This is a genomic window from Bacillus sp. RC51 (assembly GCF_044908115.1).
Classification (GTDB): Bacteria; Bacillota; Bacilli; order Bacillales; family Bacillaceae_G; genus Bacillus_A; species Bacillus_A mycoides.
This window is the reverse complement of record NZ_JBIYCW010000021.1, coordinates 1-57,139: the sequence shown is the minus strand read 5'-3', so window position 1 is coordinate 57,139 and position 57,139 is coordinate 1. Positions and strand designations below refer to the sequence as shown.

General features: G+C 36.7%; 58 protein-coding genes, 20 tRNA genes, 1 rRNA gene, 4 pseudogenes and 5 riboswitches. Of the genes and pseudogenes, 20 read left to right on the top strand and 63 right to left on the bottom strand.

The window, feature by feature from the left end; translation table 11 throughout:
* Positions 1–239 precede the first annotated feature (239 nt).
* Complete coding sequence (locus ABH959_RS27315; protein ID WP_063219340.1) at positions 240–1,442, top strand: MFS transporter; 1,203 nt, start codon at positions 240–242, stop codon at positions 1,440–1,442.
* Between the two features lie 460 nt (positions 1,443–1,902).
* A complete protein-coding gene (locus ABH959_RS27310; protein ID WP_113936742.1) occupies positions 1,903–3,558 on the top strand; it encodes a Na/Pi cotransporter family protein in 1,656 nt (551 codons plus the stop codon).
* A gap of 34 nt (positions 3,559–3,592) precedes the next feature.
* On the opposite strand, the pseudogene ABH959_RS27305 reads toward ABH959_RS27310, so the two are convergent.
* The 4 genes and pseudogenes from ABH959_RS27305 to ABH959_RS27290 all read right to left on the bottom strand — a co-directional run.
* Positions 3,593–3,790 (bottom strand): annotated as a pseudogene (locus ABH959_RS27305) (oxidoreductase); the annotation flags it as partial.
* A 143-nt stretch (positions 3,791–3,933) separates the two neighbouring features.
* A pseudogene (locus ABH959_RS27300) lies at positions 3,934–5,063 on the bottom strand (RNA-guided endonuclease InsQ/TnpB family protein).
* Complete coding sequence (locus ABH959_RS27295) at positions 5,063–5,191, bottom strand: hypothetical protein (RefSeq protein WP_000672784.1); 129 nt, start codon at positions 5,189–5,191, stop codon at positions 5,063–5,065. The pseudogene ABH959_RS27300 and the gene ABH959_RS27295 overlap by 1 nt, the downstream one beginning before the upstream one ends.
* Before the next feature lie 513 nt (positions 5,192–5,704).
* Positions 5,705–6,505: pseudogene (locus tag ABH959_RS27290) on the bottom strand (YhdH/YhfP family quinone oxidoreductase); the annotation flags it as partial.
* A gap of 314 nt (positions 6,506–6,819) precedes the next feature.
* Between ABH959_RS27290 and ABH959_RS27285 the strand changes: the two are divergent.
* Both ABH959_RS27285 and ABH959_RS27280 read left to right on the top strand, forming a co-directional pair.
* Complete coding sequence (locus ABH959_RS27285; RefSeq protein ID WP_404493407.1) at positions 6,820–8,022, top strand: LCP family protein; 1,203 nt, start codon at positions 6,820–6,822, stop codon at positions 8,020–8,022.
* Positions 8,023–8,170: 148 nt separating this feature from the next.
* A complete protein-coding gene (locus ABH959_RS27280) occupies positions 8,171–8,611 on the top strand; it encodes a hypothetical protein (protein ID WP_002029912.1) in 441 nt (146 codons plus the stop codon).
* 34 nt (positions 8,612–8,645) lie between these two features.
* On the opposite strand, the gene ABH959_RS27275 is transcribed toward ABH959_RS27280, so the two are convergent.
* From ABH959_RS27275 to ABH959_RS27235, 9 genes are all read right to left on the bottom strand, one after another.
* Positions 8,646–9,419 carry a sulfite exporter TauE/SafE family protein gene (locus ABH959_RS27275; protein ID WP_404493406.1) on the bottom strand — a complete coding sequence of 258 codons (774 nt, stop codon included), beginning with the start codon at positions 9,417–9,419 and terminating at the stop codon, positions 8,646–8,648.
* A gap of 33 nt (positions 9,420–9,452) precedes the next feature.
* On the bottom strand, positions 9,453–9,932 hold the full coding sequence (locus tag ABH959_RS27270; RefSeq protein WP_002087459.1) for a DsrE/DsrF/DrsH-like family protein: 480 nt from the start codon (positions 9,930–9,932) through the stop codon (positions 9,453–9,455).
* Between the two features lie 89 nt (positions 9,933–10,021).
* Positions 10,022–10,381, bottom strand: coding sequence for a rhodanese-like domain-containing protein (locus tag ABH959_RS27265; protein WP_404493405.1), 360 nt, complete (start codon positions 10,379–10,381; stop codon positions 10,022–10,024).
* Between the two features lie 38 nt (positions 10,382–10,419).
* The gene (locus ABH959_RS27260; RefSeq protein ID WP_002029907.1) at positions 10,420–10,650 is read right to left on the bottom strand and encodes a sulfurtransferase TusA family protein; all 231 of its coding nucleotides are present in this window, start codon (positions 10,648–10,650) and stop codon (positions 10,420–10,422) included.
* A 21-nt stretch (positions 10,651–10,671) separates the two neighbouring features.
* Positions 10,672–11,808: an MBL fold metallo-hydrolase gene (locus ABH959_RS27255; protein ID WP_404493404.1), complete on the bottom strand. Its 1,137-nt coding sequence runs from the start codon at positions 11,806–11,808 to the stop codon at positions 10,672–10,674.
* Between the two features lie 38 nt (positions 11,809–11,846).
* Positions 11,847–12,407: a sulfurtransferase TusA family protein gene (locus ABH959_RS27250; RefSeq protein WP_404493403.1), complete on the bottom strand. Its 561-nt coding sequence runs from the start codon at positions 12,405–12,407 to the stop codon at positions 11,847–11,849.
* Positions 12,408–12,495: 88 nt separating this feature from the next.
* Positions 12,496–12,759: a metal-sensitive transcriptional regulator gene (locus tag ABH959_RS27245; RefSeq protein WP_000456201.1), complete on the bottom strand. Its 264-nt coding sequence runs from the start codon at positions 12,757–12,759 to the stop codon at positions 12,496–12,498.
* Between the two features lie 234 nt (positions 12,760–12,993).
* Entirely contained in the window at positions 12,994–13,578 is a 585-nt protein-coding gene (locus tag ABH959_RS27240) for a DUF3238 domain-containing protein (protein ID WP_002140456.1), read from the bottom strand.
* 136 nt (positions 13,579–13,714) lie between these two features.
* Complete coding sequence (locus ABH959_RS27235; protein ID WP_404493402.1) at positions 13,715–14,299, bottom strand: DUF3238 domain-containing protein; 585 nt, start codon at positions 14,297–14,299, stop codon at positions 13,715–13,717.
* A 152-nt stretch (positions 14,300–14,451) separates the two neighbouring features.
* On the opposite strand from ABH959_RS27235, the gene ABH959_RS27230 reads away from it, so the two are divergent.
* The gene (locus tag ABH959_RS27230) at positions 14,452–14,925 is read left to right on the top strand and encodes a MarR family winged helix-turn-helix transcriptional regulator (protein WP_002087475.1); all 474 of its coding nucleotides are present in this window, start codon (positions 14,452–14,454) and stop codon (positions 14,923–14,925) included.
* Positions 14,926–15,053: 128 nt separating this feature from the next.
* On the opposite strand, the gene ABH959_RS27225 is transcribed toward ABH959_RS27230, so the two are convergent.
* The 3 genes from ABH959_RS27225 to ABH959_RS27215 all read right to left on the bottom strand — a co-directional run bounded on the left by ABH959_RS27225 (position 15,054) and on the right by ABH959_RS27215 (position 18,516).
* A complete protein-coding gene (locus tag ABH959_RS27225; protein ID WP_404493401.1) occupies positions 15,054–16,316 on the bottom strand; it encodes a neutral/alkaline non-lysosomal ceramidase N-terminal domain-containing protein in 1,263 nt (420 codons plus the stop codon).
* A gap of 106 nt (positions 16,317–16,422) precedes the next feature.
* Entirely contained in the window at positions 16,423–17,838 is a 1,416-nt protein-coding gene (gene spoVR, locus ABH959_RS27220) for a stage V sporulation protein SpoVR (RefSeq protein ID WP_113936751.1), read from the bottom strand.
* 117 nt (positions 17,839–17,955) lie between these two features.
* Positions 17,956–18,516, bottom strand: a complete 561-nt coding sequence (locus tag ABH959_RS27215) for a nitroreductase family protein (RefSeq protein ID WP_113936752.1) — start codon at positions 18,514–18,516, stop codon at positions 17,956–17,958.
* A gap of 231 nt (positions 18,517–18,747) precedes the next feature.
* Here ABH959_RS27215 and ABH959_RS27210 point away from each other — a divergent pair, with 231 nt between their 5' ends.
* The 9 genes from ABH959_RS27210 to ABH959_RS27170 all read left to right on the top strand — a co-directional run bounded on the left by ABH959_RS27210 (position 18,748) and on the right by ABH959_RS27170 (position 25,600).
* A complete protein-coding gene (locus ABH959_RS27210) occupies positions 18,748–19,350 on the top strand; it encodes a hypothetical protein (RefSeq protein ID WP_404493400.1) in 603 nt (200 codons plus the stop codon).
* A gap of 278 nt (positions 19,351–19,628) precedes the next feature.
* Positions 19,629–21,134, top strand: coding sequence for a spore germination protein (locus ABH959_RS27205; RefSeq protein ID WP_404493399.1), 1,506 nt, complete (start codon positions 19,629–19,631; stop codon positions 21,132–21,134).
* Complete coding sequence (gerYC, locus tag ABH959_RS27200) at positions 21,131–22,213, top strand: spore germination protein GerYC (protein WP_404493398.1); 1,083 nt, start codon at positions 21,131–21,133, stop codon at positions 22,211–22,213. The genes ABH959_RS27205 and gerYC overlap by 4 nt, the downstream gene beginning before the upstream one ends.
* A gap of 12 nt (positions 22,214–22,225) precedes the next feature.
* Positions 22,226–23,335 carry a GerAB/ArcD/ProY family transporter gene (locus ABH959_RS27195; RefSeq protein WP_404493397.1) on the top strand — a complete coding sequence of 370 codons (1,110 nt, stop codon included), beginning with the start codon at positions 22,226–22,228 and terminating at the stop codon, positions 23,333–23,335.
* 45 nt (positions 23,336–23,380) lie between these two features.
* Entirely contained in the window at positions 23,381–23,890 is a 510-nt protein-coding gene (locus ABH959_RS27190; protein WP_002134510.1) for a PCYCGC domain-containing protein, read from the top strand.
* 121 nt (positions 23,891–24,011) lie between these two features.
* Positions 24,012–24,260, top strand: a complete 249-nt coding sequence (locus tag ABH959_RS27185; protein WP_001195459.1) for a YhdB family protein — start codon at positions 24,012–24,014, stop codon at positions 24,258–24,260.
* 164 nt (positions 24,261–24,424) lie between these two features.
* A complete protein-coding gene (locus tag ABH959_RS27180) occupies positions 24,425–24,844 on the top strand; it encodes a disulfide formation protein C (RefSeq protein ID WP_000532269.1) in 420 nt (139 codons plus the stop codon).
* Positions 24,845–24,856: 12 nt separating this feature from the next.
* A complete protein-coding gene (locus tag ABH959_RS27175; protein ID WP_016093295.1) occupies positions 24,857–25,312 on the top strand; it encodes a thioredoxin family protein in 456 nt (151 codons plus the stop codon).
* Between the two features lie 72 nt (positions 25,313–25,384).
* Positions 25,385–25,600 carry a DUF1540 domain-containing protein gene (locus tag ABH959_RS27170; RefSeq protein ID WP_002029883.1) on the top strand — a complete coding sequence of 72 codons (216 nt, stop codon included), beginning with the start codon at positions 25,385–25,387 and terminating at the stop codon, positions 25,598–25,600.
* Positions 25,601–25,632: 32 nt separating this feature from the next.
* Here the strand turns inward: ABH959_RS27170 and ABH959_RS27165 are convergent, their stop codons facing one another.
* The 3 genes from ABH959_RS27165 to ABH959_RS27155 form a co-directional block, all read right to left on the bottom strand.
* The gene (locus ABH959_RS27165; protein WP_002029881.1) at positions 25,633–25,884 is read right to left on the bottom strand and encodes a hypothetical protein; all 252 of its coding nucleotides are present in this window, start codon (positions 25,882–25,884) and stop codon (positions 25,633–25,635) included.
* Between the two features lie 163 nt (positions 25,885–26,047).
* A complete protein-coding gene (locus ABH959_RS27160; RefSeq protein WP_404493396.1) occupies positions 26,048–26,809 on the bottom strand; it encodes a L,D-transpeptidase in 762 nt (253 codons plus the stop codon).
* A 375-nt stretch (positions 26,810–27,184) separates the two neighbouring features.
* Positions 27,185–28,051 (bottom strand): SDR family oxidoreductase, encoded by an 867-nt coding sequence (locus ABH959_RS27155; protein WP_002087502.1) that lies wholly within the window; start codon positions 28,049–28,051, stop codon positions 27,185–27,187.
* 224 nt (positions 28,052–28,275) lie between these two features.
* On the opposite strand from ABH959_RS27155, the gene ABH959_RS27150 reads away from it, so the two are divergent.
* From ABH959_RS27150 to ABH959_RS27135, 4 genes are all read left to right on the top strand, one after another.
* Positions 28,276–29,577: an NCS2 family permease gene (locus ABH959_RS27150; protein WP_002029878.1), complete on the top strand. Its 1,302-nt coding sequence runs from the start codon at positions 28,276–28,278 to the stop codon at positions 29,575–29,577.
* 92 nt (positions 29,578–29,669) lie between these two features.
* Positions 29,670–29,775: riboswitch (SAM riboswitch) on the top strand.
* An 87-nt stretch (positions 29,776–29,862) separates the two neighbouring features.
* Complete coding sequence (locus tag ABH959_RS27145; RefSeq protein WP_404493395.1) at positions 29,863–30,975, top strand: sugar ABC transporter substrate-binding protein; 1,113 nt, start codon at positions 29,863–29,865, stop codon at positions 30,973–30,975.
* Positions 30,972–32,459 (top strand): sugar ABC transporter ATP-binding protein, encoded by a 1,488-nt coding sequence (locus ABH959_RS27140; protein WP_404493394.1) that lies wholly within the window; start codon positions 30,972–30,974, stop codon positions 32,457–32,459. Before ABH959_RS27145 ends, ABH959_RS27140 begins: the two co-directional genes overlap by 4 nt.
* Positions 32,443–33,438 carry an ABC transporter permease gene (locus tag ABH959_RS27135; protein WP_001054974.1) on the top strand — a complete coding sequence of 332 codons (996 nt, stop codon included), beginning with the start codon at positions 32,443–32,445 and terminating at the stop codon, positions 33,436–33,438. Before ABH959_RS27140 ends, ABH959_RS27135 begins: the two co-directional genes overlap by 17 nt.
* A gap of 27 nt (positions 33,439–33,465) precedes the next feature.
* Here the strand turns inward: ABH959_RS27135 and ABH959_RS27130 are convergent.
* From ABH959_RS27130 to tenA, 21 genes and pseudogenes are all read right to left on the bottom strand, one after another.
* A pseudogene (locus ABH959_RS27130) lies at positions 33,466–33,737 on the bottom strand (sugar ABC transporter ATPase).
* 64 nt (positions 33,738–33,801) lie between these two features.
* Positions 33,802–34,005, bottom strand: coding sequence for a hypothetical protein (locus ABH959_RS27125; RefSeq protein WP_404493393.1), 204 nt, complete (start codon positions 34,003–34,005; stop codon positions 33,802–33,804).
* A gap of 69 nt (positions 34,006–34,074) precedes the next feature.
* On the bottom strand, positions 34,075–34,929 hold the full coding sequence (locus ABH959_RS27120) for a patatin-like phospholipase family protein (RefSeq protein WP_404493392.1): 855 nt from the start codon (positions 34,927–34,929) through the stop codon (positions 34,075–34,077).
* A 149-nt stretch (positions 34,930–35,078) separates the two neighbouring features.
* Positions 35,079–36,233, bottom strand: a complete 1,155-nt coding sequence (kdpDN, locus tag ABH959_RS27115) for a KdpD-like non-kinase potassium sensor (RefSeq protein WP_142675678.1) — start codon at positions 36,231–36,233, stop codon at positions 35,079–35,081.
* A gap of 56 nt (positions 36,234–36,289) precedes the next feature.
* Positions 36,290–36,871, bottom strand: a complete 582-nt coding sequence (gene kdpC, locus ABH959_RS27110) for a K(+)-transporting ATPase subunit C (protein ID WP_113936762.1) — start codon at positions 36,869–36,871, stop codon at positions 36,290–36,292.
* 17 nt (positions 36,872–36,888) lie between these two features.
* Entirely contained in the window at positions 36,889–38,979 is a 2,091-nt protein-coding gene (gene kdpB, locus ABH959_RS27105) for a potassium-transporting ATPase subunit KdpB (RefSeq protein WP_113936763.1), read from the bottom strand.
* Positions 38,980–38,992: 13 nt separating this feature from the next.
* Positions 38,993–40,660 carry a potassium-transporting ATPase subunit KdpA gene (gene kdpA / locus ABH959_RS27100; RefSeq protein WP_113936764.1) on the bottom strand — a complete coding sequence of 556 codons (1,668 nt, stop codon included), beginning with the start codon at positions 40,658–40,660 and terminating at the stop codon, positions 38,993–38,995.
* 19 nt (positions 40,661–40,679) lie between these two features.
* Complete coding sequence (kdpF, locus tag ABH959_RS27095) at positions 40,680–40,760, bottom strand: K(+)-transporting ATPase subunit F (protein WP_000972378.1); 81 nt, start codon at positions 40,758–40,760, stop codon at positions 40,680–40,682.
* Positions 40,757–40,861 (bottom strand): SipW-dependent-type signal peptide-containing protein, encoded by a 105-nt coding sequence (locus ABH959_RS27090; RefSeq protein ID WP_000887888.1) that lies wholly within the window; start codon positions 40,859–40,861, stop codon positions 40,757–40,759. Before ABH959_RS27090 ends, kdpF begins: the two co-directional genes overlap by 4 nt.
* A 95-nt stretch (positions 40,862–40,956) precedes the next feature.
* Positions 40,957–41,102: riboswitch (cyclic di-AMP (ydaO/yuaA leader) on the bottom strand.
* 262 nt (positions 41,103–41,364) lie between these two features.
* Positions 41,365–41,595, bottom strand: coding sequence for a hypothetical protein (locus tag ABH959_RS27085; protein ID WP_016101779.1), 231 nt, complete (start codon positions 41,593–41,595; stop codon positions 41,365–41,367).
* Positions 41,596–41,611: 16 nt separating this feature from the next.
* On the bottom strand, positions 41,612–41,998 hold the full coding sequence (locus ABH959_RS27080) for a hypothetical protein (protein ID WP_113936765.1): 387 nt from the start codon (positions 41,996–41,998) through the stop codon (positions 41,612–41,614).
* A 93-nt stretch (positions 41,999–42,091) separates the two neighbouring features.
* A riboswitch (cyclic di-AMP (ydaO/yuaA leader) is annotated at positions 42,092–42,239 on the bottom strand.
* 557 nt (positions 42,240–42,796) lie between these two features.
* On the bottom strand, positions 42,797–43,609 hold the full coding sequence (thiD, locus tag ABH959_RS27075) for a bifunctional hydroxymethylpyrimidine kinase/phosphomethylpyrimidine kinase (RefSeq protein WP_113936767.1): 813 nt from the start codon (positions 43,607–43,609) through the stop codon (positions 42,797–42,799).
* 15 nt (positions 43,610–43,624) lie between these two features.
* The gene (locus ABH959_RS27070) at positions 43,625–44,644 is read right to left on the bottom strand and encodes a thiazole biosynthesis adenylyltransferase ThiF (protein WP_113936768.1); all 1,020 of its coding nucleotides are present in this window, start codon (positions 44,642–44,644) and stop codon (positions 43,625–43,627) included.
* Positions 44,637–45,407, bottom strand: a complete 771-nt coding sequence (gene thiG, locus ABH959_RS27065; protein ID WP_404493391.1) for a thiazole synthase — start codon at positions 45,405–45,407, stop codon at positions 44,637–44,639. Before thiG ends, ABH959_RS27070 begins: the two co-directional genes overlap by 8 nt.
* A 2-nt stretch (positions 45,408–45,409) precedes the next feature.
* Positions 45,410–45,613 carry a sulfur carrier protein ThiS gene (thiS, locus tag ABH959_RS27060; protein ID WP_001049509.1) on the bottom strand — a complete coding sequence of 68 codons (204 nt, stop codon included), beginning with the start codon at positions 45,611–45,613 and terminating at the stop codon, positions 45,410–45,412.
* 15 nt (positions 45,614–45,628) lie between these two features.
* Positions 45,629–46,738: a glycine oxidase ThiO gene (gene thiO / locus ABH959_RS27055; protein WP_113936770.1), complete on the bottom strand. Its 1,110-nt coding sequence runs from the start codon at positions 46,736–46,738 to the stop codon at positions 45,629–45,631.
* Complete coding sequence (tenI, locus tag ABH959_RS27050; RefSeq protein ID WP_113936771.1) at positions 46,731–47,351, bottom strand: thiazole tautomerase TenI; 621 nt, start codon at positions 47,349–47,351, stop codon at positions 46,731–46,733. Before tenI ends, thiO begins: the two co-directional genes overlap by 8 nt.
* 10 nt (positions 47,352–47,361) lie before the next feature.
* On the bottom strand, positions 47,362–48,363 hold the full coding sequence (locus ABH959_RS27045) for an ABC transporter substrate-binding protein (RefSeq protein ID WP_113936772.1): 1,002 nt from the start codon (positions 48,361–48,363) through the stop codon (positions 47,362–47,364).
* Positions 48,360–49,112 (bottom strand): ABC transporter permease, encoded by a 753-nt coding sequence (locus tag ABH959_RS27040; protein WP_113936784.1) that lies wholly within the window; start codon positions 49,110–49,112, stop codon positions 48,360–48,362. The genes ABH959_RS27045 and ABH959_RS27040 overlap by 4 nt, the downstream gene beginning before the upstream one ends.
* Positions 49,112–49,861, bottom strand: a complete 750-nt coding sequence (locus tag ABH959_RS27035; RefSeq protein WP_113936773.1) for an ABC transporter ATP-binding protein — start codon at positions 49,859–49,861, stop codon at positions 49,112–49,114. The genes ABH959_RS27040 and ABH959_RS27035 overlap by 1 nt, the downstream gene beginning before the upstream one ends.
* Positions 49,830–50,525, bottom strand: coding sequence for a thiaminase II (gene tenA / locus ABH959_RS27030; RefSeq protein ID WP_404493390.1), 696 nt, complete (start codon positions 50,523–50,525; stop codon positions 49,830–49,832). Before tenA ends, ABH959_RS27035 begins: the two co-directional genes overlap by 32 nt.
* An 89-nt stretch (positions 50,526–50,614) precedes the next feature.
* Positions 50,615–50,718, bottom strand: a riboswitch (TPP riboswitch).
* A gap of 60 nt (positions 50,719–50,778) precedes the next feature.
* A riboswitch (TPP riboswitch) is annotated at positions 50,779–50,891 on the bottom strand.
* Positions 50,892–51,150: 259 nt separating this feature from the next.
* Here tenA and ABH959_RS27025 point away from each other — a divergent pair.
* The gene (locus ABH959_RS27025; protein ID WP_002125323.1) at positions 51,151–52,305 is read left to right on the top strand and encodes an SH3 domain-containing protein; all 1,155 of its coding nucleotides are present in this window, start codon (positions 51,151–51,153) and stop codon (positions 52,303–52,305) included.
* Between the two features lie 5 nt (positions 52,306–52,310).
* Positions 52,311–52,643 carry a hypothetical protein gene (locus ABH959_RS27020; protein ID WP_002010638.1) on the top strand — a complete coding sequence of 111 codons (333 nt, stop codon included), beginning with the start codon at positions 52,311–52,313 and terminating at the stop codon, positions 52,641–52,643.
* Between the two features lie 240 nt (positions 52,644–52,883).
* Here the strand turns inward: ABH959_RS27020 and ABH959_RS27015 are convergent, their stop codons facing one another.
* From ABH959_RS27015 to rrf, 23 genes are all read right to left on the bottom strand, one after another.
* A complete protein-coding gene (locus ABH959_RS27015; RefSeq protein WP_002125318.1) occupies positions 52,884–54,035 on the bottom strand; it encodes a DUF3965 domain-containing protein in 1,152 nt (383 codons plus the stop codon).
* Positions 54,036–54,457: 422 nt separating this feature from the next.
* Positions 54,458–54,877 carry a CBS domain-containing protein gene (locus tag ABH959_RS27010; RefSeq protein ID WP_002125317.1) on the bottom strand — a complete coding sequence of 140 codons (420 nt, stop codon included), beginning with the start codon at positions 54,875–54,877 and terminating at the stop codon, positions 54,458–54,460.
* A 131-nt stretch (positions 54,878–55,008) separates the two neighbouring features.
* Positions 55,009–55,080, bottom strand: a tRNA-Glu gene (locus ABH959_RS27005).
* 1 nt (position 55,081) lies between these two features.
* A tRNA-Asn gene (locus tag ABH959_RS27000) sits at positions 55,082–55,156 on the bottom strand.
* A gap of 7 nt (positions 55,157–55,163) precedes the next feature.
* A tRNA-Ile gene (locus ABH959_RS26995) sits at positions 55,164–55,240 on the bottom strand.
* A gap of 10 nt (positions 55,241–55,250) precedes the next feature.
* Positions 55,251–55,321 (bottom strand) — tRNA-Trp (locus ABH959_RS26990).
* 3 nt (positions 55,322–55,324) lie between these two features.
* A tRNA-Thr gene (locus tag ABH959_RS26985) sits at positions 55,325–55,400 on the bottom strand.
* Between the two features lie 18 nt (positions 55,401–55,418).
* Positions 55,419–55,494 (bottom strand) — tRNA-Phe (locus ABH959_RS26980).
* A gap of 9 nt (positions 55,495–55,503) precedes the next feature.
* A tRNA-Asp gene (locus ABH959_RS26975) sits at positions 55,504–55,579 on the bottom strand.
* A 2-nt stretch (positions 55,580–55,581) separates the two neighbouring features.
* Positions 55,582–55,658: transfer RNA gene (locus ABH959_RS26970), tRNA-Met, on the bottom strand.
* 24 nt (positions 55,659–55,682) lie between these two features.
* Positions 55,683–55,775: transfer RNA gene (locus ABH959_RS26965), tRNA-Ser, on the bottom strand.
* A 61-nt stretch (positions 55,776–55,836) separates the two neighbouring features.
* Positions 55,837–55,929: transfer RNA gene (locus tag ABH959_RS26960), tRNA-Ser, on the bottom strand.
* Positions 55,930–55,947: 18 nt separating this feature from the next.
* Positions 55,948–56,020, bottom strand: a tRNA-Ala gene (locus tag ABH959_RS26955).
* Positions 56,021–56,035: 15 nt separating this feature from the next.
* A tRNA-Pro gene (locus ABH959_RS26950) sits at positions 56,036–56,109 on the bottom strand.
* Between the two features lie 10 nt (positions 56,110–56,119).
* Positions 56,120–56,193: transfer RNA gene (locus ABH959_RS26945), tRNA-Arg, on the bottom strand.
* A gap of 3 nt (positions 56,194–56,196) precedes the next feature.
* A tRNA-Leu gene (locus tag ABH959_RS26940) sits at positions 56,197–56,285 on the bottom strand.
* Between the two features lie 16 nt (positions 56,286–56,301).
* Positions 56,302–56,376, bottom strand: a tRNA-Gly gene (locus ABH959_RS26935).
* A gap of 29 nt (positions 56,377–56,405) precedes the next feature.
* Positions 56,406–56,486: transfer RNA gene (locus ABH959_RS26930), tRNA-Leu, on the bottom strand.
* Positions 56,487–56,502: 16 nt separating this feature from the next.
* Positions 56,503–56,578 (bottom strand) — tRNA-Lys (locus ABH959_RS26925).
* Between the two features lie 4 nt (positions 56,579–56,582).
* Positions 56,583–56,657, bottom strand: a tRNA-Gln gene (locus ABH959_RS26920).
* Positions 56,658–56,669: 12 nt separating this feature from the next.
* Positions 56,670–56,753 (bottom strand) — tRNA-Tyr (locus ABH959_RS26915).
* An 8-nt stretch (positions 56,754–56,761) separates the two neighbouring features.
* A tRNA-Val gene (locus ABH959_RS26910) sits at positions 56,762–56,837 on the bottom strand.
* Between the two features lie 5 nt (positions 56,838–56,842).
* A 5S ribosomal RNA gene (gene rrf, locus ABH959_RS26905) occupies positions 56,843–56,958 on the bottom strand.
* Positions 56,959–57,139 lie beyond the last annotated feature (181 nt).

Sequence of the window (57,139 nt, the reverse complement as noted above, 5' to 3'; positions counted from 1 at the left end):
TTCAAGACACCTTCCTTGACTGTTACATTGACCAATACATATACTCGAAAGAACAGAGATAAAGTGAAACTTTAATCAATGTGGGGTTTTGTTCATCCCCCACTGATTATTAGCCTTCACCAATCGGGCGTTTAAGGGCAGCAGGGCTCCCGCCTAACTTCTTTGCTCCAGCCGGATTTTGAGGTGGGAGTTTTACTGCCCACAAATAGCAGGAAAAAATTTATATAGGGGATGAATATATGGGAGAGGCAGTACTCGTAAAACGAGAACCGTTATGGACAAAAGAGTTTATTGCGCTAATTCTAGCAAACTTATGTATGTTTTTAGGATTTCAAATGTTAATTCCAACTTTACCTGTTTATGTGAAAGAAATTGGGGGCACAAGTTCAAATATCGGATTCGTTGTCGGCATGTTTACCGTTGCAGCACTTTTTATTAGGCCGCTAACTGGAAATGCCTTGCAGAAATTCAACAAAAAAATCATTTTAATGATTGGTACCGCTATTTGTTTACTCGCTATGGGCAGTTATCTTTTCGCTTCAACCATTTTTCTATTGCTTGCCGTTCGAATTTTACACGGAGCTGGTTTTGGTATTACAACGACTACATACGGAACTGTCGTTTCAGATTTAATTCCGCAAGCTCGCCGCGGTGAAGGCATGGGGTATTTCGGTCTTTCTGGAACTATCGCCATGGCGCTCGGTCCGCTTATCGGACTTTGGCTTATGCAAGCATATAACTTCACGATTCTTTTTTTATGTGCACTTTCATGCACAATAGTTTCATTAATATTAACGAAACTACTTCAAATCAAAAAATCGCCGCAACCACCACAGCAAACATCTGGTACCTTTCTCGATGGATTTATTGAGCGTAAAGCTTTACTTCCTTCATTATTAATATTATGTATTACATTAATGTACGGGGGAATTGGGAGCTTTATCACATTATTTGCTACAGAAGTCGGGATTGCTGATATTAGTCTCTTCTTTTTATTTAACGCACTTGCAATCGCTGTAACTCGTCCGTTTTCTGGAAGATTATATGATACGAAAGGCCATACATTCGTCATCATTCCAGGAGTTATTATTACGTTTACAGGTATTATCTTGCTGTCGTATACAACTACAATTCCGAGCTTAATTATTGCCGCAGCGTGCTACGGAAGTGGTTTCGGAGCAATTCAACCAGCACTACAAGCATGGATGATTGACCGAGTAGCACCGCACCGGAGAGGAGTAGCAACAGCAACATTCTTCTCAGCATTTGATCTTGGAATTGGTGCTGGAGCGATTATTTTTGGATTCATTGCACACTTTACCAACTATGCAACAGTATATCGATATTCCTCTCTATTACTTATCGCTTTTCTTTTCATTTACATCACAAGCTTACGGAAGCAAAAACAGGGGGATAAAACAAAAGAAAAAGCCGTTGGGTAATGCTAATTGGTTCTTTTTCGAAGTACTTGGACCAAAAAATCATGTATACACATTTGTAAAAGCAGTGGATTCCTAAAAAAATCACATTGCTTTTTTCATTTTCACTTAATACATTCATTTCAAACCTCCTCATTTCCCCTACATATTTTTCTAACTTTAATCAAAAAATATACAAAGAACCATTATTATAAATAAGGTGAAACTTTACTTAGCGCATCCAATTTGGATAGTTTACCTCTCCTATTTTTACTATCCGCAAATAGTGTGACAAATGTGACTTCTTTACAAACCGATTAGTTATATCGTCTAAAAAACCAATTAAATCCAGGTGTTTCTTTAAAGATTTGTAAACTTTTTATCCCTTTGTAAATTTAGTGTAAATTTTACTGATAAACCGTTTACAGTGCCTCAAGGTTTAGTTAATAATTACATCGTACATGAAATTTAAGGAGTGGAATGCGTGGAATACAATATTCAAGATATGATCTTCCAGTTCATTGGTGGATTAGGTATTTTCTTATTCGGGATTAAATACATGGGCGATGGACTGCAACAAGCAGCTGGAGATCGTCTTCGCGATATTCTAGATCGTTTTACAACAAACCCTCTTATGGGCGTACTAGCAGGTATGTTAGTTACAGTATTAATTCAATCAAGCTCAGGAACAACCGCTTTAACAGTCGGACTTGTAAGTGCTGGATTTATGACATTAAGACAAGCAATTGGTGTTATTATGGGTGCGAACATCGGTACGACAGTTACTGCATTTATTATCGGGATTAAAATCGGAGAATACGCTCTCCCAATTATGGCAGTTGGAGCGATTTTACTATTCTTCTTTAAAAATAAAAAAGTACATTCTGTAGGTCAAGTTGTATTCGGTTTTGGTATGTTATTCTTCGGTTTAGAATTAATGAGCGCAGGTATGAAACCTCTTCGTTCTTTAGAGTCATTCCAAGAGTTAATGGTTAGCATGAGTGATAATCCAATTTTAGGAATTATTGTCGGTACAGTGTTCACTTTAATTGTACAAAGCTCAAGCGCAACAATCGGTATTTTACAAGAACTATTCGGCCAGGGTGCTATTGATTTACAAGCTGCTCTTCCTGTATTATTCGGTGATAACATCGGTACAACAATTACAGCCGTATTAGCAGCAATCGGTACTTCAATTGCAGCAAGACGTGCAGCATTAGTTCACGTTATCTTTAATATTATCGGTACCATTATCTTTACGATTATATTAATACCATTTACAAGTTTAATTCAATATTTCCAAACGTCATTAAATTTAAATCCAGAAATGACAATTGCATTTGCACATGGAACATTTAACGTAACGAATACAATCATTCAGTTCCCATTCATTGCATTATTAGCCTGGATTGTAACAAAAATTATTCGTGGTGAAGATGCATCTATTAACTTCAAACCGCAACATTTAAATCCAATCTTTATTGAGCAATCTCCAGCTATCGCTTTAACAGAAGCTCAAAAAGAAATCGTTCGTATGGCTGAGTTTTCATTACATGGATTAAAAGAAGCAAACCAATTTTTAAATACACAAGATAAAAAACATGCTGACATGGCTACTCAATTAGAAGGAGCTATTAATAATTTAGATAAAAAAATTATTGAGTATTTAGTTTTACTATCAGAAAAACCACTTTCACCAACAGACTCTGAGAAACATTCAGTTTTAGCAGGTGTTGTTGGAGATATTGAACGTGTCGGTGATCATGTAGAAAACCTTGTAGAACTTGTAGATTTCCAAATTTCAAACCGCGTTTCACTATCAGATGAAGCACTAGCTGAATTAAATGAAATGCTTGAATTAACAATTTCAACATTACAAGATGCAATCAATGCTTTAACAAACTTTGACACTGAACTAGCTCAAACTGTTATTGCAAAAGAACGTAAAATTGACCAAATGGAACGTGTTTTACGTAAACGCCATGTGTTACGTCTGAACGAACGTAGCTGTTCAGGTGATGCAAGCATCATCTACGTTGATATGGTAAGTAACTTAGAGCGTATCGGTGATCACGCTGTAAATATCGCTGATGGTGTTTTAGGTGAACAAGGAAAAGTAAATTTAAAACAATCATTATAATAGGAAAGAGACGCTAATTTAAGCGTCTCTTTTTTCATTTCATCTTTACAACCGTTCTTCCTTTTAACTTTCCTTGCAGTATAAGTGCAAACTTCTCATCTAATTCTTTTAATGTACATTCTTCTGTATAAGATAATAGCTCTGAATTTTTCCACTCACCTGCTAGCAATGCCCACACGTCTCTTCTCACATCTACTGGACATTGAACTGAATCTATTCCTAAAAGGCTAATCCGATACGATAAACTTAACTAAATCTATACAATTCAATCAAATTTACACAAGTTAGTGCTTCAAAGTGTTCTCGCAACCCCGAAGGGACGAGGGGTATAACACTCCACACGAGGCAGTATCGTTACCTCCTATTATCAAGCATTTATTTTACCCATCTTGATAAATTTATCGCAGCATTTAAACCCCTCTCGTGATGGCTATTGCACCCAACACAACACCACTCACGTATTTTTAAACTCCACTGTCCTTCTGGTTGAACTGAATGGTCGTATTTTACTCCGCAACATGAGCAAATCTTGCTTGAGGCGAACCATTTATCAGCTTTTACATACTCGATGCCATATTTCTCACACTTGTATGATAAACATTGAAAGAAGAAGTTTAATTTTGAAATGAAAATGCTTTCGATAGTTTTTTGTTTTTTAACAGGTTTGAGATATTTAAGTCTTCCACAACAATCCTCATTGGTTTGGTTTTCACCAATTTAGCTGTTGCTTGATGGATATGGTTATTTCGGATATTCGTAATTTTCCTAGATAACCGCAGGTGTTCGATTTTTGCTTTTTCATATCCTGCGGATTGAATTTTTACACCTTTTGTAAATCTCCTAGACATATCTCTGTGCGCTGACTTTTTCCTTTTCAAAAGTTTTTTAACCTTGGCATCTTTGTTTATATTTCGTTCTTTCGTACCATTAGAAGCTACAAACAGATCTTTTAAACCAACATCCACACCAATCGACTCATCGGTTAATTCTTGTGGTTCGAATTCTCCTTTGAACCCTACACTAATCCACCAGTGACGACCATCAAATGTAACTCTTGGATTGGATGGCTTTTTGTTTCTTGGTAGTTGTTGGCTTGTTTTCACTTCTCCAATGGACTGAATATGAACTACTTTCTTTCCTATAACCAGTCTTTCATAATTGGCATAAAATCCTTGGATTAAATCTTTTTTGGATTTATAAGAAGTGTGATAACCATTTTGGTACTTTTCGAACGAATTTTTTCGCGCCTTGTCAAAATCTTTTGAAGCCTGTTTGGGAACTTGTGCGTTGATATTTTTTAACCACTCATATTGCTTTCGCTTCTTGATCTTTGTAAATCGTTTCTGTAAAGCTAACTGTGAAACAGATTTTCCAAATAGCTTATAGTACCTATCACTCATTCTTTTACAATAGTTATAAGCGAATCTTGCAGCACCAGCATGGTTTCTAAGCACTTTTTCTTGTTCAGGCGTTGGAATTAGTCTGACTTTCTTCGCCAATATCATCAGAATTTAACTCCTTTAATGAAAGATTTGTTCTTCTGAATAGTAGCGTGTTCCACCAGCATTCTCCTTAGACTACTCGGATGCAAACCTGTTAATTCTGATACTTGACTAACTCGTGAAAATTTCATTATGATTCTCACCTCATTGAACAAAACATAGCACGTACGTTCGATATTTTCAATGAAGTTTGATAGATTTAATAAAATTTATCTTGTTCAACTAAGGGCGCAATTCCTTAGCCAGTTCTCTTATGAACTTCTCATGTTTTCACATGAGCGCAGACTATATGTTTATCTACTTAGAGATAGAGGATTTTTCCACCACCATAGGCTTGTGATGTACTCTCGTCAGTTATACGAGATAGTCGTTGAACGTTCATCTTATCCATTTTGACTTAGATGATTCGAGGCGGAAGACCCATTGTTCCAGTGTTTAGGATTTAACCTTGCACGATCTGATTGATTTTTTCTGCTTTCGCGACATTCGCGCTCGCTATTTCTAGCCACGCTGTAGTTCAATCAGCTTTAGGGATTGCCCGCAGTTACCCCTCACTACTAGCCAATCACTTGACTAGCAGGGCTTACTGATATATTTAATTAACTTTAGTTATAATTGGTTAAATAAATCGTAACAGTTAGTTACCCTCGTAATATGAATGGGTATACAGTTGTATTTAATTCATGCCCTGCTACATTACCACACGTTGTTACACAGCCTCCATACTTAACTACCTTTAAAGAACTTTCTAACATGTTCCCGCCTACAGTATCGACAACCCCAGCGTATATTCCTTTAAGCATCGGTCTTCCTGATTCATCACTCAACTCCGCGCGATGAATCATCTTTTTTGCACCTAAACGTAGCAGCATCTGTTCCTCTTCCATTTTCCCAGTCGATCCTACTACGTTATATCCTAGCTTCGCTAAAATGCTCACTGCTACACTGCCTACTCCGCCCGTAGCACCCGTTACTAAAACATCTCCCATACTAGGCGTAATTCCCGCTCTAATGAGCTTATATACCGATAAGGCAGCTGTAAAACCGGCTGTCCCGTACATCATACTTTCCTTCAAAGACATTTCTTTTGGTAAAGGCACAACCCAAGATGATGGCACGCGAATATATTCTCCGAAACCACCAGAAGTATTCATACCTAAATCATATCCAGTTACAATAACTTGATCGCCTTCCTGAAAGGCGTTATTTTCACTACTAACTACCTCTCCCGCTGCATCGATACCTGGTGTATGAGGGTATGTTCTCGTTACACCTTTATTACCAGTAGCTGAAAGGGCATCTTTATAATTTAATGAAGAATAATGAACACGTATTACTACGTCTCCTTCAGGTAAACTATTTACTTCTCTCTCAACAAAGGTTCTTTCAAATTGATTATTTTCCTTTTCTTTCACGACCATTGCTCGGAATGATGTATGATTCATTACGCTCTCTCCTTCATCCGTAAAATCTTTCTTTATTATATAAGAAGTACATATACAGCTAATCACATCTTCTTGGCTATATTTCAACAAATCTTACTTCTCTATCACTTTCTCACATTACATATTTTCATTTCTACTAAAACACATTATACTTGTTCTACATCTTTAAAATAAAATATAGAAAATCTAACTTTTTATAAATAAATTGAATTTTTACGAAATGTAAATGATTTGTAATGTTTTTTTTCGCTAAATTTCATTATAATAAGTGGATATGAGTGTCGTATTTCAATCCAAATGAAGGAGTACAAGAAATGGAGCAAAACCCATCTTTACAAGAAAATACACGAAGTAAACCGAAAAATAGTAAGAAAAAAGCAAAAATTATTATAAGCGTTATTCTATTAGTTTTAATAATAGGTGGCGGTTATACATGGTTTTTAGTAAATAAAGCATCTTCTGCTGTTCGAAACGCCGCTCACGATTTAGCACGCGGTGATAAGTCTGATTTACGCGCTAAAGCTGTAAAACCTATTACAAATAACGTCTCTGTCTTAATAATGGGCGTTGATGAAAGCGATGTCCGCGGAAAAGAATATGGTGAAGCTATAAGAACGGATGCACTATTACTTGCAACGTTTAATAAAGATAGCAAAACTGTAAAGCTATTAAGTATTCCACGTGACACATATACTTATATTCCAGTAGAAAAGAAAAAAGATAAAATTACACACGCTCATGCATTCGGTGCTACCAAAAACGGAAAAGATGGTGGACCACAAGCTAGTATTGATGCAGTTGAAAAATTAATGAATGTTCCCGTCGATTACTTTGTAAAATTCAACTTTAAATCATTCATGAAAATCGTTGATGATTTAGGCGGCATTGAAGTTGACGTACCAGTTGAGTTTACTGAACAAGATAGTAATGATAACGCCGATGCAATTCACCTGAAAAAAGGTGTTCAAAAGTTAAATAGTGAAGAAGCTCTTGCTCTTGCCAGAACAAGGCACATTGATAGTGATGCAATGCGTGGACAACGTCAGCAACTTGTTATTGAAGCAATTTTAAAGAAACTAACAAGCGCTGGATCTGTAACAAAAGTTGGAAACATCATTGATGATATTAACGGACAATTCGTTACAAACTTAACATTCGATGACATGCTTTCATTCTATAAATATGGATCGGATTCGGAAATTGAGAAATTACAACTTCAAGGTGAAGATTGTTACATGGCAAAAGGTGATGATACATGTAGTAAGTCAGCTGGTGGTGGCCGAACTTACTACTACAATCCAGATAAAAAAGAATTAGCTAATGTTACAAACGAACTTCGTAGTCACCTTGGACTACCTGCCTATACAAAATCTGATTCTGATTCGAAAAAAACAAGCTCAGAGAAAACAAAAGCATCTACGTCTGAAAATACGAGTGAACGCGAATCGAGTAACGATGAAACTCAAAATAAGAATAACAGTGAAGATACAGAAACATCGTCTAATAACAATGAATAAAGTGAAGCAGTGCTCTATGGAGGTAGAGCACTGCTTCTTTTTAATGCTTTCAAAATAAAAAATCAGAACTTTCCAACTATCTTTTTTAATATTTTTAAATTATAATAAATAGTAGTAATCTATTCCAATTATCAGGGGGCCCACGCATATGAAAGCTGCAGTAAAACATAACATTTCAGATTTTAAAGAGTACTTAAAATCAAACGATATATACATGGAAGAAAATATAGATGAAAATGATGGTTCGGTACATTTTTCAGTAGGATTAGAAACAGAAGCTGGCGCAAAAATTCAACTTATCGCTGCTTTCCAAAGCGAACATCCTGCTGTGGATATATACTGCTTCAATGTTGCTCTTGTACCTGATTCAACATCAACAAATGATATTTTACATGTCATCAATGAATTAAACACATCTTATCGATTTGCAAAATTCACGCTAAACAAACAAAATGCAATTGATATTTCAACATCTCTTGCATTCTCAGAACCAAACTTTAATCCCGCACTTGTCTTTGAACATACGAGAATGCTATATAAACTGGCAAACGATGAATATAAGAACTTAATGAAAGTTATTTGGGCATAAAATAAAAGGATGGGCTGCAAGCAGCACCATCCTTTTACTTCAATATCATATCGATCCACATCTTTATCGCAGTTCCTACAATTAAAATAGATAATACATACTGCAAAACTTTTTGATTCACTCTCTTCCCTACTCTCACTCCAAGAGGAGCGGCAAATAAACTTGCTATCGCAACGATAAGAGCCGGAATAACAACTATTTGTCCAGTAATCACTTTCCCAGTAGTAATTCCTATCGAGGAAATAAAAGTAATAGCGATAGATGTTGCTATTGTTGTACGTATCGGTAGTTTTAGAACAACTAGCATAATCGGTACTAAAAGAAATGCACCACCAGCCCCAATAATGCCGGAAACACTTCCTACAATAAACGCTAGTAAACCAGCGAGCCACTTATTGTACGTAATTCCCTCTGATCCCTTACGATTGCTTCGCTTCGGTATAAACATCATAATAGCCGCGATAGTAGCTAATATTGTATAAACAACATTTACAGCATGCTCATTTAATAGATTCGCACTAAAGCTACCTACAAAGCTTCCTATTAATATACTAGCTCCCATATACACAACTAAAGTTTTATCCATATCGTTACTTTTCCTATACGCCCACGCGCCTGCAAAAGTTGCAAAGAATACTTGAATCGCTGTAATACCACTCACTTCATGTGATGTATATCCAGCAAATCCTAGCAATACCGGAATGTATAAGATCATCGGATAATTAATAATTGCACCGCCAATTCCAACCATTCCTGATATAAACGATCCTATAAACCCAATTATAAAAAGTAATACGACTAAGCTCATCTTACATCCCCTCCCTTCTAAAAAGAAGGTGAATTAAATGAATAAGTTTACATTCCCATCCGAAGCATCTGCTAAATAAGCTCCTACTCCTGCAAACTCTACCCCATCCATAATCTCTTCCTCTTTTAACCCTAATAAATCTACTGTCATTTGACAAGCTACAAGTTTAATTCCCTGTTCTTTCGCCAAATCGATTAAATCTGGTAAAGGCATCGCATTATGTTTTTTCATAATACCTTTAATCATTTTTGGCCCCATACCAGCAAAATTCATTTTTGATAATCCCATCTTATCAGCGCCGCGCGGCATCATTTTTCCAAACACTTTCTCTATAAATGTTTTCTTTACTTTCACATGCTCATCTTTCCTAAGAGCATTTAAACCCCAGAAAGTATGAAAAATAGTCACTTCATGATCGTACGCCGCTGAACCATTTGCAATAATATAAGCAGCCATTGCTTTATCATAATCTCCACTAAATAAAACAATCGTCGTTTTCTTCTGTTGTTCCATGTTGTTCTCCTCCTAATTACCTATAGGGGTATTTTAAAATTTGTAAAAAGGCTCAAATTATCTAGCTACACCTAATGCTACTTTTCCCCTTACAAAACGTTCATACCGCCTGAAACATTTATAATGCGCTGAAATCCTAATTTCTTTAATACTTTTGCTGCTTGCTTACTCCTCATCCCACTCTGACAAATAACGATTATTTCCTTATTTTTATCTAATTGATTTGCTCTACTAGCTAACTCATTTAGCGGGATATTCTGAAATCCCTTCATATGATTTCCTCTATATTCACCTACTGTACGAACATCGATAAACTGCTTTCCCTGTTTTCCCATTATACTCTTTAATTCTTTTCCATTTATATTTTGAACACCTTTCACCGGTAAAAAACGCGAAATAACAAACCATGCAGCAAGTACAATGAAAAGCGTACTTAATATTGTATTCATATAACCAACCTCTCCGCCTTTACAAAACTAGTTCTTCACTACGCCTTCTTAATCCAAAACTTCAGTACATCGTCCTCTATATTATGCTTTACTATTTCATGACCGCCTGTTTTTGACCATGCTGGAATATCTTTTACTGATCCTTTATCCGTTACATGTACTTCTAACACTTCTCCAGTTTGTAAAGTATCCATCGCTCTCTTCGTTCTTACGATCGGCATTGGACATGCTAAACCTTTCGCATCTAATACTTGTTTTACATTCATCATCTATTCCTCCAGTTTGTTATTTTATAATGAATCATGAACTGCACAGCGATTTGGACCAATCTCCATTTCACGCTCTTCTTCCAAACTCGGATAAATCTTACCCATATTCGTTTGACGAATTTCTTCATAAGCATTCGGCTGAGGCGGTAAGTTCTCTGTCACAGTTTTACGAAACTCTACCTCATCGGCAATATTTAACCCTACATTCTCCTTAAATAAATCTTGTAAATGCGCACTCACAATGCCTCTGTCGTCCATTTCACTTATTTTTGAATAATGAGCTGGTAAAACAATTAAACCTTGAGATAATTCCTTATAACGTTTATATAAAGTATTTCGTAAATCCCCTACCCAGTCTTCCGCCTTCCCAGCAAGATCTGGACGCCCGATTGAATCTACAAATAAAATATCGCCTGATAATAAATAGGAATCATCTACAATAAATGATGTACTTCCAATCGTATGCCCCGGTGAGTATAATGCGTCAATTTCAATTTTGGTACCCCCCACCGTAATAACAGATCCTTCAACAAGCGGTTTATATGAGAAAACGACTTCCTCCGCATCTTTTGGAGGTAACCAATACGTACCCCCTACTTTTCCAGCTAACCTACGTCCTCCAGAAATATGGTCTGCATGTAAATGTGTATCCATGACATTCGTAATAGTAACACCATGCTCTTCCGCAAAATCTTCATATGCTTCAACCGTTCTGACTGCATCAATAACTGCTGCTTCACCGTTTGAGACGATCATATAAGATAAACAGCCTTTTCCAAGACGGTTAAATTGATATATACTTCCTCCGCCCTGTACATCTCCTACTTTTAACGGCTTTACATATTCACTCCAAGCTTTCATCCCACCAGCTAAATAATAAACATCATTGAATCCGGCATGTAACAATTGCTCTGCGACAAACTGCGAAGAACCTTCTTTCGCACATACGACTAAAATTTCTTTCTCCCTCGGCAATTCATCTACAATATGATCTACACCATCTAATAAGTCAAAATACGGTTTATTTATAGAAGAAACTTGTTTCCCTTCAATTTTCCAATCTTCATAGTCCGTTTCATTACGAACATCTAAAATAAACAATTCTCCGAATAAAACTTTCTCTGCGACATCTTTTGCTTGTAACAGTTTAACACCCATTCAATTACCCCCTGAGGTATATTTATATTTAAAAAATTTTATTTTTCTATATTTCCTTGCCACTCTAACATACCTGGAATGACATTTTTCACGTTTGAAAAACCTCTCTCTTTCAACACTTGGCAAGCTACATCACTACGGTTACCAGTTCGGCAAACAACATAAATTGGTTTCGCACTGTCTAACATAGCACTATCTACTTCACCTAATGGAACCGAAATGGCAGATGGAATATGACCAAAGGCAAATTCCGCCGCTTCACGAACATCTACTACAATACACTCTTCACCACTTAATAATAGATCTTGCAATTCCCCATTCGTAATTGTATGAGGATACTTCACAACTTCATTTACTTCATGTTCATGGGATTTTCGTACATAATGCTTTAATATATCTCCCTCTTGTTTCGTTCCGATATATTGATGCCCTACTTTACTTGACCAACTTTGAATATCTAGCATAGAACCTTTATCTGTCGCCTCTATTTCAATAACTTGCCCTGATGCCAACCCTTCCATCGCCTTTTTTGTCTTCACAATTGGCATCGGGCAAGCCAAGCCTTTACAGTCTAAATTCATATCAACTTTTATACTCATAATCATTTCCTCCCTAATTAGCATACATATACCTGTAGGGGTATAATAAAATGTTTTTGAAAATCTGTCAACACATACGTTTGACAGATTATCTGCTTTTTACAAGCAATTGAACAGCTTCTTTAATTAACTCTTCATTTGAGCCATTGCCTGTCTCAAACTGCTCACGTAAACATTGCTCTAAATTTGTTCCAACAACGAGTCCAATTGTACGATCAAGTGCAGAACGGGATGCAGTTAACTGTGTAATAACATCTCGGCAATCTTTTCCCTCTTCCATCATGCGAAGCACACCACGAACTTGACCTTCAATACGTTTCAATCTATTTTTCATATCTTGATTATATTCCACTGTAGATCACCTCCGTAATTATAACTATATTATACATTACTTTGTAACTTTGTATAATATCATATACCCTTTAGGGTATATTGTAAAGTAGTTTCATTTTGAAAACTTCTATAGTAAAAATGCAAAAGCCACTGATTTCATTGGCTTTTGCATTTCGTAACTACAGTGTATTGTAGTCCAACTAATTCATTTTATTTACGAATGAATTAATCCATCGTTCCATTGTCATACTTCCTATAACCTCTTTGTAAAACTATAATCCATTTCTCCACCTAACGCTTCAGGTGTATCACCAGTTTCTCTAAAATCATGTGTATAAATTTGTTCAAATGAACCGAAATCTACTTGCTTATAAAATTCGAAACAAGGGAATCCATCATGTTCTCCTTGAATATCGATACTACCATCCTTGTTCACACATACAGTTAATAAATAGTCCACAGGAGGGGCATACACATTTAACGGATTACTAGCGCTTGCACTCATTTTGAATTGCACACCATCAGAATTCCATGAAATATCCGTACACACAATATTTTCAGTACTCGCTTTTCCTGTTCTTTTATTCACAGAACCATCTGGATTTGTGACCTTCTCTGTCGTAATACCCGTGTTTGCATATGAAAACACTTCTTCTTTATAAAAGTCCACTACTACCTCTTGCTCAACTCTAGAGCGCATAGTATTTACCGCATGTGGTGTAAATTCACGTGAATCACCTTCAAACTGGATTACTTTCCCTGTTTGTGCATCCTTCCGCGGTTCTGTCCAAGACATTGGAATAAATACACTGGCTCTTATTTTAACGATATTCGTCATAAGAAACACCCCTATAATTCTAATTTTATATACTGCATGCTATTGAATAAAATAGACCACAATTTCAATCCTAGAACCAATAGCTTTCTCTTTTACGTTTGCTACTTCCTTCTAAAAAATAGCGCTATATTTATATCTAGATTTTCGTTTTAAAGCTATATTCCATTTCTCCAGCTAGTGCTGCTGGGGTATCATCCGTTTTTCTGAAATCATGTGTATATATTAATTCAAATGAACCAAAGTCGATTTGTTTATAAAATTCATAGCAAGGAAAACCATCATGTAAACCTTCAACATGCACAGTACCACTTTCATTAACTCGTATAGTCAAAAAATAATCAGCTGCAGGTGCTGCCGCGTTTAACGGATTACTTGCACTTGCTCTCATTTCAAATGAAACTTCATCTTCACTCCATACAATATTTGTACATGCAATGTTTTCTGTACTTGTTTCTCCTTTTTGATACTCAATTGAGCCATCTGGATTTGTAATTTTCACAGTAACGATACAAGCATCTGCATATGTGAAAATTTCTCTTTTATAAAAATCAACAACCACTTCTTGTTCTAATCTTGAACGCTTTGTGTTCACAGCGTATGGTGTAAATTCACGTGCATCTCCGGCATATTCAAACACTCTTCCCGCCGCAGGATCCTGAATAGGTTTCAGCAAAGCATACGGTGCAAATACACTCCCTCTAATTTTAACGATATTAACCATGTGAAACCTCCATAATTCATTGATTTTATTTAGATAAATCATTATTTGTTCTATTACTATTATATAGTCAATTTGATTGACTATATCCTGTATAGTACAATAGATTCTACTTATAGTCAATTCAATTGACTATAAGTAAGGAGGTTATATACATGACTCATCAAACACTTAACGAACTAGATCTTACTTCACTTTTATCACTATCCTTCAGTACATTAATTACTGAACTACACGACAAATTAAGTGAATTGGGATTTGAAGATATTAGGCCCGCACACGGTTTTATGTTCAAACGTATCCTTCCTAATGGAGCAACCGGTATAGAACTAGCTGAATATTTAGGGGTTTCAAAACAAGCCATAAGTAAAATGGTAGATTCTCTTGAGAACAGTGGTTATGTCACGCGCCAAACGCATCCTACTGATAAAAGAGGTAAAATTATTGTTTTAACCGAGCGTGGTTTAGCAGTAATGAAAGCAAAAGAAGAAATAGTAGCTGAAATAGAACAACGATGGATTGCAAACATAGGTGCAGAACGAATGCAAATGCTTAAAGAGGATTTAACAACATTCGTTACTAAAGAAAATACAGGAAAATTATCATCGAGCATACGACCTGTTTGGTAAACAAAAACTCCATATAAAAAACGAATCCACTTTGATTATTCTTTTTCAAAATGGATTCGTTTTTTACAGCTTTATTAAAATCATTGATTCCTTTAAATTTTATTTTAAATATATGTGATACCCATATTTTATACACTATATAATTCCGTAACTCTCTGCACGATCAGCTCTGCCGTATTCGCCTCTGGCGGCATCAACAAATTTGTAACCGGCCCATACACAACAGGATTTAATTCCACCTCATACCCACCATATGCATATTCCTCTTTTGTCGGTAAGTAACCAATATATCCATTCGTATAGCCACCAAAGAAAGCTAGTTCATTTTGGACACTCTCTTTCATTTCTAAAGCGGTTTCTGAAAAAGGTTCCATCGGTATTCCAGAGAATATCCCATCATTAATTTGAAACAATTGAATTTCTAAATCAATACTTACTTGCTGAATGTTTCTCCTATGCTTTTCTAAAACGATAGTAAGCCATTCTTCAGTATTCACACCCCACTGCTTCTCAGCTAATTGGGCCATTCTTTTTATCTCTTCAATTTCTGGAATATCCTTTAATTTCATTTGCATCGTACTCGAAATAGTTCTTAGATTTACAATTGGTCTATATGTAACTGTTGGTAATATCGTTAACACATGTCCACTGATTACGTAAGCCATTTGTTTTAATGCTTCCTGTGAACCACGATACTTCGCATTCACATTTCCAGTGGCACCTTGAACAATAATAACAGGACAGTTTACTATTTTCTCCAGAATCTCTCTCGTCATTCCAGGATAATCTGCTGATAATACATCGCTATCCCCTTTTAAAACATTCGGATGAGCAGTACAAAATACAATGACCCCAGCTAACTCCTTTGACTCAGCATTTCTCATTGCTAAAACACCAATTCGTTTATCTACAATACCCTCTATATTTATGCCCATCTTTGCTTTTCCATCAGGTGTCCTCTCTCTTCGGTTTACTCCAATATCACCTGTCGTAACATCCCACCCAACTTCACATGGCGTCATGTTGGTATTTGCAATAACAGCACCTTGCACTACATTATTTAGTAAAATCGTTTTATACGACTTTATTAAAGGATGATTACCAACCGTTTCCGGACCAGAGTGTGTATGTGTATAAACAACTGTTATTCGCTCAACTGGTACATGAAGCTCACTCGCTACTCGTTCACGAATAATATTCGTATCTTCTACTAACATCCCGATATTATCAATGCTTATAAACGCAGTCTTCATTTCATCTTTTTCAAACACAAAGACCGTCCCGTAAATACGCTCTTCAATATTATTAATTCCTGTATCTCTATGATATCCGATAAAATCAATACCTAAGGGTGGTGTAATATCCACCTTACATACCCCTACTTTGCTCATTTGAATCGCTCCATTTCTCTATGTAAATCCCTCTCTTCAAGAATAGCATATTTACCATTTTCAAAATAAAAAGAACGGACAAGAAATTCTATGTCCGTTCTTTTCATCACACATACTTCCGATGCACCATCTTCCCATCATAAGAAAATACAACACCCTTACTCTCCACCATCGACTCCATATGCACTGTTCTTCCCCATAGCTGATGCAGATAAGGTAATACCTTTTCTAAGTATTTTAAATCTAACTCAATTCCTTCATAGCTATGTTTAATGTACAATTCCCCATTCTTTAAGTAGTCTCCATCTTCTACTACTAAGTACGGGAAACCTCCATTTGTGCGCATATTTACGAGTTGATCGCGTACATGTTCCCACTCTTTATCAATTACTTTATATTCTTTACCTTGGCGCTGGAATAAGTACATATCTTCTCTCATTACGAGTTCTTTATTTAAGTAGTTTCTTAGGAACGATACGTCCCATTCAATTTCTCGTACTTCAAACATTTTCTCACGACCAGAACCTGGCTTCACACCGCGCCGCTTCATTTCTTCTGTCGGGTTGTTATAGCGTTCTTCAATATCTTCAAACATTTTAATACCGAGGTAGTATGGATTAATACTTGTTTTTGATGGCTGTACGACACCTGCATTTAATTTCGCAAATTCAATTGCTTCACCAGATGTTAAGTCCATTTCACGAAGTATACGTTGATGCCAGTACGAAGCCCAGCCTTCATTCATGATCTTCGTTTCAAGCTGTGGCCAGAAATATAACATTTCCTCGCGCATCATCGTTAATATGTCGCGCTGCCACTCTTCTAGCTCACGGCTGTATTCTTCAATAAAGAGTAGTAAATCTTTTTCTGGTTGCGGAGGGATTTTCTTCTTTTTATGCATATTAGGTCGTTCTCTCTTTTTGTTTCGATCATCTAAATTCCATAAATCATCGTACTGTGATATCTTTTTCTTTTCTACATCCTCTTCTAAATCTTCAATACTCCATGCAAGTTTCGGGCGCATAAGTGACGGGTCAATATGTTCTTGAATGGCAAGTACTGCATCCAAGAACGTTTCTACCTCTTCTTTTCCGTACTTATGCTCATATGCTTTTACACGTTCAGCTGTTGCTGACATGCTCTCCACCATATCACGTTTCGTATTAGAAAAACGAACATTATTTTTGAAGAAGTCACAGTGCGCTAAAACGTGCGCCACGATTAGTTTATTTTGAATTAAAGAATTCGTATCTAATAAAAAGGCGTAACATGGATCAGAGTTAATAACGAGTTCATAAATTTTACTAAGTCCTAAATCGTATTGTAATTTCATTCTGAAAAATTGCTTTCCAAAACTCCAATGTGAAAACCTCGTCGGCATCCCATATGCACCAAATGTATAAATAATTTCCGCTGGACATACTTCATAACGCATCGGATAAAAATCAAGCCCAAATCCAGTCGCAATTTCCGTAATTTCCGCAATCGCATATTGCAGCGCTTTATCTTCACTTGCTCTCATTATTTTCCCTCCTTACACTTTCCCTTAAGAAAGTGTATGATGAGGAACAAGCTTTCATGAGGATTGATTGCATAATAAAAAGACACCCTCTTAAAAAACGAGAATGCCTCTTTCTAATTAACCTTCAATGATCTCCATCTTCTCCGTAATCGGTGTACGAGCTTTTCCTTCTGGTGCTTTATCGAAATAGCCGATATGAAGAATTCCAATGACGCGTTGACCTCTTGTTAAACCGATTCCTTCTATAAATAGTGGATTGTAGTTTAATCCACCTGATTTCCAAACGCACCCTAAGCCGCGTTCCCAAGCAAGTAATTGGAAGTTTTGCATAAATGCACATGTTGCAGCGTAATCTTCGTCACGTTGAATTTGACGCGGATCTTCATTAATGTAAACAACGATTTGTGCAGGTGTGCTTAAGAAACGATCAGATAAAATCTTGCCGCGTTTCGCTCTTTCTTCTTCTGTGAAAGAGTTTAATACTGCGTCTACTAATTTCTGACGGCCTTCTCCAATGTATAATTTACAATTCCATGGTTCACGGTGTTTATGATTCGGTGCCCATGTTGCGTCGTTTAATAGTTCAATTAATAATTCTTTTTCTACTGCTTTATCTGTAAATGTACGAACAGAACGTCTTTCTTTAATAACGTTTGCGATGGAAGTATATGTAGTCATATTTTTCTCTCCCTTATTTTTATCTATATGTATAAATCCGTCATTGATATTGATTTTCAATTTCGATTATAACCTAGTTTTTCACTATTAATCAATGTTTTATGTTGGAAAACCATGAAAAACTTCTTTTTATACTGTGAATAAAAAAACTTAACTTGTTCACAAGTTTTTCACATTTTATGGAAATGATATGTGTAAGTTTTCCACATTACCCATCTAGGAGGAGTTTATATGTACAAGAAAATCGCAGTAAGTATGACTATGGCAGCATTATTGTGCGGGATATCTGCCTTTCCTGCTTCTGCTTCCGCTGCCAAGCCAAAAGAAGTAACAATGCACCATCATAAGCCTATTTCAGAAGAAGAAATGCAGTCGCTCGAAAGACTCGGCTATAATAAACATGAAATTTGGAAAGCTGCCCACATTGCAAAAATAAGTAAAAAAGAAATTAAGGACGTTTTAGCTTACTATAAGCAAAATAAATCTTGGGAGAAAACAGCCGAGCATTTCGGTGTAGACCCAAGTAAATTGAAAAAACATCATATGAATAAAGAAATGAAAAAAGCACTACTGCAAGAATTAGCAAACATGCACAAATCTACACCTGATCAGCTAAAACAAAAAATGAAAGAGTATAACATCGGCTTACGTCAGCTCGCGGTGTTAACAATCATCTCTCAAAAAAGTAATACCCCTCTTGACGATGTACTAAAAATGAAAAAAGATGGGATGGATATTAAACAAATTGCGGAAAAATTAAATGTTAAAAAAGAAGATATACGAGCAGAGATGATTAAATTAGTGAAGTCTATTAAAGAAAAGAAAACAAATTAGCCTGCCAAAAAGGAAGAGATATTCAATACTCTTCCTTTTCTTTATCCCGCTATTTGTGGGCAGTAAAACTCCCACCTCAAAATTCTGCTGGAGCAAAGAGGTTAGGTGGGAGTCGGGCTGCCCGTAAAAGCCCGATTGGTGCGGACTAATAATCAGTGGGGAATGAATAAAATCCCACTGATTAAAGTTTCACTTTATGAACTTTCAGTTTTCAAGTATAAATTCCCGTCTTTCCCAAAAACTAACACAAGTAAATGGTGCATGTCAGGGGTGAGAAAATGTTTCGTTCAACATCTAAAAAGAATAAAAAAACAATCTGTTCCATTCCCGAGTTTATCCACACGATGAAAGAATCTAGTGATTTCGTTTCTTATAACGTAGTAGCCGATGGGACATTATGTTTGTTTTATTATAAATCTACAGTAGAATCACTTATTATTAATCGATTCATTTTAACACCTATCAAAAAAGAATTAGATCACATTCAAAATATAAGTGACATAGCAAATATCGTCACACTTGAGGAGATTATCACCAATCCTTCTATTGATGATATCCGTGAAAAACTGTTAGGTGGATATGTACTTTTGCAGCTAAAAGTTAATTCCAAAGCAGCCGAATATGCACTTCTTCGCGCTGAAAGTTTAGCTTTAGGTACACGATTATATAACGATACAGAAAATGAATATAGTGTAATCGGTCCCAAAGTCGGATTCGTTGAAAATATTGATACAAATACACACTTACTTCGCCGAAGTATTATAACGGAGCAATTAATTTTCAAAGAAGTTGTAGTTGGCTCTATATCAAAAACAAAGGTCATAGTTGCTTACATCGAAGGCATTACAAATGATCAGCACGTCAATACTGCGATGCAGCGCCTACAGGGCATTGACTTTGATGTTCCTTTCGATGCGACTATGATCGAACAATTTATTAGCGATAATAGTAACTCTCCCTTCCCTGTTTTACTACCTACAGAGCGCTTAGATCGTTCTGTTTATGCACTCATTAATGGCGCTGTTGTCATTTTAACAGATGGTTCACCATACGCATTAGCTGGACCGGCGACATTACTCGATTTCTTCGTATCTCCAGAAGATTATTATTTACCATGGATAGCAGGCTCATTTCTTAGATTGGTTCGTTTTTTCGGAGCAGCATTCTCCCTATTTTCATCAGCTATTTATACAGCTGTATTAACGTATCACTATCAAATGATTCCCGCAGATTTACTTGGACCAATTATTTATTCCCGAGCCAATGTACCATTCCCACCTGTTTTGGAGGCACTTTTTTTAGAAATTACAATCGAATTACTGCGCGAGGCTGGAGCTCGTTTACCGACTAAAGTTGGTCAAACGATTGGTATTGTTGGGGGGATTGTCATTGGCCAGGCATCTGTTGAGGCTGCTTTAACGAGTACTATTTTATTAATTGCGGTTGCGTTATCTGCGCTTGCTTCTTTTACAACACCAACAGTAAAAATGTCTTCCACTATCCGGATATTACGATTTCCCCTCATCATTTTAGCTGGAGCATTTGGAGGTGTAGGGCTAATCGTCGGATTTGTATTCATATTAGCTCATTTAATTCGCTTAAAATCACTTGGATCACCTTATTTATTACCTTTATATCCATTTCGCGGGTTAGGTACAGCTGAAGGGCTCCTTCGTCTTCCATTTAGTCAAACTGCAGGACGGGCTTCTTTTCTAAGACCAAAGAAGAAATGGCGCTATGATCCAAACCAAGCGAAAGAAAAACGCGACGGTGAGGAAAAATGAAAAATATTTTATTACGCTTTTCCATTATCATTTTAATTTTTCTATCCGGCTGTACACAATCTAACATAGTAGATACACAACGGATTATTCATGTGGGTGGATTCGATATAACGAAAGAGAAGAAATTTCGTGGGACGATTCTCTATCCAGATTACACAAAAGGAGTGCAATCAAAACCAGAAACTCAATCCACTACCGCTGGTACCATTGAAACAATCTCTTCACTTCTAAACGCAAAATCACCACATACGATTGCTGTAGGTCAAATGCGCGTTGTCCTATTTGGAAAATCATTCGGTGAACGTGGAATCGGAGATATTATTAACAACTTACAACGTGACCCTAACATTGGCCGAGATGTGCAGCTAGCGCTTGTAGACGGTTCAACAGAAGAATTACTTAAACATGTCAAAACAAATGGATCGCTATATCTATCTGATTTATTGGAGCAAAATATAGAAACGGAGACAATTCCTCGGATGGCCTTAAATATTTTTCTATATGATTTTTATTCATCTGGCTGCGATCCATTTCTTCCTTACATTCAAGTTGCAGAAGACAAGTCTGCTTCCATTAAAGGACTCGCTTTTTTAAAAAAGGATAAAGTAGCTATGTATACAGATAAAACAGGATCTTTTTTATTTAAATTACTCATTAATCCAACTAACAATGGACGTTACGAAGTTCCGATACGTCAAGGTAAACATAAAGGCTTAATCGCAACCCAAAACTTATCTGGAAATAGTGTTTGTTCTCTTTCCGAAGCCGGTGACATTCCGAAAGTTCACATTCAACTGAAATTAAATGGACTTATAAAAAATGCCCCTGACTGGCTTGATTTATCAAAGAGCGAAAATGTAACTTACGTAAAAAAACATGTAGAAAAGACACTTGAAAAACATTTAAACGAATTAATAAAACAATTCCAAGAAAAAGAAATCGATCCAATCGGTATACGTGAAGAAATTCGTAGTCACTCAAGAAAATGGAGCATGAAACAAATTCAAGAAATGTATCCTAGCGTAGACGTTGCAGTTAATGTGAAAATTAATGTCGTACAATCTGGTATCGGAGAATAGTGAGGTGCTGTAATGGCTGGACAAGATAAAACACATACTGTTTCCCCTTATTTCACATTTCTTCTATTACACTCCCTTCAAATTGGAGTAGGTGTGTTAGGTTACCAAAGGATTATTGCACAATATGCCGGTTATGATTCTTGGATTTCTCTTATTGTTGCGGGCATTGCAACTCATATCGTGCTATTTTGCATGCTTAAAATGTTAGAAAAAGATAATGATTTAATGAATATTCATACGACATGTTTCGGAAAGTGGACTGGAACATTTTTGTCCGTATGCTTTGCTGCATACCTTCTATTATTTTGCCTTACTGTCCTTCGTACATATATTGAAGTCATTCAAGTTTGGGTCTTCCCTACAATTAAACCGTGGAAATTAACTTTATTATTTTTACTTGTGACTTACTACGTAATTAAAGGTGGTTTTCGCTCTGTAACAGGAATGTGTTTTTGGGGCGTCGTAATACCGATCTTCGTCCTATTTTTCTTAGTTTTCCCAATGAAATACGCGCATGTCCGTAACATCCTCCCAATTCTAACTCATTCACCTTTAGAAATTCTAACTGCAGCGAAATCATCTGCATTAGAATTTCTTGGATTTGAAGCAATTCTTGTTTTTTATCCATTTATAAAAAAAGAAAAATCATTAAATAAATGGGCGCATGGTGGTATTGCTTTTACAACAATTCTATACGTAATACTAGCCATCGTTTCCCTTATGTACTATAGCCAAGGACAACTACATCATACAATTTGGCCAACATTAACAATGCTAAAAATTATAAAGATTCCTTTTATCCAAAGGTTTGAGTACATCATTATTTTCATATGGTATCTTATTATTTTACCTAATCTTTGTTTAACAATTTGGTCTTCTTGTTGCATTAGTAAAAGGTCTTTTCACGTACCATTTAAAATTACACTTCCATTTTTTATTGCAGCTATATTTATTTCATCCTTATTTTTCACAAACCGTGAAAGTATTAATACATTAAATACAGTACTGTCTCAAGCTGGTTTATATATTGTATACGCTTATATCCCAATTTTATTTCTATTCCATTCACTACGATGGCGCTTCAAAAATCAGTCGAAAAAATCTTCACCCGACACACCATGATATTTGATACAATTTGGTTAATACATTTGTAAAGGGGACAAGCGAATGAAAAAGTATGTATTTTCTTTACTTGCAGTACTGAGCCTAATTCTTGCTGGATGCGGGAGTACTAGTACAAATGACAAAAAATCTTCTGAATCAAAAGAAGAACATGATCATGCCACGCACACTCAGCAAGCTGACATTCAAGAAAAGACAAAAGGAGTCGACACACTCCCTACCTTTCTAGACAAGCTTGATCCACAAATGAAAGACATCTACACTGTCGCTGGACAAAATGCTGAATTATTGGATTGGATTCCTTGTTACTGCGGTTGTGGTGAAAGTGTAGGACATAAAAATAATAAAAATTGCTTTATTCGTGAAATCAAAAAGAATGGTGAAGTTGTTTGGGATTCCCATGCAACAACTTGTGTCAACTGCCTAGAAATCGCGGTTGAATCGGCTTCCATGAAACAAAAAGGAAAATCAACGCTCGAAATTCGTAACTATATCGACAATAAATACAAAGAAGGCTATGGCAAGCCAACACCTACGCCAATGCCAAAAGCATAAAAACGAGGAAATCCCTCGTTTTTCTCTTTTCATTCACCTTTTTTCTTAACAAATTCTTTCAAGTGTATTTCTCCTTACTTGTCACACACTATATATAACTCCTCGGTAAGGAGGGTACACAGTGCAAACATATAACGACTATGATAAAGCTCTCTATTACACGTATTGCTGTAATTGGGATAAATTACTCGTTCTCATGGTTCAAACGAACGATCAATTATTTTCTAAGCGTATTGAGCATTTTTTACACGCTTATCAATACAGTAAAGAACTACCAGAAGTTGATAAACAATTGCAGCTCCTATTTCAATATATTGACCACGCATCCCAAAAGTCACATGTAGAAGAAGTAGAGCAAATTCAAATGTAAAATATAGCGCTATTCTCTTTATGAGAATGGCGCTTTTTAAAATGTTCATATCAATAAATGTTTCTCCTCATAAAACTTTTATTGATAAACATATTTTTTCTTTCTTTTCCCTACTACTTCATACTATAATTTAGTATGTAACTATTATAAGTGAGGTATAAAATATGGGACGAGAAAAAAAGCAAGAATATGCTTTACTTACTGCATGGGGAGCTTCGTTTATTGCTACATTAGGAAGTCTATACTTTTCCGAAATTATGAAATTTGAGCCTTGTGTCCTTTGTTGGTATCAACGTATTTTTATGTATCCATTTGTTTTATGGCTCGGTATCGCTGTAGTAAAGAAAGACTATCGCATTGCAAGTTATTCTTTACCAATCGCAAGTATTGGTGCTTGTATTTCTTTATATCACTATGCAATTCAAAAAATCGCAGCATTTTCAGCTGCTGGGGCAGCTTGCGGCCGCGTACCTTGTACGGGAGAATACATAAACTGGTTCGGCTTTGTGACAATCCCGTTTTTAGCACTTATCGGCTTTATCACAATCGCTGTTTGTAGCTTCATCGTAATTAAAAACAAATAAGGAGATGAAAGAATGAAAAAAATGCTTATATTTGGCGGTATTATTATCGCCTTGTTTGCAGCAATTTTCGCTGTAACACAAATGGAAGAAAAAAATGCTTCAACAAGCCAAAAAATTGATAATGCTACCGATAGTAAGACAAATGGCCCTGACTACTATACAAATAAAATCTCTCTTTCAGATCTCCAAAAGAATTTAAAAGAGAAAAAAGAAGAAACAGTATACTTTTATCAAACATCTTGCGTTCATTGTCAAAAGCTATCTCCTATCGTAGTACCAATGGCTAAAGACTTGAATGTTGATATGAAAGTTATGGATATTGAAAAATTAGATGCTCCTTGGGATGAATATAAAATTAAAGGAACTCCAACAATCATTCATTTTAAAGATGGTAAAGAAGTGAGCCGTATTAGCGGCGAACAACCGGAAGACAAATTAAAAGAGTGGCTTGAGCAAACGAAAAAATAATAAGAAAAGGAAACTCCTTCTATACATGAAATGCGTGTAAACTCCCACACTAATGTATAAGGAGGGGGTTTTATGCCAGAAGTGAAATGCTCTGTTTCCAATTGTTCATTTTGGGGACAAGGTAACCTTTGTCAAGCAAGTGCAATCGTTGTTCAACCTGATGCACAAGAAGCAGGTCAAATTGAAAACAGTTCATATACAAACGCTACTTTAACAAACGAGACGCTTGAAAGTTCTGTAACAACGAGTGTAGAAACGTGTTGTCATACATTTAAACCGAAATATTAAACGTAAAAGCATACGATTAGTCGTATGCTTTTTTACATTCCTCTCCAAACATCATGCATCATAAAAAAGTACAAAATAACGAGAAGGACCGTCCCGCATAAAGTAATGCGTCGATATACACTCTTCTCCCCTTCCCTCGCTTTAACAAATGCCCAAATAAATCCGACGAACAATATTAAATCAATATATGGAACATAAAAGGAAAAGACGAGTAACGCATATAAATACACGATAAATAAACAAGTCGTGATTAAGAAAATTTTAAATGCAAATTCACTTTTCATAATGTGACCGCCCCCCAGTCTGTACTGTATTATATTCAGAAAAACATAATAGTTGCTGTTTCAATTTTTTCATCTCACTATTTACAGGCGCTCGATTGGTATGAAATCATTAAAACCAACTAAACTTCATCACAAATAAGCTACCGTCTATTTACGGTAGCTATTACGGGACATTATATTTCCGTTTATATAGGTTACTTAAAATCGAATAAGGTAATTGTTCATAACGAATTTTTTCTCCTGTTTCATCTACAATATACAAATTGTTTCCTATATAATAGATTCCATCTTTTCGTTTGGAATACACTGTGTATCTTTCATTTGGCAATACTGTTTTTACTTTCGTCAATTGTCCATTTGGTTCTTGCCAATATATATTTACACGATCTACTAACGTAAGCATTCCAATTTGTTCTTCTTTTACTTTACGACCATTCCAGCTCACAACACGATAACCTAGCTTATATGCTTCATATTCGGGACTCGTATGAAAACGAGAAATAATTACTTTCGTCTGTAATTGTACCCGGTCGTATAACCATTGTATGTCCCGATCGTGCATGCGAATACAACCATTCGACTCCCTGCTTCCAATCGTCCATTCCCGATTTGTTCCATGAATTGCATATTCCTTTTTATCTAGACCTAACCACCTCGTACCGAGAGGGTTATTCGGAGCACCCCCAGCTATTTTTTTACGATGGTATTCTTTATTTTTATATTTAGTTATAATACAAAAATTACCCTCAGGCGTCGGGGTCCTGTCTCTTCCTGTCGTTATCGGAAATGTCTTAGTATAGTTTCCATCTTCAAAAAAAGACAGCTGATTCGTCGTAAGGTTAACTAATATTAAATGATCTGTATTAGCAAAAACGCTAGCTGGCAGGCAGAAAAATAGGATTACGATAAACCATACTTTCTTCATCTAAATCCTCCCTAGCACTAACATCATAATAAAGTGAAACTTTACTCGGTGGGAGGGTTTGTCCATCCCCTACTGAATATTAGCCTTCACCAATCGGGCATTTACGGGCAGGTATCTCCCACCTAACTTCCTTGCATTCGCCGAATTTTGAGGTAGGAATCTTACTGTCCGCAAATAGCGGGATAAAGTGAAACTTTAATCAGTGGGGGTTTTGTTCATCCCCCACTGATTATTAGCCTTCACCAATCGGGCATTTACGGGCAGTTAATCTCCCACCTAACTTCTGTGCTCCACCTGAATTTTGAGGTGGAATTTTACTGCCCGCAAATAGCGGGATAAATGCAATTAGCTTTACTTTGCTCTTATAAATGAAAACTATCCATTCACAATTACTCCACCATTTACATGCATCATCTGTCCCGTTACATATGCCGAATCACTAGACGCTAAATATACATATGCAGGCGCTAATTCATACGGCTGACCAGGCCTTTGCATAGGAACATTGCTCCCAAACTGTGACACTTTTTTCTCATCAAAACTGGATGGAATAAGCGGTGTCCAAATTGGGCCTGGTGCAACACCATTTACACGAATTCCTTTTTGTACTAACGACTGAGATAACGATCTTGTAAAAGCGACAATTGCTCCTTTCGTTGCAGAATAGTCGATCAACGTTTCATTTCCTTCATACGCAACGATAGATGCCGTGTTTATAATTACATCCCCTTGCTTTAAATGAGAGAGTGCTGCTTTTGTAACATGAAAATAAGAAAAAATATTAATACGGAACGTTTTTTCTAGCTGTTCCGCTGTAATATACTCTAGTCCTTGCTGCGGATATTGCTGTGCGACGTTATTCACAAGAACATTTAGCCCCCCTAGCTGCTGGGCGGTCTCTTCTACAATCTCTTTACAATGTTGTTCATTACTCAAATCTCCCGGCAATAATACACAATTCACGCCTTCTTTTTCCACAAGTTGTTTCGTCTCAGTTGCATCTTCGTCCTCATCTAAATAAGCAATCGCAATATTTGCTCCCTCTTTTGCAAAAGCGATAGAAACAGCTCTTCCAATCCCGCTATCTCCTCCTGTAATTAATACATTTTTTCCTTTTAACTTTTCACTTCCTTTATAATTTGGATCTTCAAACTTTGGAAGAGGATTCATTAACGATTCAATACCAGGTTGTTTATTTTGATGTTGTGCTGGCATTGTTAAAAAGTTTTTTTGCTGCGGCATAACTTCCTTCAACTCCTTTCCCCTTATAATGCGCACAATAAAAAAAACTACTTACACATTAAAAAACCGAAATTCACACACAGTTTTACGATTAATATTCGAATTTACGACATAAAATATGAGTTGTTCTAAAGTTTTTATGCAAAACTATTGCAAAATAGTTAAAAAACGAATATTATATATAACTGTTGTGAAAATTATTCGTAAAAAGAAAGGATGTTTATATGTTTAACCTTTCAAAACATAAAACTTCTATTAAAACTGAAATTATGGCAGGTATTATTACCTTTTTAACAATGGCATATATCATTGTCGTAAACCCTGTCATCCTTGGGGATGCAGGTGTTCCGTTTGAACAAGCATTTACAGCTACTATTATCGCCGCTGTTGTCGGAACATTATTTATGGCAATCTTTACAAACTTACCAATCGCAATTGCACCAGGTATGGGATTAAATGCTTACTTCTCTTACTCTGTTGTAAAAGCTCATGAAGGCATGACTTTCGCGATTGCATTCTCTGCTGTATTCGTAGCAGGTATGATTTTAATTTTGTTATCATTCACATCTTTCCGTACGAAATTAATGGAAGTAATTCCTGAGAACTTAAAACATGCACTTACTGCTGGTATCGGTCTTTTTATTGCTTTTATCGGTTTGCGCTTAACGGGAATTGTTACAAAAAATGATGCAAACTTAGTTGGGCTTGGCGATCTTCACTCTGCCCCAGTTCTACTAGCATTAGCTGGCCTTGGAATTACAATTATCCTTATGTCTTTAAATATAAACGGGGCACTATTTATCGGAATGTTATTAACTGGTATTATCGCTTACTTCACAGGTCAATTAACATTTTCAAGCGGCGTTACATCAATGCCTGGATTACCAGAAGGAATTATCGTTTCAAATCCAATTACTGCTGTATCTGATGTAATTAACTACGGATTATACGGCGTTGTGTTCTCATTCTTCCTTGTTACACTATTCGATACAACAGGTACACTACTTGGCGTTGCACAACAAGGTGGATTTATGAAAGATGGAAAGCTTCCAAAAGCAGGACGAGCTCTTCTATCTGACTCATTCTCAGCAACAATTGGAGCTATGTTCGGAACAACACCATCAACAGCTTACATTGAATCATCTGCTGGTGTTGCAGCTGGTGGTCGTACTGGTTTAACAACTGTTACAGTAGCTGTTCTATTTGCATTAGCAGCATTCTTCGGACCGTTAGTGAGCGCTGTTTCTGGCGTTTCAGCTATTACAGCACCATCACTAATTATCGTTGGTAGTCTTATGATGGGCTCAGTTCGCCACATCGATTGGGATACATTCGATGAAGCATTCCCAGCATTTTTAGTAATCTTAAGCATGCCACTTACATCAAGTATCTCAACAGGTATTGCACTTGGATTTATTTCATACCCACTTATGAAAGTGGCAAAAGGACAATTCCGTGCTGTTCACCCACTTGTGTATTTATTCGGGATCTTGTTCGCTTATCAATTAGTTTTCTTACCACATTAAAATCCCTCGTTGTGAGGGATTTTTTATTTACAAAAAAACATTTGACAACAGCATACACTTATGGAATAATTCGAAATAGTTAAATATTCGATGTCTTATCAAGAGCAGGTGGAGGGATGAGCCCTACGAAGCCCGGCAACCGACCCATTTATGGGCACGGTGCTAATTCTTACAACACATTGTGTTGAAAGATAAGAGTAATATGATAAGACGTCTTTTCTATATGAAAAGACGTTTTTATTTTCACTCCCTCCTCTCTTTTCTTAATTTAGGAGGGATTTTTTTATGAAAAAATTATGTTCCACCGTACTCATTATTCTCTTACTCGCATTAACAGCTTGCACAAATGAACAAGATGCTATCTCTTCACAAAGGCAACAAACGGTGAAGAAAGAAGCTACTACAGCAGCAAATCATTTACAAACAGAAATTCCAAGCCAAGTAAAAAACCCATTAAAAATCGCATTAATTATGCAAATGTCCATCGGAACTTTTTCCTCTCAATATATTGAGGGTGTCAAAAAACAAGTCGAGCTATTCGGCGGCAGTGTGCAAGTCTACAATTCTGATAATGATTTAGCAAAAATGGCAGCAAATCTAGATACTGCTATTAATTCAAAAGTTGATGGTATTTTAATTGATCACGGTCGCTCTGAAGCACTAAAACCCGGAGTAGAAAAAGCATTACAAGCGAATATCCCTGTAGTTGCATTTGATAACGACCTACGCTTACCAGGCGTAACGATTATTGATCAAGATGACTATATTCTTGCATGGAAATCATTAAAAACGTTAGCGGAAGATCTGAATGGACAAGGGAATATCGCCGTCGTATGGGTTGGCGGATTTGCTCCAATGGAACGTCGCAATGTTATCATTGATGCTTTTTATAAACGTTATCCAAATATAAAAGAAGTTGCACGCTTTGGTACCGCTAGTAATAACACACCACTTGATACGCAAACACAAGTAGAGGCTTTACTAAAAAAATATCCGAAAAAAGGTGATTTACAAGCTATTTTCGCTTCGTGGGATGAGTTTGCTAAAGGGGCCGTCAAAGCACTCGAACAAGCTGGTCGTACAGATATAAAAGTATACAGCATTGACTTAAGTAATGAAGATTTACAACTCATGCAAAAAGAAAATTCACCTTGGACTGCTACGGCTGCAACCGATCCAGCTGAAGTCGGTAAAGTTCAAGTGCGTTTCTTATACAAGAAAATCGCTGGTGAACAAACGCCAGATATTTATTCACTAGAACCTTATTTAGTAAAGAAAAATAGTTTGCCACAAGAAAATATAACGATGGATCAATTATCAAAACATATAAACGGTTGGGGAGACTCGAAAGATGCATATTCACCTTGGATGAAAAAATTAGAGAAGGAGAAAAAATGATGACATTCTCTCTTCAAAACATTACACATTCTTATCACATCTCTACCCCTGTACTAGAAAATGTTTCTATTAACATACAAAAAGGAAAAGTTCACGCTTTACTAGGAATGAATGGTGCAGGAAAAAGTACTTTACTAAAAATAGCAACTGGTGAAATTCAACCCGTTGCTGGGAATATAAAAATTGATAATCAGTCTATTTCCTTTACTTCACCACGTGATGCAAAAAAGCATGGTATTTCTTTCGTAACACAAGAAGTGGATCACGGACTTATTCCTGGATTATCTGTATTAGAAAATGTACTAATCGATCATTTAGCAATGCAAAATAAAGTACTATTTTCAAAGTCAAAATTAGTCTCACTCGCTAAACAACATTTGCAAACTGTACAGGCTGATTTAAATGTTTCGGAAGATGTTTCAAACTGCTCATTACATGAAAAACAATTACTTCTTATCGCAAGAGCTTTATCCAACAATACAAATTATCTTTTATTAGATGAGCCTACTTCTTCTCTTGGACCGAAAGAAGTTGAAACCTTCGGGCAACTATTAAAAGATTTAACATTGAAAGGAATTGGCATCATCTTAATTTCTCATCGTTTATCAGAGATTCGAAATTTCGCGGATGATGTAACCATATTACATAACGGTAAAGTTGCAATTTCTGAAGCGATTACAAAGGTTACAGATCAACAAATTGTGGAAGCGATGACTGGAAAACAACTTACACTTCCTATTAATACAGCGCCAAAACGAGGGAACGAAGAATTATTTAAAGTACAAGAACTTCCATTACACAAAGACCATTCTCCTCTTTCTCTCACCGTACGGAAAGGTGAAACTGTTGTGATATACGGATTAATTGGCAGTGGCAAAACAACACTTGCTGAAACGTTATTTGGTACTCATCATACTTATCACGCAGAAATAGATGGTCAAACAATAACAATTAAAACACCGCGAGATGCGATTAAAGCAAAGATCGCACTTGTACCAGAGGAAAGAAGAAAACAAGGCGTATTTCTTTCGGAAGATATTATAAGCCACACTAATTTACACCAATCAGGTTGGAGACGAAAGCAAACCGAATTAAATAATGCTACTACAGCAATTTCTTCTTTCAGCATTTCACCCAATGACCCAAAAGCATTTATTCATTCACTTAGCGGTGGAAACCAGCAAAAAGTCTCCATTGCAAAGTGGCATGGATTCAAACCGAATCTATTTCTTTTGGACGAGCCAACTAAAGGTGTAGACATAGCTGCAAAACAAGACATTTTTCAATTCATTCGTAACATTACTGAAAACGGAAGTTCCGTAATTTACTTCACAGGAGAACAAGATGAAGCACTACATATCGCTGATCGCATTCTTATACTCGCAAACGGAGAATTTGTAGGTGAATACTTACCAGACGAACTATCTCCTGAACAGCTTTTACATTTATCTGAAGGGAGTTATTCCATTGAATCTCGTTCATAAAACAAAAACTAAGAAACTATATTTACCTACTCATCTTTTTTATCAATTTAGTACGATTGCTATCATTATAGGTGTTACAATTTTCTTCTCTATCGTCAACGATTCTTTTTTAACATACAACAATATTAGTGATATTTTACGTTCCATTTCTATCGTAACGTTACTTGCAATTGGTGTTACCTTTACATTAATTGTAGATGGATTTGATTTATCAGTCGGCTCTACCGCTAGTTTAGCAACCATTGCCGCTGCTTCCTGTCTCATTTTATATCGACAAGAACTATTAGTCACACTCCTTGTTCCTATTCTTTGTGGGCTATTAGTTGGATTATTAAATGCACTACTCGTTATCCGCATTAAACTACCAGATTTACTAGCTACATTAAGTATCATGTATATCGTGAATGGACTACACTTAACATTTTCAAAAGGATCTTCTATTTATGAAGGAATGTCTGGTGCCAAAGGACATTTTATTCCATCCTTTTTATTTATCGGTCAAGGTTCTGTGTTAGGAATTCCAGTCCCTGTCATTATCATGCTTATCGTCGTTTTAATTGCATATGTATTTTTAGAAAAAACAACGTACGGTCGTTTCTTTTATATGACAGGTGGGAATCGAGAAGCTGCTAGACTAGCTGGTATTCCTACTGATCGTTACCGTGTATATGCTTATATGATTAGCGGTTTACTTGCCTCTATTGGCGGTATTATTCTATGTAGCCGCGTTGGAACAGGACAAGTTTCAGCTGGCGCCCCATTATTAATGGATGCAGTTGCAGCTGCCTATATCGGTTATGCAATGTTCGGTGCTAAGAAACCAAATGTCATCGGAACATTTCTTGGTTCCGTATTAATTGGAATCATATTAAACGGCCTTACAATGATGAACGTTCCTTATTATGCGCAAGATATCATTAAAGGCAGTATTTTAATTGCAGCTTTAGCCTTTTCATTTATTAAAAAGAAGCGTAAATAAAAAAGTAGCGCATCGAATTCCGATGCGCTACTTTCCTTTTGTAACAATTACACGAACTACTTTCAATGCAAGAAGTAAGAGAAAGTTCGCTATTACTGTAACGCCTAAGAAGATCGCTATCATAAGTTCTCCATTCCGTTATTAAATACAAACGTAATAGAAGAAATGAAAACCAAAATAAGCAATATGAGCGCTGGTATATATTTAATAAACGGCTTCTCATATGATCTTTTAGAAAGAAAAAACGTCATTAACAATGTCATAATAAAAACAAAATATACCGCAAATAAAAAAATCATATGAAAGCCTCCTCTAAGACGAAACTACTTAACTATGAAAAAATATAAAAGAGGTTAGAAACCTTTAATATTTTTCGTTTACCTGTAATTCTTTACTATACTTTTGAATGAAAACTGATGAAATAACCATCATCATTCCTACACTAAACCCAATAAGCTGATCCAGTAGCATTTCATCATGGATGAACCAACGAAGTAGAAATACACCACCAAAAATAAGCATTGCAGTAAATCCAGTATGTCTAACCCCTTTATATACATTTTCCATATGTATCACCTCTCCACATACTTTTATCCATATTATACCATAAATAAAAAAACCTCTATATAGAGGTTTTTAACTTTGCAAAAACGCCTGTAAATCTGCAAATTGTCTCTTTGCATCTTCATAGCCTTGCTCATATAAACTTTGTAATTTAGCCGTATCCTTTTCCATACGATCTACTTGAAGCGGCACTTCTGGGCGAATAACAAATAAATTACCCGCTTGCTCTTCTTTTTCAATGTAGTGAAGTGTTTCATTATACACTTCATAACGATTCAGCATCGTATTTACAAGGTTTGGATACTTCTTATAAGCCTTTGCTGCAATCCAACCAAATTTTGATTTTTTCTTCGCGTAACCATGATTTCTCGTCAAAATAACGACTGATTTTTCAAATCCATCTTCCTGTGCTTTACGAACTGGAATCGGATCTGAAATCCCGCCATCTAACAATTGCTTACCTCGGTAGTTCACTGCCGGTGCAATGAAAGGTAATGAACTAGATGCTTGCAATAAATTTAGTGCATCATCATTCGTTCCCTCTTTTTCAAAATAAACAGACTGTCCTGTTTCACAATCAGTTGTTCCTACAAGGAAACGCTCTGGACTATTAAAGTATGTTTCAAAATCAAACGGTACATGCTTTTCTGGAATTTCATGAAAAATGAATTCCATATCAAATAGCTGACGTTTTTTCCACAAGTTTTTATACGATAAATACTGCGGATGTGATGCATAATCAATATTTACTGTTTTATTTCTATTTCTTTGTCTGGAAAGATACGACGCTGCATGACAAGCACCAGCTGATACACCAATTACATATGGAAAATATAAATCTTGTTCCATAAAATATTCTAATATCCCGCCCGTATATACACCACGCATACCGCCGCCTTCTAATACTAACCCCGTATTTTCAAGCATGTTATTCTCTCCTCTTTATATACATTGACTCTTTAATTATTCACTATGTTAAGTATCTTTTTCTATTATATATGAGTTCTTTCAGAAATTATATTCAAAAGGCTTGAAAAAAAGAAAAATAGAGACTCCTCAACAATCCGGTCTCTATTTTAAGCTCTTTGATCAGCAACAATATGAATATCAATATACTTCGTTTGTCTCATAATTTCATTTACAATAGAACCTTTTCTTATTTCCTCCCACCGTGTTCTCGCCGATTGTCCGAGTAAAACTTGTGTCACCTGTAGTCTGTTCGCGACTTCAATAATAACATCAGCTGGCTTTCTTCCTTTCGCTTCTTCTAATACAAAGCTCGCATCAAATTGATTCGTTAGCGATTTCCACTCTTCAATTGTTTGCTTTTTCCCTGCTGAAAGTGAATCTATATTTTCCCGCTCTACGTTTAACACATACAATTCAGCATTTAGCCGATCAGCCATGCGCCAACCTCTCCGTATTAATTTCTCTGCTGTTGAACTGTATTGTACACAAACGAGAATTTTTTCTTTCACCCCAATTGGTTCTATAACTGTTTGACTAATTTTCTCATCCATATCATCTGCAACTTCACGAAGCGACAATTCCCTTAGTGCCCCTAAATTATTAAGCGTAAAGAAGTTTTGTAAGCTTTGTTGAATTTTTTCTTCCTTATATATCTTTCCATCGATTAATCTCTTCCGGAGTACCTCAGGTGTTGCGTCAACAAGTTGAATTTCATTTGCTTTTTGCAAAATAAAATCTGGAATACGCTCTCTTACTTTTACATTCGTAATTTGAGCTACAATGTCATGAACACTTTCTAAATGTTGAATATTAAATGCTGATAATACAGATATACCGGCATCTAACAATTCCTGCACATCCATGTAACGTTTCTTATTTTTCGACCCGGGAATATTACTATGCGCAAGTTCATCCACAACAACAATTTGTGGTGCCCGCTTTATAATTCCTTCTACATCAAGCTCATAAAATACTTTCCCTTTATAATCTATTTCTTTTAAAGGAACTTTTTCTAAATCAGCAATTGCTTCTTCCGTCTCTTTTCTACCGTGTGTTTCAATTAAACCAACTACAATATCAATACCGTCTTTTTTCATCTCTCTTGCATCAAATAGCATTTTATAACTTTTCCCTACTCCTGGAGCCGCTCCTACATATAGTTTTAACTTCCCACGATTTTGTTGACGAATGTATTCTAAATACTCTTCTGGTGTTCGCCTTTGAAACGTCGGTTTATAGTCATCCGCATACAAAACACTCACAACCTTTCTTTCGAAACAACACTACCTCAATCCGTTAGATTGAGGTAGCACTGTTACTATTTCATTAATTTCTGTAATTCTAAATTTAACTTTAAGACGTTCACGCGATCTTCTCCAAACAAGCCAAGTGCAGCACCTTCCGTTTGATCCTTAATCAGTTGATTCAGCTTTTCTTTCGGAATATTCGTTAATTTCGAGATGCGATCTACCTGCACAGAAGCCGCTTTTGGACTAATGTCAGGATCAAGCCCTGAACCCGAATTCGTCACTAAATCTATCGGTACTTCTGTAACTGGAACAGCCCGGTTTTGTTTCTTCCAGTCTTCAATACTTTTCTCAACTCGTTTTGCTAAATCTGGATCAGACGGCGCATAGTTATTTGAGCCAGATGCTTCTGCTTTATATTCTATACTAGAAATACGTCCATGAAAATAACGTGGATCTGTGAAATTTTGACCGATTAATTTTGAACCAACTACTTCATCCTTATCATTATATATAAGACTTCCATCCGCATTATCCTTCATTACCGCTTGCGCAATACCAGTTACAATAAGCGGGTATACAAGGCCGCACAAGACTAAGAACGTAAAAGTAATACGAATAATTGGTGAAAGTATACTTTGTTTTTCCGCCATCTTTTTTCCCCTCTTTCTTATATGAACAAGCCGACAATCATATCAATTACTTTAATTCCAATGAATGGAACGATCACTCCGCCAAGCCCGTAAATGAGTAAATTTCTGCTAAGCAATGCATTAGAACTCATTGGTTTATATGCGATACCTTTCATCGCTAGCGGAATAAGTAACGGAATAATAACCGCATTAAATATTAATGCTGATAAGATTGCTGAAAGCGGTGATGTTAATTTCATAATGTTTAATGCTTCCATTTGCGGAATCGCAAGTGTAAACATTGCTGGAATGATTGCAAAATATTTTGCAATATCATTCGCAATACTAAACGTCGTTAACGCACCTCGTGTCATTAACAATTGCTTACCGATTCCTACAACCTCAATAATTTTAGTTGGATTCGAATCTAAATCGATCATATTTGCTGCTTCTTTCGCAGCTGTCGTACCACTATTCATCGCTAACCCAACGTCAGCTTGCGCTAATGCCGGGGCATCATTTGTACCATCACCTGTCATCGCTACAAGTTTACCTTTATCTTGCTCTGCTTTAATAACTGCAATTTTATCTTCTGGTTTACACTCGGCAACGAATTCATCTACCCCTGCTTCTTTTGCAATTGTTGCTGCTGTTAATGGGTTATCCCCTGTACACATAACCGTTTTAATTCCCATTTGGCGCAATTGTTCAAAACGCTCACGCATACCAGGTTTTACTGTATCCTTTAAATAAATTAAACCGTAAATACGATCATCCACTGCAACTACAAGTGGTGTTCCACCCTCTTTTGAAATTAAATCTGCTTTTTGATTCACATCTTTCGGAATCGTTCCGCCTTTTGATTGAACCCATTCAATAACGGCACCAACAGCACCTTTTCTTACTTTCGTTCCATCCTGTAAATCAACACCACTCATTCTCGTTTCTGCTTTAAACGGAACAAATTCACCTTGTTCTGCAAGTTCTCTATTATATGATATAGATTTCGTTTGTACATATTCTATAACTGATCGACCTTCTGGTGTTTCGTCTAAAACTGAGCTAATCGCAGCCCATTTTCCTACTTGCTCAATCGTTTCATTTCCTACAGGGAGTAGTGTATGTGCCATCCGGTTCCCGAAAGTGATCGTACCTGTTTTATCTAAAATAATTGTATTAATATCACCCGCAGCTTCTACTGCTTTCCCTGACATTGCTAATACATTGAACTTTGTTACGCGGTCCATCCCAGCAATACCAATTGCCGATAATAACCCACCAATTGTCGTTGGAATTAGACAAACTAACAATGCAACAAGTACAGCTGTATCAATTTGAAACCCTAAATAATTTGTAAAAATCGGCAACGTCACAACAACGATTAAGAAAATAAGAGTTAAGCTCGTTAATACTGTATTTAAAGCAATCTCATTCGGCGTTTTTTGACGAGCAGCTCCTTCTACTAAAGAAATCATTTTATCAATAAATGATTCACCAGGATTACTCGTAATCACAATCGTAATCTCATCACTTACGACCATCGTTCCGCCTGTTACTGAACAAAAATCGCCACCCGCTTCTTTTATAACAGGAGCTGATTCCCCTGTAATTGCTGATTCATCTACAGACGCTAATCCTTTAATTACTTCACCATCATTCGGAATCATTTCCCCTTGTTTTACAATAACAACGTCACCTTTTCTCAGCTCAGTTGCTGAAACTTGAACAATGTCTCCATTTTCTTTTACAACATTTGCAAACACATCTTTCTTCGATTGTTTTAAAGAATCAGCTTGCGCTTTACCACGCCCTTCAGCTAAAGCTTCTGCAAAGTTAGCAAATAAAACTGTAAATAATAGAATGAGAGAAACTGTTATATTAAACCACCCTGGTACACTACTAGAACTACTTGGAAGAAAGGATAAAATTAACGTAATGATAAATCCAATTTCCACAACGAACATAATCGGATTCTTTATCATTACTTTCGGATTCAATTTTGCAAAGGATTGTTTCATCGCATGCGTCACGATATCACGATCCAGCGTTTTTGCCTGTCTAACCTCATCTTCTACAGCATGTATTTGTGACTGATCTACTTGTTTTTCTTTTACTACTACCGGTCTCATCATTTACCCTCCATTACTTCAATGTAAGAAATTCTGCAATTGGGCCGAGTACTAACATCGGGAAGAATGTTAACGCACCAACAATTACAATTGTTCCGATAAATATCCCTCCAAATAAACCATTATCTGTACGGAACGTTCCGACTGTTTCTGGTACTACCGTCTTCTCTTTCAGTGAAGCTGCAACAGCTAGCATCGTAATTAAACTGAAATAGCGTCCTAAAAACATAACTAAACCAGTCGTAATATTCCAAAACGGTGTATTATCCCTCAATCCTTCAAATCCAGATCCGTTATTCGCAGCTGATGATGTATACTCATAAACAACTTGCGTTAAACCGTGGAAACCGGAATGAGAAATTGCATCCGTTCCTAAACTTGTTGAAAGAGCTAATGCCGAAAATCCTAAAATAAGCAATGGATGAAATAATATCGTTACCGCAATTAATTTCATTTCCTTCCCTTCAATTTTCTTACCTAAAAACTCTGGTGTCCGTCCAACCATTAACCCAGATATAAAGACTGCAATAATTGCATACATGATAATGTTAACAAAGCCTGCTCCAACACCGCCGTATACTGTATTTAACATCATATTTACGAGTGGAACTAGACCACCAATTGGTGTTAACGTATCATGCATCGTATTAACGGCCCCTGTTTCCGCAGCTGTCGTTACTGTCGCATAAAGGGAAGAAAATACTGTTCCAAATCGGACTTCTTTTCCTTCTGTACTTCCTTGTACATGTTCGATACCCATTCCATTTAACACTGGATTTCCATGTAATTCAGATGTTGTAATCGTTATAAATCCTAGTAAAAATACCATGAATAGTGAAACGAAAAGGATACGACCTTGTTTTTTATTTCCTACCATTCGTCCGTACGTAAATGGAAGTGCTGTTGGCAATAACATCATAAGCATCATTTGCAAAATATTACTCATTTGCCCTGGATTTTCAAAAGGATGTGTAGAGTTTGCCCCGAAAAATCCACCGCCGTTATTTCCAAGTTCCTTAATTGAAACGAATGATGCAACTGGACCACGTAAAATACTTTGCTTCGCACCATCAATTGTTTGTGCTGTAACTGCTCCATCTAACGTTTGTGGTACACCAAGTGCGACAAAGACTAACGCCGCAATAAATGCGATAGGAAGAAAAACTCTCGTTAATGCTCTCGTAAAATCAACGAAAAAGTTACCGAGTTCTTTTCCAGCGAGTCCTCTTATAAAAGCCATAACGAGCGCTAACGTCGTTGCTGGTGCCGCAAACATTAAAAATGTAATTCCGACTAATTGTGATAAATAAGATAAACCATTTTCACCGCTATAATGCTGTAAGTTTGTATCAGCCATAAAACTAATTGCCGTATTAAAAGCGAGTGTAGGCTCCATTCCTTCAATATGCGCTGGATTTAGCGGCAGCACACCTTGTAATCTGAAAATGAAATATACGACAACAATCATAAATCCATTGAGTAAAACTAATGATAATGCGTACTGTTTCCACGTTTGATTGTATGCTTTTACACCCGTAATTTTAAAAATAAGTTTTTCAAAAGGCCCAAATACTTTATCTAGCGTTTTGCTACCTTGAAAAGCTTTTTCTAAATAAATCCCCGTTGGCTTTGCTACTAGAATAAACAAGAGCATTGTAATAACGACTGCAACCCAAATCATAATGAATGATTCCCCCTAATTAAAACTTTTCTGGATTTAATAATGCGTACACTAAGTACACCGTAATCGCTGCAACAATAACCGATAAGGCAATCATCATGATTGCTTCCCTTCTTTCACAACTTTATCTGACCAACTTGCAAGACTTGCCATCGATGCGACTAACCCAACAAAAATACCGATCATTACGACATCTAACATAACTACCCCTCACTTTTTGTTAAATTTTACCATCTAGTTATCAAAAAAAGAACACTAAGCTCTACTTAGTGTTCGAAACGAACAACACAAAGTAAACCTCCTCTCTAAACGCTTACGAGGTTAGCTGTCGGATTCGGGCCTAAAGAGTAGCCCTACTTTCAAAACTGAAAGATTCACCCCAAGTGACGATGCACAAAATTGGTTCCCCCGCTCCATTTCTGGAACTCAGCGATTTTAGGTTTTTTTTGGAAATTTTACGAATGATTTATGAGAGTAAATATACTCCTCTAAATTTAACTTGTAAAGGGGTAAATTACTGAAAATAAGAAAATATCCATCTATTTAAGCGTTTACATTAGTTGTTATTAATATTTTTTCATCTGTTTTCTCGTCTTTCCTTTCTTTTTCACAGAAATGATCTTTTAAATACGAAATAAAAAGAGCGAATGACATGAAGTGCATAGCTTGTTGCACTCAGCATTCGCTCTTTTTTCATTCAACCTTTATTCTCCACGCAAAAAAGCACGCAAATTTCTCCCTCGAATATAAACTTGTGATAATTCTGCATGTAACTGCTCATATTCGGTAATATCCGCCTCTAAATACAAAACATCTTTTGATGGTAATATAATATATGGCCCTGGAAAAAGAGGATCGAGCACTACCAATTCGTGAACTCGCTCTACCGATATCGCCCAACGATTCGCTATATCTCCTAGTAACAACACTTTCATCTTCATTTCCCCCACCTTATTCAAAAAATAAAAAAGAAATATTATCACAGTTCGTAAACACTACAAATTTAGCTCCAATTGTTTCATAGAGCCTGGCCGGATATCGTTTATTCTTTGTAACAACAGTAATAGGCGCTTGAAAAGAAAAACGAATGCGTTCTGTGAAGAAACTAACTATCGGAAGCTCATCTCCTAGTAAAATCACCTTCTTAATACGCTCGCAAATACTAGTAAAATCCTGCTCCTTATTACAGCTATAAGTCCAATCAAATCCACACTTTCTAACTTGATCTGCTATCTCTTCATTTGCTGTAAAAATAATTAACTCATGCTGAAATGCTGCTAGCTCTCTTAAACTCTTTACCTTATTTTCTTCTCCAACGCAAATAAGCGTTAATTCCATGTACCTCATCCTCCTTAGTATAAAAGAACTCAAACATAGATTGATATTCTCCTATACTAATCAGACCGACGAAGTGATATATCCATCATGGCACCGCCCTCTCTCAAGACGCTTACGAAGTTAGCTGTCGGATTCGGGCTTTGAGAGTAGCCCTACTTTCAAAATTGAAAGATTCACCCCTAGTGACGACGCACAAATTGGTTCCTCCGCTCCATACATTTGGACTCAGCGTATTACAAAAAATGTATTCTGGCTGATATATTACTCCTGTATTTGGAAAAAGTAAACAATGAAAAATCCTTAAGGTGGATTTTTCATTGTTGCTAGACATTATAAATATTTATATTCAATAGGAATTTTCATGAGTCGTATTGTAATAATACTAAATAAAGAAATGATTAAAAATTAAACGTGAAACGAGGATGCTATATGACCGAGGATAAAAAGAATAATTTTATTAAAATAATAAACATTCTAGGTAATTCGTTACTTTTAATTCTAGTGATTTTAGTTACTATTACTAGTTATACTGAATTCCGTACTACACTAGAAATCATTTTTTTAATTTCTTGTTTGTTATTAATTTATAGTAAATACTTAAGTAATAATAAGAAGGCTATGATTCCATACCTTATATTTTTAATATTAATATCATCACACCTTTTATATATTTTATTTATCTAAAAGGACGCATTTAAACAAGATACCCAAATCAAATTCACTACCATATATTAAACTTTTATTAATCATTAACCTTAATAACCAGTGAGGATATAGCCCCACTGGTTGAATTTCCACTTATGCACGCGCTTTATTCAATTTATACGCAAAATGATTCGTCGGCCCATGACCACTTCCAATATTCAAAGGCTCTTCAATCGCTATACTAATAAATCGTTTTGCTTCTTGAACTGCCTCTTCCATCAAGTAGCCTTTCGCAAGTCCTGCTGTAACCGCTGAAGCAAATGTACACCCACTTCCGTGCGTTTGCTTCGAAGGAATTCGTTCACTTCTAAATTCAATAAACTGCTCACCATCAAAGAGTAAATCAATTACTTCATTACCTTGATATTCTGCATGTCCGCCCTTCATAAGAACATATTTAGCTCCTAATTCATGCAATACTTTCGCAGCTTCTTTACTATCTTCTATATTTTGAATTTCCATCCCAGTTAACACTTCTGCTTCAGGAACATTCGGTGTTACAACAGTTGCTACTGGTAATAAATATTCCTTTAATGCTTGTACTGCTTCTTGTTGTAATAATGATGCCCCGCCTTTTGCAATCATAACAGGATCTAGCACAATATTATTCCAGCCGAATTTTTTAATATGTTCTGCAACAATTTGAATAATTTCACTGCTAAATAACATTCCTAGTTTTACAGCATCTGGCGTTAAATCCGTACCAATTGAATTCAGCTGTTCCGTAATTCCTTCTAAAGAAACAGGATATACCCCTTGAACGCCAAGCGTATTTTGAGCAGTAATTGCTGTAATAGCCGTCATTCCATACACACCAAGCTCTTGGAATGTTTTTAAATCCGCCTGAATCCCAGCGCCGCCTCCGCTATCAGACCCTGCAATTGTTAAAGCTTTATTCACTTTCATTCCACTCATCCTTTTCTACCCAAAATAGCGATGATAAATTGTTTTCGCTTCGCTTATATCTTTCGTTCCATGTACAAGTACACGGCCATCTTTAAAAGCAACTAATCTCTTTTCTTCAACCGAAAATGATAATAAATATGGATTTACATTTAAATCAGTCACACGATCATTCAGCAATTTTTTATATTGTTCAAAATCCATTTCCTCTTTATGAGGTGGTCTAATTTGAACTGTATTTCTCCCGCATAACACTGCTGTTTTTGAAGTGTTTTCCTTATTTAAATATGGATATACTGCCTGTTCACCACACGATAGACAATTATGTTTACGAAGCTTTTGCACATTCATACATGAATATTCATTTTTCCATACATCAAATGATACAAGCCCATCTCGAAGTGAGTCATAATCTTCTACTAACAGTTTAAGTGTTTCCGTTACTTGATGAGAAACGACAAGAGACACAGCAGGCGATATAATCCCCGCTGTATCACATGTCGCTCCGCCAAGCGGAATCGATTGTAATAAACAAGATAAACATGGCGTTTTTCCTGGAAGAATAGTATAAGAAAGACCGTAACTCCCTACACATGCCCCATAAACCCATGGAATAGAATATTTTTGCGATATATCATTCACAATGAAACGTGTTTCGAAATTGTCAGTCGCATCGATGATTACATCAACATTTGTAACGAGTTCTTCCAACTCTTCAGCCGTTACATCCTGAACGCGAGCTTCTACTCTTACTTCACTATTAACCTCTTCTAGACGTTTTTTTGCCGCTACAGCCTTCGGAAGATTATTCTCTACATCACTCTCTGCATACAATTGTTGTCTTTGCAAATTACTCCAATCGACATAATCACGGTCAACAATTGTTACTTGACCAACGCCTGCTCTTACAAACATCTCTGCGTTTGCACTACCTAATGCGCCTGCACCGATAATAAGTACATGCTTTGTCCTTATCTTTTGTTGCCCTTCTTCCCCAATTGGAGAAAATAGCTCTTGGCGAGAATATCGATTATTCAACTACGCTCATTCCTTCTAAAGGACTACTTGCTGTCGCGCAGCGCTTGCGTGCAATACGACCTGCTTCAAAACCTAAACGACCTGCCTCAATACTTAATTTCATTGCTTGTGCCATCTTAATAGGATCTTTTGCTCCCGAAACAGCTGTATTCAATAACACACCATCCGCTCCTAATTCCATCGCAAATGCCGCATCAGCTGGGCTACCAATACCTGCGTCAACGATAACTGGTACTGTCGCTTGTTCAATAATGAAGCTTAAATTTAATGGATTTACAATACCAAGTCCTGATCCAATTGGTGATGCTCCTGGCATAATCGCATGCACACCAAGTTCTTGTAGTTTGCGTGCTAATACAACATCATCAGATGTGTAAGGAAGAACGATAAATCCTTCTTTTAGTAACATTTCAGATGCCTTTAACGTTTCTACTGGATCAGGTAATAACGTTCTATCATCACCAATAACTTCTACTTTTATCATGTCACAAAGTCCAGAAGCTTTTGCTAATTTTGCAATACGAACAGCTTCTTCAGCATTTTTTGCTCCTGCTGTATTCGGTAATAACGTATATTTTTTTACATCAAGTTTCTCTAATAAATTAGGCTGCTTCGCATCAAATATATCCATACGACGTACTGCGAATGTTAAAATCTCAGCCTCAGAAACATCAATTGCCTTTTGCTGCACATCAAAATCAGAGAATTTCCCTGTTCCTAATAAAAGTCTAGAATGAAATGAAAATTGTCCAATGTTTAACATAATCAACCGCCTCCTACGAAAGTTACAATCTCAATTTGGTCCCCATCAAAAACAGATGTATCGTTATGGTCATCTTTTTGTAAAATATCTTTATTACGTTCTACTACAACAATTCTGTTATCTAACTCTAAATGTGTAAGTAGCCCAGCTACTGTTTTCACACTCTCTGGTACTTCAATTTGGTTACCATTAATTTTTAAATTCAAACTTCCATCCCCTTTCTAAACCGTTTTAGAAAGCAATGAATCTAGCAAGTGATTCTCCTGCTTTCCTTCTATTAAATCAGCCATATACTGACCAGAAACAGGACTTAATAAAATGCCGTTTCGATAATGGCCCGTACAAGCATATAAACCTTTTATTTCTTCATGCTCTCCCATATAAGGAGCTTCATGATTAGACTGCGGTCTTAACCCAGCCCACGTACTTTCCCATTCTGCTTCTTTTAAAGCAGGCAATATTGTGTAGGCACGCTCTAATATGGAAGTAATACTTTCTGGTTGTACAGACTTATTAAACGTATGAGGCTTCATTGTTGCCCCAATTACGTAACGGCCACCACGTTTCGGTGTAATATAAAAACGTTCTTGGAAAATAGGAGCTTTCAAGAGCGGTTTCTTGCTTCTTACTGCAACAACTTCACCCTTCACAGGATACGTGCCCCAATCACTATGGAAATAATGTAGTAATTTCGTACTCCATGAGCCTCCAGCGATAACGACTTTTTCACATGTGATTACACCTTCGTTTGTCACAATTCCAGTCACTTTATTATTTTCAATACGAATATCAAACACTTCTGTTTGTTCATATATATCAGCTCCGGAAATTGCTGCAGAATGTGCGAATGCTTTCGTAAGCTCTGGTGCAATAACTTGACCATCTTTCGGATAATATACCGCCCCTATAATTGACTCGGAAAGAAACGGCTCTTTTTCCCGTAAATGGTCCCCCGTTAGAAATCGGGAATCTTCACCTGTTTTCTGCTGCCAATCCATAATATGAAGAATTCTTTTCTTCTCATCTTCATTTTGAGCGATGCGATAAATGCCCTTTTCTTCATACCCAATATCGATGCCTGTTTTTTCACGTAAAACTGCTGCAAGTTGTGGAAATATAGCACGGCTTTCTCTAGCAAGCTCAAACAGCGGATCATATGCATCCCATTCTGCCTGAACACCGAGCAAACCAGCAGCTGCTTTCGAAGCTTCAGATGCGATTCTTTGTTTCTCTATAATCGCTACTTTATGCCCTCTTTCTGCTAGAAAGTGTGCAACTGAGCTACCAATTACACCTCCGCCAATAATCGCTACATCATACTTCTTACACATGTTTTTCCGCCCACTTTCTTATTGATTCCTTATAAGATTTCGCCCTGCTATACGGATTACTACTGCTTATAATCCCAGACATAACAGCAATGCCACTTACACCATTTGCAAGAACATCACCTGTATTTTCAGGGGTAATCCCACCAATTGCAGTTATTGGTATGGATAAGCATCTTGCCATATGAGCAATTTCTTCTAATCCTCTTGCTGGCACATCCTTTTTACAAGCCGTTGGAAATACATGACCGTAAACGAGTGAATCCGCTCCATTTTTAAATGCCACTATCGCTTCATCTAAAGAATGTACTGAATAGCCAACATGCAAATAAGAAAACTTTTCTTTCACCGACCTTACATCTGCGCTTCGATATCCTAGCTGCACACGCGGAATATTTAATAGAATAGCAATATCAATTCGATCATTTATCACTATCTTCGATGCCGGAAAGCCTTTCCCCAAAAGACTTTCCACACCTTCATACAATTCCTTCGTGCTCTTCTCACGCTCACGAATATGCAAATAATCAATCTCACTCTCAATTTGCATCGCTACATTCACTAATTCTTCAAATGGCATATGGCCATTTGAGATTACATGAAGCTCATTTTTCATATTCATTCGCCTACTTTAAAATGTTTTCGAATAATTCATTGGCTGGAACGATTTCTTTCGCCATTCCTTTGTCTTTCAACCATTTATTTTGTTTCTCCCATGACTCTTTTGAATCCGATAAGAATGGCTCATCTTTCGTTTCCATCTTCTCTAATAAAATTTTCATACTTTCTTTTTCAACTTCTGGTACAAGTGGGAAGTTTTCTTTTTCTTGATGATCTAATAAAATATTTAATGCTTCATCCGGATTTTTCTTCATGAAATCATATCCCTTTTTCGCACCACGTAAAAAGGCCTGTAATGCTTCTTTATCCTTTTTCAAAGTTTTATCACCTGTTACAAACACAAGCTCATGATAATTCGGCACACCGTAATCAGCTGGATTAAAGTACGCTGGTTCATGGCCCTCATGACGCATAACAGGTACTTCATGGTTAATGTACGCTCCTGTTACAGCATCCACTTTTTTCGTAATTAACGCTGGTACTAAATCGAATCCAACATCGACTACTTTTACTGTATCTGGATTACCACCATCTTCTTTTACCATCGTTTTTAAATATGCTTCACTTAAAGGGGTCCCAGAATATCCAACTGTTTTTCCTTCTAAGTCTTTAGGTGACTTAATACCTGCTGATTTCAGCGATACAACATGATTTAACGGCGAACGTACGACAGCTCCAATTGATTTCACTGGAATTTGTTCATTTGCTTTTGCCATGACAACATCTGGTTGATAATACAAGCCAACGGTCACTTTCCCTGCTGCCGCTAGCGTTAATGGATCAGTCGGATTAGAAGGGAATTTAATATTCACCTTGACTCCTTCTTCTTTAAAGTATCCTTTTTCAATTGCCGTATAAATAAAGCTATGTACCGCATTCGGGTACCAATCAAGCATTACTGTTATTTCTTTTTCTGATTTATTCTTATCTGATGCCGAGTTACTCGAACATCCTGCAATCATTGCAACTAATAATGTAAACACAAAGATGCGTTTTAATAATTTCATGAATGTTTCCTCCAACTAATGAATTTCTTTTCTAATGTGGAAATAAGTATGACGAAGAAAATAGCTAATAATGATAACAATACAATTGGTGCAAATACACCAGCTCCGTCTAACTGTGTCATCATTCTTTTACTGAAATATCCAAGCCCAGCTTGTGCACCGAGCCATTCTCCAATTGCTGCCCCGATCACACTAAGCGGAACTGCAATTTTTAACGCTGAGAAAAAGTAAGGAAGAGCAGATGGCAACTTTAGCTTTAGAAAAATATCTTTTTTTGTTGCACCATACGTGACTAAGAGCTCCTCCCATTCTTTTTTCGTACTACGCAGTCCATCATACGTATTGACCGCAATTGGGAAAAACGTAATTAAAACGGTAACAACAACCTTGCTCCAGATGGTATATCCAAACCATAAAACGAAGAGCGGCGCAAGCGCAGTAATCGGGATTGTTTGTGAAGCAACTAATAACGGATAAAATGCTCTTTCCATCCACGTACTCGCATTCATTAACATTGCTAGCCCTACGCCCAGTACGATAGAAATAACAATGCCTATTAAAACGACATACAACGTTGCAGGTAAATGAACCGTAAATAATATATCTTTCAGCACCCATATCTTCATTACAATTGCAGAAGGTGATGGCAAAATGTACATCTCATCTACAATTCTTGCTCCTACTTCCCATAGAGCAAGTAGAATTCCACTTAATATAAGGGCAGGTAATAACTCCTTCAAGCGATTCATCATACAAGTACCTGCCTTTGTAACATACTAAGGAGCTCTTCTTTAAGCGCTAACACTTCAGGTTTATATAAATCTTTTCTTGTTCGGTTACGATCAAGCGGCACAATTCGCTCAGTTAAAGTTGCTATCGGTTGATTTTCTACAACCAAAATTCGATTAGAAAGAAACAATGCTTCTTCAACATCATGAGTGATAAATAAAATTGTTTTTTCCCACTCTTTCCATTGTTCAAACAACCATTCTTGCAAAGATGCCTTCGTTAAAGCGTCCAATGCACTAAAAGGTTCATCTAACAATAATATCTCCCCGCCTGTTAATAAAGTTCGGATAAAAGATACGCGTTGCCTCATACCACCAGATAAATCTTTCGGATATTTTTTCTCGTACCCTTGTAAACCAAATTTATGTAACAGTTCTTTCGCTTTTACTTGCGCTTCTTTCTTCTGCACACCTTGGCACTCTAGCGGCAGAGCCGCATTCTCAATAATCGTCCTCCACGGCAAGAGCATATCTTTTTGGGGCATATACCCTACAGGATGACTCTTTGTTTTTGTCAGCTCTATCTGTCCAGTACTTGCCTCTTCTAAGCCTGTAATAAGGCGAAATAAAGTACTTTTCCCGCATCCACTCGGTCCGATAATACTTACAAACTCTTTATCTTGTATAGAAGCATTTAATTCATCGATGATTGGTTTCTCATCATAATGAAAGGAAACATTATGAAACTGTAGTATGTTCTTGCTCCTCAAAACCCCACATCTCCTTAAGATAAGCCATATCCCAGAATAAATATTCAAATCGGCTGGAATATAAGAAAATTTCCTCTAATCGGTCTAGCTCTTTCTCTGACTTTCCAACTGCCATTTCATTTAATAAATCTATTAACCAAATACAAAGGTTACCGTATTCTTCAGAACAATATCCTTGAATCCACTCTCCAAAGAACTCATGATCGCTTGCTCCAGGAATATCATTTAAACGCTTTCCGATCTCCCAATAGCTCCACATACATGGAAGTAAAGCTGATATTAATTCTGCAAGTGTGCCATTTTGAGATACAGACATCATGTAATTTGTATAGGCTAAATTTTTAGCAGATGGTTTCGCAGATTCTATCTCCTCTACAGTAATGCCAAGTTTATTTGCATACTGTTTATGGATCGTCATTTCTCCATTTAAAATCCCATCAATTTGCTCTGCAAATTTTGCCATAACTTGTGGATTCGTTGCCTTTACAACCCCAATTGCATATAGCTTTGCATAATCTAACAAATATAAATAATCTTGAATAATATAGTACTGGAATTTGTCTTTTTCCAACGTACCATCCCCCATACCTACTACAAACGGATGATTATGACTTTTCTCCCAAACAGGCTGCACCGTATCAAATAATCTTTCACAAAATTTCATTAATAATTCCCCTTCCTATATATCTATTTATCTCAATAAAAAAACCACTTCTGTATATAAGAAGTGGTTACAGCAAATAAAATTATAATTTATTCGTTGTTCCACTTCCCTTCGCTAGTATTATCTAGATCAGGTGTTGTAAGGGTTAAGGATTATTCCTCTCTCAGCACGAAAAGCACCCCTAGTGGTGTTAATATGAAATTTTCAAATAAAAAAGCCCCGTTTCTATACGCAAAGAAACGGGGACTCATTGTTAATGTCCGAATTGCTTCCCTACGCTAGCATAATCTAGATCAGGTAATAAAAAGGATCAAAGGCTTATGGCCCTACTCTCAGCTGGCAACACCAGCCCTCCTAGCAAACTATAAAATTATCACTGTCAGTATAACATCGCCATAAGACATCATCAACTGTTTTAATTTTCTTAATTAAGAATTAATTCTTAACGTGTTAAACAAATATAAATGCGACCTCACAAATGATATATACAATATTTATATACGAATCTCTCTTCTGACATTATTTTTATTGATTTCATATTACATTTATGTGAATACGACCAATATATTATATCTTTATACTATAATAAAATTACAACTATACAACTAGAGGAGGTCTTTATTACATGAATATGAAAGCCACAGCTTTAACAGCAACTACTATCGCAATTGCTTCTTTACTTCCTTCTATGGGAGAATCCGATATACAAACAGCGGCTGCTAAGCAACCATCTACAGTAAAAACTGGATATGTAAAAATTGACAACGTTGCACTACATCAAAATAGCCATACAGACAGTGCAATAGTTGATACCATTCGATTTAATAGCCCGGTTACTATTCTTGAAACAGTTCAAGATTGGTATAAAGTATCTGTTAACAACAAAACAGGCTATATGAAAAAAGATGCAATTCTATTCAAAAAAAATGTTCAACCAAAGTCTCAATATATCGTAAATGCAAACGCATTAAACGTTCGTTCTGAACCTAATACAGAGTCTTCTATTCTAGATATATTACCAAATGGTCAATTCATTACCATTCAAGGTGAACAAGGAGATTGGTACAAAATATTACATAACGGTCAAATTGGTTACGTACAAAAAACATTTGTATCTAATGGATCCACACCTCTAGTAAAAGGTGTAACAGTACAAGGTTCTCCTTCTTATACTGTTGCAACACCAAAATTAAATGTGCGTAGCAATGCTAGCACAAGTGGCACTCTACTTGGCTCATTACAAAATGGTACACAAGTACAAGTAGTAGAAACGGTAGGTACTTGGTATAAAATTCGTTTTGGCACAGGATACGGATATGTAGCAAAACACTATGTAGTGCAAAATCAACCACAAGCTAAAACAGCTCAACCTGCATCAATTCCAGCAGTTTTCAAATTCCCTACTCAAGGGAAAATCAGCTCCACTTTTGATATGCGCTGGGAGCAAATGCATTATGGTATAGATATAGCAGCACAAGGAAATGTCTCTATTCAAGCTGCTGCTGCAGGTAAGGTTGTGAAATCTTATTATTCGGCTAGCTACGGCAATGTCGTGTTCATCGCCCATCAAATAAATGGGAAATTATATACAACAGTTTATGCTCATATGAAGGATCGCACTGTACAAGCTGGTGATCAAGTACAAACTGGACAATTAGTAGGTCATATGGGAAACACAGGTCATTCATACGGGCAACATCTCCATTTTGAATTACATAATGGGGAATGGAATTTTGAAAAAACAAATGCAGTAAACCCACTGCCATATTTAGTTAGGTAAATTATATGCCACGCAATATACCTCTCTTTATTGAATACCTGGCCTTTTTAGGTTTAATCTGTTGTTTAATCATTTATAATACGAACACTGTATTTTTATCTATTATTATTGCTTTTGTTGCTTTAGAAATCATTATGGAAGCATTACAAATGCGGCTAAAACAAAAAATTGCCCATATTTATAATGTTATTTTTCTTTTAAGTGCTCTTATAACAAATATAATTAGTAATGGTTTTTATTTATCTACCGTACTTCCTGTATTCTTTATAGGTGTTTTATTATTCATAGCTAGATACGTTCATGTTCCTAATAACCAAAAACATGAACAAGAAGCTTAGAAAGAGGAGACACTGTGTACCAATCTTTCAAAGATAATCCAATGAAATATATATTGAATTTATATGAAAAAATGAATACTTTTTTTGGTATACAAAGAAGTTATACTGCACAATTTCTCCTTTATGGAATGTTATTTCTTATCTTAGTTACTTTCTCCTTGCTTTACTAACAAAAAAGGATCTCACATAAACTTGAGATCCTTTTTAATTTATATTAATTTTTAATATGTAAAATAAGGTTTATCCGCAAGCATATTTTTCATAAATAAAACTAAGATTATATTTTTTCTCTAAGCTCATTCTTTGTTCATCGTCGCACCAATAGAAAAGAATATCATGAATCGTTGCATAACGCTTATTTTTAAGAAATAGTTTAAAGAATGATGGTAAACAATCATGTAATTGTATAAATATATAATTGCGTAGTATTTCTTCTTTGTATTCAATTCCCTTACAAATATACAGTAATTCTTCACAGTAATATGCATGCTGTGGAACTTGGATCATTTCGAAAAATGGTACATATGATAGTAGCTTTCCAATAAAATGACCATACCGATCCATTACCCCTATCGTCATATGCTCCATCATTTCTTTCATCACATATAAATAATCATCTACATGAGTTGTCTTTAAAGGGTCTAATCGATCGGAAATTTGTGAAAGTACAGCTCTTTGACAAGCTAAAACCGCTTGACTAGGTCCATAATATGATAGGAAGTCTGTACACTTACGATACTTCCGTAATAAGTCATGTGTATATAAATCATACACAAAAGTATTACAATACATTGCCAGACTCATCATATCACTATTTAATTGCTCTTTTGACAGTAGCTTAGCTCGCTTACACATATAAAAGAATGTAAATTCCAATACTTCTTTATGAGATAATAGATGTTTGCAATCTGTTATACATTTCTCATTAAATTTAACTCGATCCCAAATTTCTACATCCTCAGCTGTTAATTCACCAATACGATATTTAATAATTAAATAGTTTAAAGCAACTGCTTTCGTCAAAAGATCCCATGTTTCATACTCCAATGAAGTTCGGACAAATTCATCTAGCCCTTGGGTTATCATAAAAGCATTTGCCTCTTCATACCAACCAATCTCTTGACATAAACGAAGAATACGTACTAGAGTTGGAATTTCATCTTTATGAAACTGCGGTAAATTCTTTACTTTATTCATGCCATATACGATAAATGGCGCTAAATTTTCTTCTTTATAAAATTCTTTTTCTTTCCATACTAATATAGTTCGCTCTTTCCCTTCACCTTTTGGATGACAAGGTACAAGCAAAGAAAATAACTCAGCGAAATCATTTGGTTCTATATATGTATCTGTAACCAAATTCCAATTTGGATCGCCCTGTACAGCCCTCATATAATTCCCCTTCCCTTTTTATCCCGCTATTTGCGGGCAGTAAGACTCCCACCTCAAAATTCTGCGAATGCGAGGAAGTTAGGTAGGAGATAAAACTGCCCATAAAAGCCCGATTGGTTCAACTAATAATTATTTTGGGATGGACCCCCCCAATAATTAAAGTTTCACTTTATCTATGTAGGAAATATTAATTCATTATTACATCATTAACGATAAATATTGTTATATTCAAAATCTATCATAATACTTATATCTCTCAGTATATCATTTTTTCTCTTATTAAAAATCAGGAATGACAAATTTAAAAAAACTGTCAAAAATATTGACGCTATACTTATTATATAATGTCTCAGATACATCACGCTAACATATTAGTTTAATCCGTATATACTAGAATAATGTATCTGATCTTTATAAATAGTTTATTCCGTATGCTCTGAGATTTCACTTAAAGCAAACCCTGCTTGATCATCTGCTGATTTTCTTATAGCTAAATCACCTAGTGCTAGCATCCCAACAAGTTGACCGCTCTCAACAACCGGTAACCGTCTAATTTGATATTGTGCCATTAATTCTGTAGCTTTTTCAATAGAATCATCTGGAGAAACTGAAACAATGTTTGTTGTCATTACATTTGTAATTTGATTAGATCCAGGATGTTTTTCAGCAATCCCACGAACAACTAAGTCTCGATCAGTAACAAGCCCAACAACTTGTTTATTTTCAATAACAGGAATCAATCCAACCGATTCTTCTTTCATTTTTACAGCTGCCTCATATACATTGTCTAATGGTGTACAATGTACGATATGAGTACTCATAAGTTCTCTAACTTGCGTCATTTTTCATCTCCTCCTTTTAATACATACCATAGCTTTTCCTAAATCCCTTTATTTATTTCAGAAAAATAAGGTGATAAAAAGAGGCTTATACATAATAAAAAAGAGTCAGCAATATGCTGACTCTTTTTTTATGACCCGTACGGGATTCGAACCCGTGTTACCGCCGTGAAAGGGCGGTGTCTTAACCACTTGACCAACGGGCCATGGCTCCGCAGGTAGGACTCGAACCTACGACCGATCGGTTAACAGCCGATAGCTCTACCACTGAGCTACTGCGGAATATATATGGTGGGCCTAAATGGACTCGAACCATCGACCTCACGCTTATCAGGCGTGCGCTCTAACCAGCTGAGCTATAGGCCCATATACTTTACAGGGGCAGTAGGAATTGAACCCACACTGGAGGTTTTGGAGACCTCAGTTCTACCTTTAAACTATGCCCCTAAATGGTGCCGGCTAGAGGACTTGAACCCCCAACCTACTGATTACAAGTCAGTTGCTCTACCAATTGAGCTAAGCCGGCATAAAAAAAACAAAAAAATGGTGGCTCGGGACGGAATCGAACCGCCGACACGAGGATTTTCAGTCCTCTGCTCTACCGACTGAGCTACCGAGCCAACATAAAATGGCGGTCCCGACCGGGGTCGAACCGGCGATCTCCTGCGTGACAGGCAGGCATGTTAACCACTACACCACGGGACCATTGGTTGCGGGGACAGGATTTGAACCTGCGACCTTCGGATTATGAGCCCGACGAGCTACCGTACTGCTCCACCCCGCGACGATATTATGTTTTAAAAATAAATGGAGGAGGTAGAGGGATTCGAACCCCCGCGCGACTCTCGCCGCCTGTCGGTTTTCAAGACCGATCCCTTCAGCCGAACTTGGGTATACCTCCATGAAGGAAAAATTAATATCTTATTCATTTTTATATGTAACTAAACCACTTTTTAAAAAAATGGAGGAGGTAGAGGGATTCGAACCCCCGCGCGACTCTCGCCGCCTGTCGGTTTTCAAGACCGATCCCTTCAGCCGAACTTGGGTATACCTCCGACATATAAAAAATAAAGTGGAGCCTAGCGGGATCGAACCGCTGACCTCCTGCGTGCAAGGCAGGCGCTCTCCCAGCTGAGCTAAGGCCCCATGTTTTTGGGAAAATCGGGAAGACAGGATTTGAACCTGCGACCCCCTGGTCCCAAACCAGGTGCTCTACCAAGCTGAGCCACTTCCCGTTAATAAAAGCGCGCCCGAGAGGAGTCGAACCCCTAACCTCTTGATCCGTAGTCAAACGCTCTATCCAATTGAGCTACGGGCGCATATGGTGCCGAGGGCGGGGGTCGAACCCGCACGGTGGTCACCCACCGCAGGATTTTAAGTCCTGTGCGTCTGCCTGTTCCGCCACCCCGGCATGTCATACTGAAAATTGGAGCGGAAGACGGGATTCGAACCCGCGACCCCAACCTTGGCAAGGTTGTATTCTACCACTGAACTACTTCCGCAAGACATGTTTGAGTTATTTTATTAAAAGTGCGGGTGAAGGGAGTCGAACCCCCACGCCAAAGGCGCTAGATCCTAAGTCTAGTGCGTCTGCCAATTCCGCCACACCCGCATATTTTTTAAGAAAATGGTGAGCCATGAAGGATTCGAACCTTCGACCCTCTGATTAAAAGTCAGATGCTCTACCAACTGAGCTAATGGCTCTTAATGGCTGGGCTAGCTGGATTCGAACCAGCGCATGACGGAGTCAAAGTCCGTTGCCTTACCGCTTGGCTATAGCCCAATAATTAAGAAATGGTGGAGGGGGGCAGATTCGAACTGCCGAACCCGAAGGAGCGGATTTACAGTCCGCCGCGTTTAGCCACTTCGCTACCCCTCCGACATATATGGTGGAGGATGACGGGATCGAACCGCCGACCCCCTGCTTGTAAGGCAGGTGCTCTCCCAGCTGAGCTAATCCTCCATTTTGCCTGGCAACGTCCTACTCTCGCAGGGACAAGGTCCCAACTACCATTGGCGCTAGAGAGCTTAACTTCCGTGTTCGGTATGGGAACGGGTGTGACCTCTCTGCCATCATTACCAGACTATATTCGATTGAGACAAACATTATTATACTTGATTCACTTAGAAAGTCAATAAGTTTTTTATATTCTCTCAAAACTAGATAACGTTGCTTCATATTATATGGTTAAGTCCTCGATCTATTAGTATTCGTCAGCTCCACATGTCACCATGCTTCCACCTCGAACCTATCAACCTGATCAT

Coding starts and splice junctions, on each gene's coding strand:
- ABH959_RS27315 (WP_063219340.1), top strand. CDS start 240: ATGGGAGAGGCAGTACTCGTAAAACGAGAACCGTTATGGACAAAAGAG.
- ABH959_RS27295 (WP_000672784.1), bottom strand. CDS start 5,191: ATGAAATTTTCACGAGTTAGTCAAGTATCAGAATTAACAGGTTTGCAT.
- ABH959_RS27285 (WP_404493407.1), top strand. CDS start 6,820: ATGGAGCAAAACCCATCTTTACAAGAAAATACACGAAGTAAACCGAAA.
- ABH959_RS27280 (WP_002029912.1), top strand. CDS start 8,171: ATGAAAGCTGCAGTAAAACATAACATTTCAGATTTTAAAGAGTACTTA.
- ABH959_RS27275 (WP_404493406.1), bottom strand. CDS start 9,419: ATGAGCTTAGTCGTATTACTTTTTATAATTGGGTTTATAGGATCGTTT.
- ABH959_RS27270 (WP_002087459.1), bottom strand. CDS start 9,932: ATGGAACAACAGAAGAAAACGACGATTGTTTTATTTAGTGGAGATTAT.
- ABH959_RS27265 (WP_404493405.1), bottom strand. CDS start 10,381: ATGAATACAATATTAAGTACGCTTTTCATTGTACTTGCTGCATGGTTT.
- ABH959_RS27260 (WP_002029907.1), bottom strand. CDS start 10,650: ATGATGAATGTAAAACAAGTATTAGATGCGAAAGGTTTAGCATGTCCA.
- ABH959_RS27255 (WP_404493404.1), bottom strand. CDS start 11,808: ATGGGTGTTAAACTGTTACAAGCAAAAGATGTCGCAGAGAAAGTTTTA.
- ABH959_RS27250 (WP_404493403.1), bottom strand. CDS start 12,407: ATGAGTATAAAAGTTGATATGAATTTAGACTGTAAAGGCTTGGCTTGC.
- ABH959_RS27240 (WP_002140456.1), bottom strand. CDS start 13,578: ATGACGAATATCGTTAAAATAAGAGCCAGTGTATTTATTCCAATGTCT.
- ABH959_RS27235 (WP_404493402.1), bottom strand. CDS start 14,299: ATGGTTAATATCGTTAAAATTAGAGGGAGTGTATTTGCACCGTATGCT.
- ABH959_RS27230 (WP_002087475.1), top strand. CDS start 14,452: ATGACTCATCAAACACTTAACGAACTAGATCTTACTTCACTTTTATCA.
- ABH959_RS27225 (WP_404493401.1), bottom strand. CDS start 16,316: ATGAGCAAAGTAGGGGTATGTAAGGTGGATATTACACCACCCTTAGGT.
- spoVR (WP_113936751.1), bottom strand. CDS start 17,838: ATGAGAGCAAGTGAAGATAAAGCGCTGCAATATGCGATTGCGGAAATT.
- ABH959_RS27215 (WP_113936752.1), bottom strand. CDS start 18,516: ATGACTACATATACTTCCATCGCAAACGTTATTAAAGAAAGACGTTCT.
- ABH959_RS27210 (WP_404493400.1), top strand. CDS start 18,748: ATGTACAAGAAAATCGCAGTAAGTATGACTATGGCAGCATTATTGTGC.
- ABH959_RS27205 (WP_404493399.1), top strand. CDS start 19,629: ATGTTTCGTTCAACATCTAAAAAGAATAAAAAAACAATCTGTTCCATT.
- gerYC (WP_404493398.1), top strand. CDS start 21,131: ATGAAAAATATTTTATTACGCTTTTCCATTATCATTTTAATTTTTCTA.
- ABH959_RS27195 (WP_404493397.1), top strand. CDS start 22,226: ATGGCTGGACAAGATAAAACACATACTGTTTCCCCTTATTTCACATTT.
- ABH959_RS27190 (WP_002134510.1), top strand. CDS start 23,381: ATGAAAAAGTATGTATTTTCTTTACTTGCAGTACTGAGCCTAATTCTT.
- ABH959_RS27180 (WP_000532269.1), top strand. CDS start 24,425: ATGGGACGAGAAAAAAAGCAAGAATATGCTTTACTTACTGCATGGGGA.
- ABH959_RS27175 (WP_016093295.1), top strand. CDS start 24,857: ATGAAAAAAATGCTTATATTTGGCGGTATTATTATCGCCTTGTTTGCA.
- ABH959_RS27170 (WP_002029883.1), top strand. CDS start 25,385: ATGCCAGAAGTGAAATGCTCTGTTTCCAATTGTTCATTTTGGGGACAA.
- ABH959_RS27165 (WP_002029881.1), bottom strand. CDS start 25,884: ATGAAAAGTGAATTTGCATTTAAAATTTTCTTAATCACGACTTGTTTA.
- ABH959_RS27160 (WP_404493396.1), bottom strand. CDS start 26,809: ATGAAGAAAGTATGGTTTATCGTAATCCTATTTTTCTGCCTGCCAGCT.
- ABH959_RS27155 (WP_002087502.1), bottom strand. CDS start 28,051: ATGCCGCAGCAAAAAAACTTTTTAACAATGCCAGCACAACATCAAAAT.
- ABH959_RS27150 (WP_002029878.1), top strand. CDS start 28,276: ATGTTTAACCTTTCAAAACATAAAACTTCTATTAAAACTGAAATTATG.
- ABH959_RS27145 (WP_404493395.1), top strand. CDS start 29,863: ATGAAAAAATTATGTTCCACCGTACTCATTATTCTCTTACTCGCATTA.
- ABH959_RS27140 (WP_404493394.1), top strand. CDS start 30,972: ATGATGACATTCTCTCTTCAAAACATTACACATTCTTATCACATCTCT.
- ABH959_RS27125 (WP_404493393.1), bottom strand. CDS start 34,005: ATGGAAAATGTATATAAAGGGGTTAGACATACTGGATTTACTGCAATG.
- ABH959_RS27120 (WP_404493392.1), bottom strand. CDS start 34,929: ATGCTTGAAAATACGGGGTTAGTATTAGAAGGCGGCGGTATGCGTGGT.
- kdpC (WP_113936762.1), bottom strand. CDS start 36,871: ATGGCGGAAAAACAAAGTATACTTTCACCAATTATTCGTATTACTTTT.
- kdpB (WP_113936763.1), bottom strand. CDS start 38,979: ATGAGACCGGTAGTAGTAAAAGAAAAACAAGTAGATCAGTCACAAATA.
- kdpA (WP_113936764.1), bottom strand. CDS start 40,660: ATGATTTGGGTTGCAGTCGTTATTACAATGCTCTTGTTTATTCTAGTA.
- kdpF (WP_000972378.1), bottom strand. CDS start 40,760: ATGATGATTGCCTTATCGGTTATTGTTGCAGCGATTACGGTGTACTTA.
- ABH959_RS27090 (WP_000887888.1), bottom strand. CDS start 40,861: ATGTTAGATGTCGTAATGATCGGTATTTTTGTTGGGTTAGTCGCATCG.
- ABH959_RS27085 (WP_016101779.1), bottom strand. CDS start 41,595: ATGAAAGTGTTGTTACTAGGAGATATAGCGAATCGTTGGGCGATATCG.
- ABH959_RS27080 (WP_113936765.1), bottom strand. CDS start 41,998: ATGGAATTAACGCTTATTTGCGTTGGAGAAGAAAATAAGGTAAAGAGT.
- thiD (WP_113936767.1), bottom strand. CDS start 43,609: ATGAAAGTGAATAAAGCTTTAACAATTGCAGGGTCTGATAGCGGAGGC.
- thiG (WP_404493391.1), bottom strand. CDS start 45,407: ATGTTAAACATTGGACAATTTTCATTTCATTCTAGACTTTTATTAGGA.
- thiO (WP_113936770.1), bottom strand. CDS start 46,738: ATGTGTAAGAAGTATGATGTAGCGATTATTGGCGGAGGTGTAATTGGT.
- tenI (WP_113936771.1), bottom strand. CDS start 47,351: ATGAAAAATGAGCTTCATGTAATCTCAAATGGCCATATGCCATTTGAA.
- ABH959_RS27045 (WP_113936772.1), bottom strand. CDS start 48,363: ATGAAATTATTAAAACGCATCTTTGTGTTTACATTATTAGTTGCAATG.
- ABH959_RS27040 (WP_113936784.1), bottom strand. CDS start 49,112: ATGAATCGCTTGAAGGAGTTATTACCTGCCCTTATATTAAGTGGAATT.
- tenA (WP_404493390.1), bottom strand. CDS start 50,525: ATGAAATTTTGTGAAAGATTATTTGATACGGTGCAGCCTGTTTGGGAG.
- ABH959_RS27025 (WP_002125323.1), top strand. CDS start 51,151: ATGAATATGAAAGCCACAGCTTTAACAGCAACTACTATCGCAATTGCT.
- ABH959_RS27020 (WP_002010638.1), top strand. CDS start 52,311: ATGCCACGCAATATACCTCTCTTTATTGAATACCTGGCCTTTTTAGGT.
- ABH959_RS27015 (WP_002125318.1), bottom strand. CDS start 54,035: ATGAGGGCTGTACAGGGCGATCCAAATTGGAATTTGGTTACAGATACA.
- ABH959_RS27010 (WP_002125317.1), bottom strand. CDS start 54,877: ATGACGCAAGTTAGAGAACTTATGAGTACTCATATCGTACATTGTACA.